Raw genomic sequence first — 55,646 nt, 5'->3', positions numbered from 1 at the left:
GGCGCAACTCGCCGCCCGGGTGCTGCTGCCCTCGTCCGGCCAGATCCGGCTGGGCGACCGCGACTATGCGGAGCTGCCGGAGAGCGTGACCGGGCGCCGCGCCGCCTATGTCGGCGCCACCCCCTACCTGTTCGCCGCTTCGCTCTACGACAATCTCGTCTATGGGCTGCGTCACCGGCCCCTGCGCGAGAACGGCGACGGCGAGAAGGAGGCGGAACGGCGCAAGAAGCGGCTGACCGAATCGGTCCTGTCCGGCAACACCACCGACGACGTGGACGCGGACTGGATCGACTACGCCGCCGCCGGCTGCGACGGGCCGGAGGATCTGAAGGCCCGCATCCTGCGCGTGGTGACCATGGTGTCGCTGCACGACGACGTGTATGGGATGGGGCTGAACCGCACCGTCGATCCGGAGCGGAGCCCCGACGTGGCCGCCCGCGTGCTGGAGGCGCGCGACGCCATGCGCGCCATGATGCTGAACAACCCGGAGCTGGGGCGGCTGGTGGAGCGCTTCGACCCCGACCGCTACACCGCGAACGCCACGCTGGCGGAGAATCTGCTGTTCGGGACGCCGGTCGGCCCGGTGTTCCAGACCGACGCGCTGGCCTCCAACCCCTACATGCTGCATGTGCTGGACAAGGTGGGGCTGACCGGCACCATCCTGGAAACCGGCCACAAGGTGGCGGAGACCATGGTGGAGCTGTTCGCCGGCCTGCCGCCCGGGCATGAGTTCTTCGAGCGCTTCTCCTTCATCGGCTTCGCGGAATTGCCGGAGTATCAGGCCATCCTGGCGCGCATCGCGAAGGAGGGGCTGGACACGCTCAAGCCCGAGGAGCGGACCCGGCTGATGACCCTGCCCTTCAAGCTGATCGGCGCCCGCCACCGTCTGGGCCTGATGACGCCGGAGCTGCAGAAGAAGCTGCTGGAGGCGCGCCATCTCTTCGCCCGCGACCTGCCGGCGGACCTGAAGCACGCCGTCGCCTTCTTCGATCCGGCGGCCTACAACGCGGCGGCCAGCATCCAGGACAACATCCTGTTCGGGAAGACGGTCTACGGGCAGGCCCAGGTGCAGTCCAAGGTGGGCCGCATCGTGGCGGACCTGGTGGACCAGCTTCACCTGCGCGACACCATCGTGGAGGTCGGGCTGGACCACCCCGTGGGCGTCGCGGGGTCGCGCCTGTCCGCCGCCCAGCGCCAGAAGGCGGCGCTGGCCCGCGCCCTGCTGAAGCGTCCGGACCTTCTGGTGCTGAGCGAAGCGACCAGCGGCCTGGACACCAGCAGCCAGACCAAGGTCCACGCCGCGATCATGGGGGAACGCAAAGGATGTGGACTTGTGTGGGTTCTGCACCGCGCCGGCTTGGCACGGGCGTTCGAGCGAGTCATTGTGATGAAGGACGGGCGAATCGCCGAGCATGGCCGATTCGACGAGTTGAACACGCCCGGTACCCTGTTGCATGAGTTGGTGTCCGCCGAATGAAGCCGGCGGCGTTGAGGAGGCAGACGGCATGAGCATCGCCGAAGAAGTCAATTGCCTGCGCAGGATTCCCCTGTTCGCCAACATCGACACTTCCAAGCTCAAGCTTCTCGCCTTCACCAGCGAGCGGCTGAGCTTCCGTTCGGGCGACATCCTGTTCGAACAGGACGAGATGGGCACCTGCGCCTACATCCTGCTGCGCGGAGAGGCGGAGGTGATCGTGACCGGCCCCGGCGGGCCGCTGGCCGTCGCGACGCTGGGGTCCAACGAGATCGTCGGCGAGATCGCCATCCTGTGCGACGTGCCGCGCACCGCCACCGTCCGCGCCCGCTCCGACCTGGAGGCGCTGTGCGTGCCGAAGGACCATTTCCTTCAGATGATCGCCGACTTTCCGCAGATGGGGCTGGAGATCATGCGCTCCCTGGCCCATCGTCTGGAGCAGACCACCACGCGCCTGCGCGAGGTGCTGGCCGCCCAGGCGACCTGACACCCCGTGCGCGTCCTCTTCCACGTCCAGCATCTGCTGGGCATCGGGCATGACCGGCGGGCCGCTCTGATCGCGCGCGGGCTGGCCGACGCCGGGGTGGCGGTGACGGTTCTGCGCGGCGGGCACCCGGTGCCGGGGATCGACTACGGCCCGGCGGCGGAGATCGTCCAGCTTCCCCCCGCCCGCGCCGCCGACGGCACCTTCAAGACCCTGCTGGACGCGGACGACCGGCCCATCGACGACGAATGGCGCGCCCGGCGCCGCGTGATGGTGCTGGACTGTTTCGAACGGATTCGGCCCGACGCGCTGCTGGTCGAATCCTTCCCCTTCGGGCGCCGCGCCTTCCGGTTCGAGCTTCTGCCCCTGCTGGAGGCCGCCAAGGCCGCCGGGGCCGTCACCGCCTGTTCGGTGCGCGACATCCTGGTGACCAAGGCCAAGCCGGAACGGCTGGAGGAAACCGTTTCGACGGTGGAACGGCTGTTCGATTATGTGCTGGTCCATGGCGATCCGGACCTGATCCCCTTTGGGGCGACCTTCCCCGCAGCGGCGCGGATCGCGGACCGCATCAGCTACACCGGCTACGTCGCCGCCCCGCAAGGCGCGGACACCGGATCGGCGGATGGAACGGACGAGGTGATCGTGTCGGTGGGCGGCGGGGCGGTCGGCCTGCCGCTGCTGCGGGCGGCGCTGGCCGCGCGTGCGTCAACAGGCACCGCACTTGACGCACCATGGCGCCTGCTGGCCGGGCCGGACGTGCCGGAGGAGGCGTTCCGCGCGCTGGCCGCCGAGGCCCCGCCGGGGATCATCCTGGAGCGGGCGCGCCCCGACTTCCCCGCCCTGCTCCGCCGGTGCCGCCTGTCGGTCAGCCAGGCCGGCTACAACACGGTGCTGGACGTGCTTCAGGCCGGCTGCCGGGCCGTGCTGGTCCCCTTCGCCGCCGGCAGCGAGACGGAGCAGGCCACCCGCGCCCGCCTGCTGGAGGAGCGGGGCCGGCTGGCCGTGGTGGAGGAGGCCACCCTGACGCCGCAATCGCTGGCCGAGGGCATGGCGAAGGCGCTCGCCCTGCCCCCGCCGCCCGCCCTTCCCGTCCGCCTGGACGGCGCCGCCGCCACCGCCCGCCTGCTGCGGGACGCGGTGGCCGACCGCAGGGCCAACAGCCTCTAAACCGATTGGGAGACTTGGATTTTTCCGGTCCGGAGGCCATGCTGACGCTCACCCCATGCCCCGGCCACTGCTTTGCGATGACCGTGACCGCCACCACCAATTCCGACAGCCCGCCGCGCGCCGGTTGGGACGCGCTGGACGCCGAGTTGGACGCCTGGGCCGCCGCCGGGCGCACCGCCGGCTTCTGGTGGCGCGACGACGACGCCGTCGAACCGACGCTGGCGCTGGACCGGATGTTCGCCCTGTCCCTGGAGACCGGCGCGCCGCTGGCGCTGGCCGTCATCCCGGCGGGCGTCAAGGACTCCCTCGCCCACGCCCTGGGTCCGGTCCCCACCGTTACGGTGCTTCAGCACGGCTGGTCGCACACCAACCACGCCGCGCCCCCCGCGAAGAAGGCGGAGCTGGGGGCGGACCGGCCCGCCGCCGCCGTTCTGGCCGAACTGGCGGAGGGGCGGAACATCCTGGACCGGCTCTTCGGGCCGCGTGCCCTGCCCGTTCTGGTGCCGCCCTGGAACCGCATCGCGCCCGCCGTGGCGGCGGGGCTTCCCTCGGCGGGCTTCACCGGCTTGTCCGTTTTCGGGCCGAGATGTGTGTCAACCGTCAACATGATGTGTGTCAATACACACACCGACCCGGTCGCCTGGAAGAACGGCAGGCGCTTCCTGGGCGAAGCGGAGTCGCTGGGCATGGCGGTGGCCCATCTGCGCGCCCGCCGGTTGGGTCTGGTGGATGCCGCCGAGCCGACCGGCCTGTTGACGCACCATTTGGCGATGGACGGTGAAACCTGGGCCTTCACCGCGCGTTTCCTGACGGTGACCCGCCGCCATCCGGCGGTCCGCTGGCTGCCTCCCGACACTCTGTTCGCCGACGCTCTGTTCGCCGCAGAAGGAATTGACTGAGTTATGGCCGAGCTGCCCATGGCCCGATCCTCCGACGAAGACATGCCGACCGTCGCGGAGATGCGCTATCCCGCCGGGGCGCTGGCCGGCGACTACGCGCGGGCGGGGGCGGGGCTGGCGCTGACGGTGCTGCCGCTGGCCTTCCTGCCGGTCACACTCTGGATTGCCGTTCCTCTGGCCGCCTGCGCGGTGCTGTTCGCCGTCTTCGCGGCGCGCACCCTGCAACGCCAGATGACCCGGGTGACCATGGACGGCGAGGGCCTGCGGGCGGACGGGCCGCTGGGAGCCGCCCTGCGCTGGGACGACCTGTCGGACCTGCGGCTGCGCTACTACGCGACCAGGCGGGGGCGCGACGACGGCTGGATGCAGGCGGCGCTGACCGGCGCCGGCAAGACCATCCGGTTCGACAGCAACCTGGAGGGCTTCGACGCCGTGATCGAGCGGGCCGCCGCCGCCGCCGGGCGCAACGGTGTGGCGCTGAGCCCGGTGACGGTGGACAACCTGCTGGCGCTGGGCATCGATCCGCCGGACGAACGGGACGAAAAGGGTTCGGCATCATGAGCCGCACGCTGCTCCGGGTGGAGGACCTGAAGGTCGATTTCCAGGTCCCGGGCGGCGTGGTCAACGCGGTGCGCGGCGTGTCCTTCCGGGTGCGGGCCGGCTCCACCGTTGCGCTGGTCGGCGAGTCCGGGTCCGGCAAGTCGGTGGCGGCTCAGTCGATCCTGCGCATCCTGCCCCGCAACGCCAGCATCGCGGACGGGCGCATCCTGTTCGACGACGGAGTGGTGAACGAGGGCGCGGTGAACAAGGATGGTGGCCCCATCGACATCGCCGGGCTGAAGGCCGACGGCACGGCGATGCGGGCGCTGCGCGGGGGCCGCATCTCCATCATCTTCCAGGAACCGATGACCTCCCTGTCGCCGCTGCACACGGTGGGCGATCAGGTGGGCGAGGCGGTGCGGCTGCACCAGCGGGTGACCGCCCGGCAGGCCCGCGCGCACGCCGAGGACATGCTGCGCCGGGTGCGCTTCCCCGACCCGAAGCGGGCGTTGGACACCTACCCGTTCGAACTGTCGGGCGGCCTGCGCCAGCGCGCGATGATCGCCATGGCCCTGGTCTGCCGCCCCGCCCTGCTGATCGCCGACGAGCCGACGACCGCGCTGGACGTCACCATCCAGGCGCAGATCCTGAAGCTCATCAAGGACCTTCAGGCCGATCTCGGGATGGCCGTGCTGCTCATCACCCACGACCTGGGGGTGGTCGCCAACCTCGCCGACGAGGTGGTGGTGATGCACCGCGGGCGGGTCATGGAGTCCGGAACGCGCGAGGACATCTTCGCCGACCCCCGCCACCCCTATCTGAAGGCGCTGCTGCGCGCCGTTCCGCGCTTCCACATGGCGCCGGGGGAACGGCTGGTGCCGATCCGCTCCATCACTTCGGAAGGCGGCAGCCTGCTGGAGAAGGGCCACGCACCCTGGCCGCCCGGCGCCGACGCGGCGGGGCCGCTGCTCGCGGTGGAGGGGGTGCGCAAGCGCTACGGCGCCCGCAAGGCCGGCTGGTTCGGCGCCAAGGCCGGGGCCGGCACGCTGGCGGTGGACGATGTCAGCTTCGCCATCGCGCGCGGCGAATGCGTCGGGCTGGTCGGCGAATCGGGCTGCGGCAAGACCACCCTGTCGAAGATCCTGATGCGCGCCCTGACGCCCGACGCGGGAAGCGTCCGCTTCAACGACCATGGCCGGATCGTCGATGTGCTGGGGCTGGAGGGCGCCGCCCTGACCGCCTTCCGCCGCAAGGTGCAGTTCGTCTTTCAAGACCCCTTCGGTTCCCTGAACCCGCGCATGACCGTCTTCGACATCGTCGCCGAACCGCTGGTCATCCACGGCGTCGGCGACGAGGCGGAGCGCAAGGCCCGCGTGAAGGAGCTGATGGGACTGGTCGGGCTGGACGCGCGGCATCTGCGCCGTTATCCGCACAGCTTCTCCGGCGGCCAGCGCCAGCGCATCGGCATCGCCCGCGCGCTGGCCCTGCGTCCCGAGCTTCTGCTGCTGGACGAGCCGGTGTCGGCGCTCGACGTGTCGATCCAGGCGCAGGTGCTGAACCTGCTGAAGGACCTGAAGGAGCGGCTGGGACTGACCTACCTGTTCGTCAGCCACAATCTGGCTGTCGTGGACTACATGGCCGACCGCATCCTGGTCATGTGCCGCGGGCGGATCGTCGAGTCGGCCCCGCGCGAGGCTCTGTTCCGCAACCCGGTCCACCCCTACACCCGCGCCCTGCTGGCCGCCGTGCCGGAGCCGGACCCCAGCCGCCCGCTGTCGTTGACCGATCTGGAGGAGGGGCGCGCCTCCGACCCCGCGCGCTGGCCCGCCCCCTTCACCATCGACGAGGGCCACCAGCCCCATCTGGTCGATCTCGGCGGCGGCCATTGCGTGCGCGCCGACGCCTCCGTCCGCGTGCGGGAGGTGGCGTGATGAGGTTGGCCCGCCCTGCCCTGCTGCTGCTCGCCTTCCTGGGGCTCAGCGCCTTCGACGCGGTCGAGATTGACGCGGTCGAGACGCCGATGCTGGAGAACGCGGTGGGCGCCGGCTCCTTGCCACCGGTGGAAAGGCGGCTGCCGCTCACCCCCCTGGTGGATGCGATGGACCGGCCCTGGCAGGCGCCGGGCCAGCATGGCGGCGATCTGAACCTGCTGATGGCGCGGACCAAGGACACGCGGCTGATCTACGTCTACAGCTACGCCCGGCTGGTCGTGCTGACCCCGGACCTGCGCATCGTGCCCGACATCCTGGAGCGGGTGGAGGTGGAGGACGAGCGGATCTTCACCTTCACGCTGCGCCGCGGCCACCGCTGGTCGGACGGCCATCCCTTCACGGCGGAGGACTTCCGCTACTGGTGGGAGGACATGGCCAACAACCCCAAACGCTACCCTGGCGGACCGCCGCCGGAGATGCTGGTGGGCGGGGAGGCCCCCAAGTTCGAGGTGCTGGACGCCGCCTCCGTGCGCTATTCCTGGACGCGCCCCAACCCCTTCCTTCTGCCGATGCTGGCCGGGGCCAAGCCGGTGGAGATCTACGCCCCGGCCCATTACTTGCGGCGCTTCCACCCCCGCTTCACCGAGCCGCTGGAACTGAAGCAACGGGTGGAGGCGGAGCGGCAGAAAAGCTGGCAGCAGCTTCACAACCGCAAGGACAATCTGACCGAGTTCGACAACCCCGACCTGCCCACCCTTCAGCCCTGGGTTCCCACGACCGCTCCGCCTGCGGAACGTTTCATCTTCGTAAGGAACCCCTATTTCCATCGGGTCGATTCGGCGGGGCGGCAGTTGCCCTACATCGACCGGATCGTCATGACGGTGGCCGACGCGAAGATCGTCCCGGCCAAGACGGGCGCGGGCGAGAGCGATCTCCAGGCGCGCTATCTGCGGTTCGACAACTACACCTTCCTGACGCAGGGGGCGAAGCGCAACGATTACCGGGTGACGCTGTGGCGCACCGGCATCGGGGCGCAGATGGCGCTGTTCCCCAACCTGACCTGCAACGACCCGGTGTGGCGCGCGCTGAACCGCGATGTGCGCTACCGCCGCGCCCTGTCGCTGGCCATCGACCGGGAGGAGATGAATCAGGTCATCTATTACGGGCTCGCCATCCCCACGAACAACACGCTTCTGGAGGTCTCGCCCCTGTGGGTGCCGGCCTACCGCGACCGCTGGGCGCAGTTCGACGTCCGGCAGGCGAACCGGCTGCTGGACGAGATCGGCCTGACCGAACGCAACGTCAACGGCGTCCGCCTGCTGCCCGACGGGCGCCCGCTGGAGATCGTGGTGGAGACCGCCGGGGAAAGCACGGAGGAAACCGACGCGCTGGAGCTGATCGCCGACGGCTGGCGGCGCATCGGGGCGCGGCTCTACATCCGCTCCTCGCAGCTCGACGTGTTCCGCAACCGCATCTTCGCGGGCGAAACCTGCATGTCCATCGCGCGCGGGCTGGACAACGCCATCGCCACCGCGGACATGAGCCCCGCCGAGCTGGTGCCCGTCGATCAGGCCAAGTACCAGTGGCCCAAGTGGGGCCAGTTCTTCCAGACCATGGGCAAGGACGGCGAGCGGCCCGACACGCCCGAGGCGCGGGAGCTTCTGGAGGCGTTCCGCTCCTGGCGCGACGCCCCGGACGAGGCCGGGCGGGCCGCGGCCTGGACGCGCATCCTGACGATCAACGCCGATCAGGTCTACACCATCGGCACGGTGGCCGGGGTGCCGCAGCCGGTGGTGGCGCGCCGCACCCTGCGCAACCTGCCGGAGAAGGGTCTTTTCAACTACGACCCCGGCGCCCATTTCGGGCTGTACCAGCCCGCCAGCTTCTGGTTCGACGACGGGAAGGGGTGAGGCCATGCTGGGCTACGTGATCCGCCGCATCCTCATCATGATCCCGACGCTGCTGGCGATCAGCGCCATCACCTTCGTCATCATCCAGCTTCCCCCCGGCGACTATCTGACCACGATGGTCAACGAGATGCAGAGCCGGGGCGAGAGCATGGACCAGGGCCGGCTGGCCATGCTGCGCGAGACCTACGGTCTGGACCGGCCGATGTACGAGCAGTACGCGCTGTGGCTGGCCGGGATGCTGCGCGGCGACTTCGGCTATTCCTTCGAATACAACATGCCGGTGGCCGACGTGGTGGGCGACCGGCTGTCGCTGACCGCCATCGTGTCCTTCGCGACCATCCTGTTCATCTGGGTGGTGTCCTTCCCCATCGGCATCTACTCGGCGACGCGGCAATACAGCCTGGGCGACTACGTCCTGACCTTCCTGGGCTTCCTGGGGCTGGCGACGCCCAGCTTCCTGCTGGCCCTGGTGATGCTGTATTTCGCCAACGTGTGGTTCGGCACCTCCATCGGCGGGCTGATGGACCCGCGCTACATCGGCCAGCCCTGGAGTTGGGGCAAATTGATGAGCGTGCTGGAGCACATGTGGATTCCGGTGATCGTCATCGGCACCGCCGGTACCGCCGCGATGATCCGCCGCCTGCGCGCCAACCTTCTGGACGAGCTGCACAAGCCCTACGTCGTCACCGCGCGGGCCAAGGGCCTGCCGCCGGGCCGGGCGCTGGTGAAATACCCGCTGCGGGTGGCGCTGAACCCCTTCGTGTCCGACATCGGCAACCTGCTGCCCCAGGTCGTCTCCGGCGCCGCCATCGTGTCGGTGGTGATGTCGCTGCCGACCACGGGGCCGATGCTGCTCCAGGCGCTGCGCAGCCAGGACATGTATCTGGCGGGGTCCTTCCTGATGTTCCTGGCCGTGCTGACGGTGATCGGGGTTTTCCTGTCCGATCTGGCGCTGGCGGCGCTCGACCCGCGCATCCGCATCAGCGGGGGGGCCAGCCGATGAGCGCATCCCTTCCCAACACCCCCCTGCCCCACACGGTCGATACCGCCCCCTGGGACCCGGACGAGGTGGAACACCTGTCGCCGGAGCAGGAGCGCTTCACCACCGCCTCGCAATGGTGGATGGTCTGGTGGAAGCTGCGGCGGCACAAGCTGGCGGTGGCGTCGGGGATCGTTCTGCTTCTGCTCTACGCCTCCACCCTGGTCAGCGAGGTGCTGGCTCCCTACGCGGTGGACAGCCGCCATTCCCGCTTCATCCACGCCCCGCCGCAGGCCCTGCACCTGTTCCACGAGGGCCAGTTCGTCGGCCCCTTCGTCTACGGCTACCGCTATCACCTGGACATGGAGATCCTGAAGCGGGAGTACACGCCCGACACCACGCAGGTGCAGCCGGTCCGCTTCTTCTGCCGCGGCGACCGTTACGAGTTCTGGGGGCTGGTGGAGAGCGACTGGCACCTCGCCTGCCCGGCGGAGGGCGGGACGCTGTTCCTTCTTGGCACCGACCGGCTGGGGCGGGACCTGCTGTCGCGGATGATCTACGGGACGCGCATCTCGCTGACCATCGGATTGATCGGCGTCGCGGTCAGCTTCGTGCTGGGGATCGTCATCGGCGGCATCGCCGGCTATTACGGCGGCTGGGTGGACAACCTGATCCAGCGGCTGATCGAGATCATCCGGTCCTTCCCGGAACTGCCGCTGTGGATGGCCCTGTCCGCCGCCCTGCCCGTCACCTGGAACCCGATCTTCATCTATTTCGGGATCACGGTGATCCTGGGCCTTCTGGAATGGACGGGCCTCGCCCGCGCCGTGCGGTCCAAGCTGCTGGCCTTGCGCGAGGAGGACTTCACCACCGCCGCCCAACTGATGGGCGCCCGCCCGGCCCGGATCATCGGGCGCCACCTGCTGCCCAGCTTCATGAGCCACCTGATCGCCTCGGCCACGCTGGCCATCCCCGGCATGATCCTGGGCGAAACGGCGCTGAGCTTCCTCGGCCTGGGCCTGCGCCCCCCGATCACGAGCTGGGGGGTGCTGCTGACCGAAGCGCAGAACATCAACGTGGTGGCGCTGTACCCCTGGCTGATGCTGCCGGTGGTGCCGGTGATCGTGACCGTGCTGAGTTTCAACTTCCTCGGCGACGGCCTGAGGGATGCGGCGGACCCGTATCGGTGATCCTCATCACTTCTTCTTCGCCGTGGCCTCCGGCTGGTCCTTGAGGGAGGCCAGCACCATGCGGACGCGGGCGAGGTCGGCGTCGTTGCCCTTGGCCGGGGGCCGCTTCGAAGCGGGTTCCGCGGCGGTGGCGACCTGCGTCCGGGGCAGGGTGGGGGCGGGCTTCGCGGCGACCGCCTTGGCCGACGCGGCCTTCGCCGGAGTCGCCTTGGCCTCCAGGATGCGGGGGTCGCCGCCCTTCGGGGTCCAGGTTCGGACCGGGCCGGTGTCCACATGGACGTGGCCGGTATGGGGGTAGAGCGCGTAGCCGCCGCGCTGCAGGGCCGCGGCCTCCTCGGCGAGGCAGCGGGGCGGGACGCCGGGGATGGAGATGTCGGCGGCCTGGCCGCGCAGATGATAACTGTTCTCCGCCACGTTCGGGTTGCTGCGGGACAGCGCGACGTTCGTCAGCGGGGAGCGGTAGCCGGACGTGATGTGGACCGGCGTGTCGGGGCCGGCGCCGCAGCGCTCCTTCAGGTCGGCCAGCAGCTCCACCAGCGCGGGATCGACGGGAACCGTCTCGCCGGTGCGGCGGTCGCGGAACAGGGTGGCGATGCGGTCCAGGGCCGCCGTGTCGTAGCCGTCGGCGCGGCGATAGGTGACGCTGACCGTCTCCCCGCTGGCGGGATGGTGAAGGACGATCGACCGGGGGCCGCCGTCCAGCGACGCCTGAGGATTCGGAGTGGACGCGCAGCCGGCGAGCGTTCCGCCGACGAGCAGACCCAGCAACGATAAGCGCAGAAGATGCCGCATGCTCCTCCCCAGAGTTCTCTCTGCGGTTGCAAGCGGCCTTGATACCATAATTGTCACACGATCCGGCAGTGACAACTGGCCACGGGACGCGAACGGAGGCTTGGCCGTGTCTTCCGCGCATCACTCTCCATGCGCACAGTTGCCGTATCAGAGGGGCAGGGCCATGCCTTCGCGGGCGACCAGGGTGCCGGGGCGGCGCGCTTCGGCGGCGGTGGCGATGACGTCCAGGTCGGCGTCGGTGCGCCGGGGATCGTGGTGGAACAGGACCGCGCGCTTCACCCCGGCCTCGTCGGCGATGCGCAGGCACTCCTCCCAGGTGGAATGGCCCCAGCCGACGCGGCCGGCGTATTCGGCGTCGGTGTAGGTGCAGTCGTAGATCAGCAGGTCGCTGCCGCGCACCAGTTCCATCACGGCGGGATCGCGGCCCTGCGCCGGGTGTTCAGTGTCGGTGACGTAGCACAGGCTGCGCCCGGCGAACTCCACGCGGTAGCCGGTGGCGCCGTCGGGGTGGTTCAGCGGTGCGGTGCGCACGGTCACGCCCGGCTTGACGGCCAGCGTCTCGCCGCTGACGAAATCGTGGAAGGTGCAATCGGCCCGGAAGATCTCCACCGGGACCGGGAAGAGCGGCGCCGACATCATGCATTGCAGGACGGACCGCATCGTCCGCTCCCGGTCCAGATGGCCGGCCCTGATCCGCACCGTGCTGGCCGTGTCGAAGGCCGGCGCGAAGAAGGGCAGGCCGCAGATGTGGTCCAGGTGGCTGTGGGTCAGCAGCAGATCGACCTCGACCGGCGTTCCCTGCCGCATCAGCGCCTCGCCCAGCGGGCGCAGGCCGGTGCCGGCGTCGAGGACCAGAAGGGCGTCCCCGCAGCGCACTTCGACGCAGGGGGTGTTGCCGCCGTAGCGGACCGTGTCCGGCCCCGGGGAGGCGATGCTGCCGCGCACACCCCAGAAGCGGACGGTGAAGGCCGGCGGGGTGTCGGGCGCGCCGGAGCAGGCTTCGGAAACGGTTTGTGCCGTCATGGTACCGACAATTTGGCGGTAGGGCCCCCGCGAGTCGAGTGAAAAGGTTGCTTCACGAAATGACCCACCGGACCGTCCGCAACACCGATTTGGTGGTGCGCGACAAGACGGAGGTAGAAGGAAAAGGCACGCCCCATCCCCGAGATGTGGAGATGCCCAATCCAATAAGATGTGGTAGCTTGCGCCCGTTCGCTCATCGATGCGATGAATCGCCTCCGGACCCGACCCCACGGATGGACCCAGACAAACTCGCCAAAGTCCTCGCCATGGCCGAGTCGGAGCATCAGGGCGAAGCCCTGTCCGCGTTGCGGGCCGCGCGCATCATGCTGTCGAGGGCCGGCCTGTCGTTCCGCGATCTGGCCCGCGGCGCCCGTCCGGTGGCCGCAGCACCGGAACCGCCCCCGTCCACCGCCGAGGCTCCGCCTCCCGACCGGCCGCCGCCGCCCGACCAGCTCGTTCAGGGGCTGCGCCGGCAGGTGCGCGACCTGGAGCTGGAGGTGGCCGGTCTGAAGCGGCAGCTCGAGAAGAGCAGCGGCGACATGGAACGCCAGCGGGAGGAGGCCGACCGCTGGCGCAGCCTCGCCCGCGAGACCGCGGAGAAGCTGTGGGACCTCGGCAAGGCGCTGGAGCGCAAGCACAGCCGCCACACCAGCGTGGACAAGCGGCGCGCCATCCTGGACCTGTTGCAGGACCCCGGCAGCGCCCTGCTGGCCGATCACGAGATCGCCCGGCGGGTCGGCACCTCGCCCAAGCTGGTCGCCCATTGGCGGCGCCGGCTGGCCATCGTCGGGCGGAAGATCCGGCTGCTGCCCGTGGTGCCGCGCGGCCGGGGCTTGTGGGGCGGCGGGCACCAGAAGGCGCCGGGCCGCAGCGGGCCGGCGCTGGAAGGCAAGCGGCAGCGCTGGATGGGCTATCCGGTCGCCGTCACCATCTCGGGCCGCACCGGGTCGCCCGCCAAGCGGCCCTGATACGGTTTCCCCGTCCGGCGGTCAGTTCCCTTCGGTCGTTGCGCTGCCCAGGTCCGAAGGCGCTTCCGCCGAGGGCGAGCGATCCGCCACCGCCACGCGCCAGACCGTGTTCGACAGGTCGTCGGCGACGATCAGGGCGCCCTTCGGGTCAACCGTGACGCCGACCGGCCGGCCATAGGTCTTGCCGTCCTCTCCCATGAAGCCGGTCATGACCTCGATCGGGTCCCCGGACGGGGCGCCGTCGCGGAAGGGGACGAAGATCACCTTGTAGCCGCTGGGCACGCTGCGGTTCCAACTGCCGTGCTCGCCGACGAACACCCCCTCGGCGAACCGCTCCCCCATCACCGGGGAGGAGAAGGCCACGCCGAGCGCCGCGACGTGCGAACCCAGGCTGTAGTCCGGCTTGATCGCCGCGGCGACCTTCTCCGGGTCCTGCGGCATCACGCGCGGGTCCACGTTCTGGCCCCAATAGCTGTAGGGCCAGCCGTAGAAGCCGCCCTCGCGGACCGAGGTCAGGTAATCGGGGACGAGGTTGGGGCCAAGCTCGTCGCGCTCGTTCACCACCGCCCACAGCGTGCCCGTCCCCGGCTGTATGGCGAGCGCGGTGGGATTGCGCAGCCCGGTGGCGTAGGGCCGGTGCGCGCCTGTCCGGGCATCGACCTCCCACACCATCGCGCGGTCGGCCTCGGCGGGCATCCCGCGCTCCGTGATGTTGCTGTTGGAGCCGATGCCGACATAGAGGAACCGTCCGTCCGGGCTGGCGGCCAGCGCCTTGGTCCAGTGATGGTTGATGTAGGAGGGCAGGTCGGTGACCTTTTCCGGCGGCCCCTCGGCGCGGGTCTGCCCCTCGCGGTAGGGGAAGCGCACCAGCGCGTCCTGGTTCGCGACGTAGATCTGGCCGTTCACGAAGGCCAGCCCATAGGGCGCGTTCAACTGGTCGGCGAAGACGGTGCGCTCCTCGTAGGTTCCGTCGCCGTCGGCGTCCCGCAGCAGGGTCAGCCGGTTGCCGCTCTGGACCGAGGTCGTTCCCCTGGCCTTGATGATTCCGGCGATGAAGTCCTTGGGCCGCAGCGGCGGCGCTCCGCCGCCCCGGCCTTCGGCGACCAGGATGTCGCCGTTGGGAAGGACGAGCGTCTGGCGCGGGATTCCCAGGTCGGTGGCGATGGCCGTGACGGTGAAACCCTCCGGCACGGTCGGCTGCCGGTCGCCCCAGGATGCCGGGTTGGCGATCTTCATGCTGGGAAGCAACCCGTGCTGCTGCTCGGGCAGTTGCGGGTTGGCGCCATATTCCGGCGGCGGCGGGTTGTCGTCACCGCAGGCGGTCAGCAGGGCGGCGAGCGCGGCGGCGGCCAGCAGGCTGGAGCGTTTCATCGCATTTCTCCCGTGCGCGGGTCCATGCGCAGGCTGGAGAAGCCGAACCAGGTCGCCAAGGCGGCGGTCACGGCGACGGCCGCCGACAGGATCAGGCCCTCCGGCATGGTTCCCCAGGCGTCCCGCGCGTGCACGAAGGCGTTGACGAGGCCGAGCGCGAAGGTGATGAGCAGCAGGACGAAATAGGCCACCGCCCGCCCCCGGCGCCGGCCGGCGCGGAACAGGTCGATGAAGGCCCAGAGAAGCGAAAGGCCGGCGAAGACCATGCCGCCCGCGATCAGCCAGGAAGCGAAGTTGCTCCACTGGATCTCGTAGCTTCTCGAATAGGCGAAATCGCAGAGCAACCCTCCCAGGAACAGCGGAAGGGTGGCGGCGAGCAGCACCGCGTGCAAGGGATGGATGGCCCTTGCCGGTCTGCTGTGATCGACGATGGCAACCAAGACGTCATCTCCTTGCCCAACTGGGGTCCGTGCCGAAGCAGGCGCGGAAGTCAGTCTTTTCAATGGGAAGGCAGGAGGATGGTTCCGGGGGCCGCAAGCCCGGGTTCAGGGCACCAGCCGGTAGCCGCCGGGCTCCGTCACCAGGATTTCCGCGTTGGACGGATCGCGCTCGATCTTCTGGCGCAGGCGGTAGACGTGGGTTTCCAGCGTGTGGGTGGTGACCGCGGCGTTGTAGCCCCACACCTCGCCCAGCAGCGTCTCCCGCCCGACCACCGCGCCGCCGGCCCGGTACAGGTGTTTCAGGATCGCCGTTTCCTTTTCGGTCAGGCGGATCTTGCGGTTGCCGCCGTCCGCCAGCAACAGTTTGCCCGCCGGGCGGAAGCTGTAGGGGCCGATGGCGAAGACGGCGTCCTCGCTCTGCTCGTACAGGCGGAGCTGGGCGCGCAGCCGGGCCAGCAGCACCCCCATGCGGAAAGGTTTGGTGACGTAGTCGCTGGCCCCGGAATCGAGCCCCAGGATGGTGTCCGCGTCGGATGCGGCGGCGGTCAGCATGATGACCGGGCAGCGCACCCCCTCGCGCCGCAGCAGGCGGCACAGGTCGCGCCCGTCCATGTCGGGCAGCCCGACGTCCAGCAGGATGGCGGAGAAGCCGCCCTCCCGCGCCACGGCAAGCGCCGCCGCGCCGTCCCCGGCCTCCACCGTCTCGAAGTCCTCCAGAAGCTGGAGCTGTTCGGCCAGCGATTGCCGGAGGGCGATGTCGTCGTCGATCAGAAGGATGCGTTTCGCAGGCGTCATGCGGGGTTCACCGGTGGCTCCGGGCGCGGAACTTATCATGGCCCGCGCGGGATTGCCCTAGCCTTATCGGAAGGGCCTCATCGGACGGTCCGCCGCCATCGTTGCAGTCCCGGCAACGGTGTGGCGCGCGGGATTTGCTGGACAGGGGTGCTCCACCTGCGCTTTGCTTCCGGCGCTCTCCGACCCATGTCGGAATCTTTCGCCCTTCGGGGCGCATCACGCGAAGCCTCCGTCATGTACGCCGACGCTCCTTCCGACTCCGCCCCGCCCGAAGCCGTCCTGCCCATGGACGAGGCCGCCATGCGCGCGGTGGACCGGGCGCTGGCCGCCCTGCGCCGGGGCGAGGCCGTCGCCATCGAGACCGCCGACGGCAGCGTCGGCGCCGCGGTGTCGGTGGAATCCGTGGCGATCGATGCGGTCCAGCGGCTGGTGCAGTTGACCGGCGCGGCGCCGGTCCTGGCCGTCACCCGCCGCCGGGCCATGGTGCTGAAGCTGATGGGGGAGGGGACGGGCGTCGTCGCCTTGTCGCTTCCCCGCTGCCTGACCGCGGACGAGGCCCACGCGCTGGCCGATCCGGAGTTGCGTCCGGATGAGGTGGCGGATGCCGGCATCCCCGCGGGCCTGACCGCCACGGCCATGGACCCCGGCTCGCGCGAGACCGCGGCGGTGGACCTCGCCCGGCTGGCGCGGCTGCTGCCGGCGGCCATCGTCGCCCCGGCCTCCGCCCATGCGGGAAGCGCCGCGGAATGGGCGGCGGAGCATGACCTGCTGCTGGTCCGCGCCCGCGACATCGCCGATTACCGCGTCCATGTGGTGCGCACGCTGCGCCGGGTGGCGGAGGCGCGCGTTCCCCTGTCGGGCGCCGAGAACACCCGCATCGCCGCCTTCCGCCCCATCGACGGCGGGCCGGAGCATCTGGCGATCATCGTCGGCAACCCGGTGGAGGGCGAGCCGGTGCTGGCCCGCTTGCATTCGGAATGCTTCACCGGCGACCTGCTGGGCAGTTTGCGCTGCGACTGCGGCCAGCAGCTCCGCGGCGCCATCGCGGAGATCGCGCGGCACGGCAGCGGCGTCCTGCTCTATCTGGCGCAGGAAGGGCGGGGGATCGGCCTCGTCAACAAGCTGCGCGCCTACCGCATCCAGGACCGCGGCTTCGACACCGTGGACGCCAACGAGATCCTGGGCTTCGAGGCGGACGAACGGGTCTATCTGCCGGCAGCGGAGATGCTGCGGCAGTTGGGCTTCGGCGCCGTGCGGCTGATGACCAACAACCCGGAGAAACTGCGCCAGCTCGCCCGTTGCGGGATCGAGGTGGTGGAGCGCGTTCCCCACATCTTCCCGGCCAACGGCCACAACGAAGGCTATTTGCGCACCAAGGCGGAGCGCAGCGGCCATATGTTCTGAGATTCGATTCTCCGGGGGGCAGGAAACGCCTCCTGCCCGGCAGCTCTTGCCGGGTCGCGGTCCCGGGCCGGGGCCGGAGGGCGTCGCGAGGCCGGAGTTTCGTTCCCCGAAGTTGGCACGCGGGTTGCTTAATCGAGGGCTGGACACCGCGACGGGAGACCGCCCATGGCCATCGACGCCACCATCATCGACGCCACAGCCGCTTCGCGGCCGGTGCAGCGCGAGCGGTCGCCGGCCCAGGCGGTCCCCGCCCTGGGGGTGCTGGAAAGCCGGGACAGCCCCGACCGGTACGAGGCCGAGGCCGAGATGTCCTTCGGCGACTTCCTGGACATCATCAACCCGCTTCAGCACATCCCCGTCGTCAACAGCATCTACCGCGAAATCACCGGCGACACGATCAAGCCGTCCTCCAAGGTGATCGGCGGCATCCTGTTCGGCGGACCGCTGGGCGGCATGGCGTCCATCGCCAACGCGGTGGTGGAGCAGGCCCAGGGCAAGGATATCGGCGGGCAGGTCATGGCCTCGCTCGGCTTCGGTGGCGGCGATGGCGGCGGCAACGGGGGCAGCGCCCAGCCGCCCGCCGGGTCGTCGGGCGCCACCGCGGTCGCGGCGCTGCCGGACCACGCCGCCGGAAGCTCCGCCCCGGCCCCCGCCGCGCCGCCCACCACGGCGTTGCCCACCACGGCGTTGCCCATCGCGGCGGCCCATGGGGCCGGAGCGGCGGCGAGCGGGGCCGGGCGTGACGGCCTGGCCGCCTCCGGCACGCCGCACCCCTCCCGCATGCCGGCGCGCGACACCCCGCTGGCGAACAGCATGATGGCCAAGCACAGCGCCGCCAAGCCGCATCCCACGACCGTCGGCTTCGCCGCCACGGCGGCCCCGTCCGGCTTCCGCAAGGCGGCGGACGCGCCGGCCCCGGCGCCCGCGGCCCATTCGGACGCCGCCCCGGCTGCCGCTCCGTCCGCCGCCGCACCCGCTGCCAACGGCAACGCCTTCGCGCCCGTGACACCGGACATGCTGTCTGAGACGATGATGCGCAATCTGGCCAAGTACGAGCAGGGCCGGAGAGCTGCGCAGGCCCCGGCGCCCAGCCTGCGGGTGTCGGGCTGAGCGCGATGACGCCCGGCAACGGGCAGGGAAGGGGTTATGGAGATCACCGTTCATCGTGAAGGCCGTCTGGGTGAAGGCCGTCTGGGTGAAGGCCGTCTGGGTGAAGGCCGTCTGGGTGAAGGCCGTCTGGGTGAAGGCCGTCTGGACTGGCCCGGCGGGTCGTTCCGCTGCGCGCTGGGCCGCGGCGGCATCCGGTCCGACAAGCGGGAGGGCGACGGCGCCACTCCGGTCGGACGTTTCGCGCTGCGCCGCGTCCTGTGGCGCGCCGACCGTCTGCCGCAGCCCGAGACGAGCCTTCCCGTGTCGCCCATCGCGCCCGACGACGGCTGGTGCGACGATCCCGCGGACCCCGCCTACAACCGCCCGATCAAGCGCCCCTACGCCGCCAGCCACGAGGAGTTGTGGCGCGAGGATCGCGTCTATGACGTCATCGTGGTGATGGGGCACAACGACGACCCGGTGGTGCCGGGGCTGGGCAGCGCCGTGTTCATGCATGTGGCACGGCCCGACTGGACGCCGACGGCGGGCTGCGTCGCGCTGCCCCTGCCGGACCTGCTGCGGCTGTTGAAGGACTGCGCGCCGGACACCGTGCTGACCGTACCGGACCCGGCGTCCTCGTAAGGCTCCGAAAGCCGGCCTCTTGACCGAAGTTATCCACAAAATGGTGCATAAAATGGTGGATAAGCCTGTTGAACCAGCGGTCCCGCCTGACTCCGGCGTGGGTGCCGGGACAGGCCCCTGAATCCTGCGCGATTCGGGATGCGCCACCCCGAACGGCCAGGACCGGCGCGACGCATGCGCCGTCTGCTACCCCTAAGATGGTCTGGTTCGCTCCATCCCCCCTTGCCACTATCAGCCCGTGCATTGCGATGGTGGAAAGGACGGCGCATGGCCCATTTTCTCGTGACCGGCGGCTGCGGCTTCATCGGGTCGCATCTGGCCGACCATCTCATCGGCGAGGGCCACCGGGTCACCATCCTGGACGACATGAGCACGGGCCGGCTGGAGAACAAACCGCTGCTGGCGAGGCTGGTGGTGGGCGACGTCGCCGATCCGGACGCGGTCCATCAGGCGATGGAGGGGGTGGACGGCGTGTTCCATCTGGCCGCCGTCGCGTCCGTCCAGCGCTCGCGCGAGATGTGGGCGGAAACCCACCGGACCAACCTGTCGGGCACCGTCACCGTCTTCGAAGCGGCGCGCAGCGCCCGCAACGGCGGGCCGGTGCCGGTGGTCTACGCCTCCTCCGCCGCGGTCTACGGCGACAACACGGCCACCCCGCTGCGTGAGGACGCCGCGACGCGCCCGCTCTCCGCCTACGGCGTGGACAAGCTGGGTTGCGAGCTGCACGCCGACGTGGCCTGGGCCATCCACGGGGTGCCGACGACGGGCTTCCGCTTCTTCAACGTCTATGGGCCGCGGCAGGACCCGTCCTCCCCTTATTCCGGGGTCATCTCCATCTTCGCGCGCCGGGTGGCGCAGGGCGAGGACGTGACGATCTTCGGCGACGGGGAGCAGGTGCGCGACTTCGTGTTCGTCGGCGACGTGGTGCGCTTCCTCGTGAAGGCCATGGAGCGCCGCCCGCAGGGGGCCGAGGTCTTCAACCTGTGCACCGGGCGCCCGACCTCGCTTCTGATGCTGCTGGAGGTGTTGCAGGAGCTGTGCGGCCGCCGGGTGCGCCGCCTGCATCAGCCGGCGCGGGCCGGCGACATTCGGGTGTCCATCGGCGACCCGTCGCGCCTGCGCGCCACCTTCGGCGAGGGCTGCCGCTTCGGCCTCCTGCAAGGGCTGAGCGCCACCCTGACCGGGGAGATGCCCCGCTGACCCTGCGCCTCCCCTGCGCCTCCCCTACACGTCCCGGCTTTCCAGCCGGGGCAGCCCGACGACCTTCAGGCGGCTTTCGCGCAGTTCCCCCACCTGATCCAGGATCGGCAGGGCGACCGCGGCGACGTGGGCGTTGATGCGCTTCAGGTCGCGCAGGATGTCCAGCACCAGGGCGCTCGTCTCGATGCTGGCCGCGTCGCCCCGGCGCACGCGGTCGAGATGGCGGGCGGTGGCGGTGCGCTCCAGCGCCCGCACCGCGTCCTTCCCGGCGATGAGCTGCCGGGCCAGCCGCCGGTCCTCGCCGATGAGGATGCCGAGCGCCGTGCGCAGATTCTCCACCGTGCGGCGGTGCAGCTCCTCCACCTCCCGGAAGTCCTCCGGCGCGAAATGCAGGCGGTGGCGGATGCGCTTGGAGGCGAGATCCATCAGGCTCTTGTCGATGATGTCGCCGATGTGCTCCAGATTGATGGCGAAGGCCATGACGTCGTCGACGCGCCGGGTTTCCTCCGCGTCCAATCCCCCGCGCCCGAGCTTGGCGAGATAGAGCTTGATGGCCGTGTGCAGCCGGTCCACCCGGTCGTCGGTGCGGCTGACCTCCGCGATGGGGCGCTCGTCGTTCTGGCGCAGGGCGGTCAGGCTGCGGCACAGCATGTCCTCCACCAGATCGCCCAGCCGCAAGGTCTCGCGCACGGCCCCCGCGATGGCGACGGAGGGGGTTTCCAGCGCCGATTCGTCCAGATGCCGGGGCCGGGCGGCGTCTTCCCCCGCGTCCTCCGGCTCGGGCAGCAGCCGTTCGGTCAGCCGGGCCAGCGGCGTCACCAGCGGCAGGAAGAGCAGCGCCAGCGCCGCGTTGAAGGCGACATGCAGGGTGACCACCGCCGTCAGCGGCGCCAGACCAGCCACGAGCAGCGACGCCATGGGCACCAGCGGCAGGGCCAGCAGGGCGCCGGTCACCCGGACCAGCAGATTGCCCAGCGGCACCCGCCGCGCCACGGCGCCGTCCGCCGAGGTCGCCAGCACCGCCGGCACGGCCCCACCCAGATTGGCGCCCAGCACCAGCGCCGCCGCCGTCTCCACCCCGATCACCCCCGCGCCGGCCAGCGACCCGGCCAGCATCACCGTGGCGAGGCTGGAATGCACCGCCGCGGTCAACGCCGCGGCGACGATCAGGGCGAACAGCGGCTCCCCGCCCAAGCCCTCCAGCATCGCCTGGACCAGCGCCGATTCCCGGACCGGCAGGGTGGCCGCCCCCAGCAGCTTCAGGGCCAGCAGCATCAGCCCGATGCCGACCAGGATGCGGGCCAGCGCCCGGCGCCCGCGATGCTCCCCGCCCAAAGCGTGCAGCGCCCCGCCGATCAGCAGCAGGCTGGGCGACAGCCAATGCAGGTCGATGGCGAGCAGCCGGGCGACGAGGCTGGTCCCGACATCGGCGCCCAGCATCACCGCCAGCGCCATGGCCGTGGTCATGTATCCCTGCCCGGCCATGGAGGCGGTCATCAGGGCGGTGGCCGTGCTGCTCTGCACCGCGATGGTCGCGGCCACACCGGCCAGGAAGGCGGCCAGCCGGTTGCGCGTGCCATGGCCCACCCAGCGGCGGACCGCCGCTCCGCCCCACCGGAAGACGCCCGTCCGCACCAGCCGCAGCGCCCACAGCAGCAGCGCCACGGCGCCGAGAATGTCGATCAGGACCAGGGTGGGCGAGACGGCTGCGATCGGTATGGCGGTGGAGATGGCGGACCTCCCGGCGGGTGGGGCCTCACAGACAGGACGGTGAAGAATGGGGCGTCATGAAAACGTAACAATCGCAGGGCGCAACCTGATCCCCCGCGAAGGACGTATCCCTTTTGACATGCCCCCCGCCTCGTTCACCCCCGCGTCACCAGCCGGATGCCCAGCGCCACCGGCAGGATGCCCAGCAGGTCCCAGGGCTGCACCGCCTCGCCCAGCAGAAGCCATCCGAACAGCAGGCCCAGAGGCGGCATCAGGAAGTGATAGGCGCTGGCCTCCGTGGCGCTCGACCGCTGCAACAGGTGGAACCACAGCAGATAACCGCCGATCGACACGACCAGAGCCTGGTAGATCAGCGACCCGGCGAGGCCGGCGGTCAGCCGGATCGAACCCGCGTCCTCCAGCAGCAGCCCGATGGGCAGAAGCGCCAGCCCCGCCGCCAGGACCTGCACACCCGTGCCGGCAAACAGCCCGGCCGGCGGCGCCAGCCGCTTGAACAGCAACGTCCCCGCCGACAGCGCCACCAGCGCCCCGACCGCCAGCGCGATTCCCAGCGGCGCGTCCATCCCGCTGCCCAGCCGTCCGCGCACCACCAGCGCCACCCCGGCGACCCCCAGCGCCAACCCCAGCGCCTTGCGCCGGTTCATCGCCTCGCCCAGCAGCAGGGAGGCCAGCGCCGCGGTCAGCACCGGGTTCGCGCTGACGATCAGCGCGGTCAGGCCGGAAGACACGTAGGTCATCCCGCTGTAGCTCAGCCCCAGATAGAGCGCGTGGTTGAGCAGGCCCAGCAGCGCCAGCAGGGCGAGCGCCCGCCCGGTGATGCCCCGGTACTCCCCCCGCCACGCCGCGAAGGCGGCCAGCAGAACCCCGGCGATCAGGAAGCGGAAGGCCAGGAGCAGAAGCGGCGGGCAATCGGCCAGCCCGATCTTTCCGGCGGCGAAGGCCGAACTCCAGGCGAGGCAGAAGGGCACGACCAGGGCGAGCGGGGCGGATTGCGGGGCAGCCCTGGGGGCCGTGAAGGGGTGTGCGGCGGCGTCGGTCATGGCCGGTTCTCTCCCGTGCTTGCTTGTGCGCGTTCGGGAGAGGATGGCGCGGCCTCTTTTCATTTGGAAATTGGATGATATCATTCATAGCATTCGAAACATGAATGGTTGGGTCCGATGCGCGAGATGGATCTGGGCCTGCTGCGCACCTTCGTGTCCGTCGTGGACGCCGGCGGCTTCACGCGGGCGGGGGAGCGGGTCCACAAGACGCAATCGACGGTCAGCCAACAGATCCGCCGGCTGGAGGAGCAGGTCGGCCTGCCGCTCCTCGACCGCAACAGCCGCGCCGTCGCCCTGACCGACGACGGGGAGCGGCTGCTCGGCTACGCCCGGCGGCTGCTGGCCCTGAACGACGAGGCGAACGCCGTCCTGTCCGGTCGTCCGGCGGCGGAGGTGGTGCGGCTGGGCGTGCCGGAGGATTACGCGGTGGAGCGGCTGCCCCGCCTGCTCGCCGGTTTCGCGCGGGAGAACCGCCGGCTGCGGCTGGACGTGCGCTGCGACCTGTCGGTGCGGCTGCGGGCGGATGTGGAGTCCGGCGACCTCGACATCGCCCTGGTGAAGCAGGAGCCGGGCCGCCCCGGCGCGCTCCACTGCTGGCGGGAGCCGCTCGGCTGGGTCGGCCCGGCGGCGGAGGACCTGCACCGCGAGGACCCGCTGCCCCTGGTGCTGTTCCCACAGGGCTGCGTCTACCGCAACCGGGCGGTGCACGAGCTGGAGCGCGCCGGGCGGCGCTGGCGGGTGGCTTATTCCAGCCCCAACCACGCCGGGGTGCGGGCGGCGGTGTCCGGCGGGCTGGGAGTCAGCGTGCTCCCCCACAGCGCCTTGCCGCCCGGCGCGCGGTTCCTGGGGGTCGCGGACGGGATGCCGGCGCTGCCGGAGACGGAGTTGGCGCTGCTGGTCGGACGCTCGGCGCGGGGGGCGGGTGTGGAACTGGTCACCGGGCTGCTGACGGGGAGCCTTCCGGAACCGGTGTGGGCGTGAGGAGGGTGGCGAGAACGGTTTCGGCCACCGCGTCGGGGGTGGCGAGGATATCGGGGTTCCAGAAGCGCAGAACCCGCCAGCCGAGGTCCGCCAGGATGCGGTCGCGTTGCTCGTCCCGCTCGGAGCCGTTGTGCTGGCCGCCGTCCGCCTCGACCGCGAGCCGGGCCTCGACGCAGGCGAAGTCCAGAATGAAGGGCGGAACCGGGTGCTGGCGGCGGAAGCGGTGGCCGGCGAGCTGGCGTCCCCGGAGAAGGGACCAGAGCTTGCGCTCGGCGTCGGTGGGGTTGGAACGGAGATCCCTGGCCTGCCGCTTCGTGGTCGCGGGGGTGTAGGCCATGGGGATTCCCGGAATGGTTGCGCTGGGCCCCCACCCTAACCCTCCCCCACTTCGCGGGGGAGGGGACATTTTGACACTCCCCGCACCAAAAGCCTTCCCCCGCCGAAGGTGGGGGGAGGTTGGAGGGGGGCCCAACGAAACCACCCCTCCCGCACCGTTGCACCCCTTTCGCAAAGCGCCATAGAACCATATCCACGTATGGCGGATACCGGGGTGAGGGGAACACACATGGCGCGACGCAGAGGCAATGCACCGCGGGGGGGCCGGCAAGGCCGTCCCCTGACGCTGGGCGGGCTGGTCGCCGTGCTGCTGGTGCTGGCCGCGGTCTATGGGGCGGAGCGCTTCAACCTCGTCCCGCCCGGCACGCTGGATTCCATCCTGGGCGAGGAGAAGGCCCAGCGCCCCCGCCCCATTCCGCGGCCCGTGCCGGACGCCAGCATCGACTACGCCGCGGTCACCGCCCAGCTCGACCGCATCCGGGTGGCGGAGGAACGCCGCCGCGGCTATGAGCGGGACGAGTGGCCGCACTGGCTTACCCTCGAATCCCGATGCCTGAACACGCGCGAGCAGGCGCTGATCCGCGATTCCGCGAAGCCCGCGAAAATGTCGGAGAACGGATGCTCCGTGCTGTCCGGCGTCTGGAACGATCCCTACACGGGGGAGACCTTCACCGATCCCAAACAGGTGGACATCGACCACCGCGTGCCGCTGGAGGAAACCTACGCCAGCGGCGGCTACGATTGGACGCGGGAGAAGCGCGCCGCCTACGCCAACGACCTGACCGACCCGCTGACGCTCGTCACCGTCTCGGCGGCGGCCAACCGCGCCAAGGGATCGAAGGGGCCGGAGGACTGGCTGCCGCCGCGGGAAGAGTACATCTGCGCCTATGTGGCGGGCTGGATCGCCGTCAAGGCCCGGTGGGAACTGACCATGGACGAGCGGGAGCGTGTCACCGTCGGCAACATCCTGACCGACTGCCGCCGCACCGCCGTGGGGAACCGCCCGGCCCGCTGAGCGTCCCGCCCGCTGAAGGCCCCGCCGGTTGTCGATGGCGCTTCTGCAACCTGGCCGAACTTGATAGAACCTTCGTATGCGGCCAACCCGGACGGGACGGCGGCTGTTCGTCGATGGGGGTTGCCGGGGGATGGCGAAGGAACGCGGTCTGCGGACGACGGTGGCTCTGACCGGCGCCGCGCTGGTCCTTGGCGTCTCCGTCGTGCTGGCGGGGTTGACCGGCCTGCGCTCCCGCGAACGGATCGAAAGCGAGATCGGGCGCTCGCTGGCGGAGACCGCCCTCAACATGACCGACCGGCTGGACCGCTCCATGTGGTCGCGCGCCAGCGAGGTCGGCATGCTGGGCAAGCTCGGCATCACGCCCGCGATGGACGATCCGGCCCGGCTGCGCTGGCTGCTGGACCAGTTCCAGGAATTCTTCCCGACCATCTCGTGGATGGGCGTGACCGACAGGACGGGCAAGGTGCTGGCCGCCACCGGGGGGCTGCTGGACGGGGTGGACATCTCCCAGCGCCCGGTCTTCCGAAACGGGTTGAAGGGGCAGTTCGTCGGCGACGTGCACGACGCGGTGATGCTGGCCTATCTGCTGCCGAACCCGACGGGCGAGGCGATGAAGTTCGTGGACATCTCCACGCCCGTGCGCAACGACCGGGGCGAGGTCGTCGGCGTGCTGGCCACGCATCTGAGCTGGGAATGGACGCGGGAGATCCGCCGCTCCCTGCTGGACACCATGCGGGGGCGCGAGAGCCTGGAGCTGATCGTGGTCGCGGCGGACCGCACGGTGCTCCTCGGCCCCACGGAAATGCTGGGCACCAGCCTGGACATCGAGGCGGTGCGGCGCGCCCAGAGGAACGAGAGCGGCTGGGTCGTGGAGCAATGGCCGGACGGGCAGCGCTACCTCACCGGCTACGCCTTCGGCAACGGACACATGAATTATCGGGGCCTGGGCTGGAGCGTGGTGGCCCGCCAGCCCTTGAAGGTCGCCTACGCCCCGGCGACGGCGCAGATGATCGAGACGGCGCTGGCCGGCGGGGCCATGGTGCTGCTGTTCAGCGCGCTCGGCTGGCTGGCCGCGGGGCGGGTGACGCGGCCGCTGCGCCGGATCGCCCAAGCGGCGGAGCGCATCCGCAGCGGCGAGCGGGGCGCGGAGATGCCGGTGCTGGGCGGCACCGCCGAGATCACCTCCCTGTCGGCCACGCTGCGCGATCTGGTCGACGGGCTGACCCACCGCGACGCCGCCCTGGTGCGGCTGGAGGACATCGCCTATCAGGACCGGCTGACCGCCCTGCCGAACCGCCGCTATTTCGAGCAGTATGTGGAGGCCGCGACCTCCGGCAACGGCTCCGCCGCCTTCCTGTACATCGACCTGGACGGCTTCAAGCCGGTGAACGACCGGCTGGGCCACGACGCGGGCGACGTGGTGCTGTGTCAGGTCGGTGGGCGGCTGGCCGCCTGCTTCCGCGGCGACGACGTGGTGGCGCGGCTGGGCGGCGACGAGTTCGCGGCGGTGCTGCCGCTGCGCGCCGGGGCCGAACCGCCGGACCTGGACGGGCTGGCCCGCCGCATCATCGAGGCGGTCAACGAACCCGTCACCACCCACGGCGAGACGGTGCGGGTCGGCTGCTCCATCGGCATCGCCCTGTGGCCCGGGGATTCCGCCGACGTGGCGGAGACTCTGCGCCGCGCCGACCAGGCGCTCTATCAGGCCAAGCGGGAGGGCCGCAACCGCGCCATCCGCTGGACGGCCGGTCTTCCTCCTTCCCCGGGCGAGGCCCGGGGCATAGCCGCCGGGGAGGCGGAGGCCACCGCGTCCTAGGCCCCGCGGCCGAGCCACCGCCAAGCGGGGAACCGCCTCCGGCGGGCGTCCGGCAAGCGGTGGGTAAGGCGGTTGCACGCTGGAGCCTCAGGCCGTTCCTGCCGTTTCATGTCCCATCGAGCACGACTCGGACGGCCATGGCGGGAGATTGGGAGATGAGCCTCGACACCAAAGGACAGCGCGCCCGCATGCTGCGGTTGCTTGCCGTCGTGGAGCATTACGAGCGCAACAGCGCGGCGGGCGCGCAATTGATGCGGGGCACACGCTACGAGCTGGCCGTGCAGGCCACCGACGTGAACGGGGACCGCTGCCTGTTTCCCGCCTGCGGCTGCGTTCAGGCCGACTGTTCCCGCCGTCCTCCCGCCGGCCCGCAGCTCACCTGGGGTGGCCCGCGCGGCGGCTGGCGGATGCGGTGACGCTCGGCAGGGCCGGTCAGCAGGGGGGCCGGTCAGTAGTGGGGCGGGGGAGGTTCGTCCTGCGGCGCGCGGGGCATCCCGGACTCCAGTTCCGCCACACGGTCGCGCAGGCGGCGCATCTGCGCCGTCAGCAGGTCGATGGTCCGGCTTTGCTCGAACAGGACGGCGGACATCTCCTCGGCCATGCGCTCGTGATGGGCGAGGCGGGATTCCAGCTCGGTCAGGCGGCTTTCGGCGTCCATGAATGTCCTGCGAAGGGTCCTGCGGTGTCGTGCAGGGAAAGAGCTTTAGAACCGCTCCGCAGGTCAAGGCAAGATCAATGCAGCCGGTCCCCGGCGGCGACCCAGCGTTCGACGATCTGAAGGGCCTGCGGCACGTCCAGTTCCGGATGGTGCCAGCGCAGCACCACCGTGGCGGCCTCCAGGGCGTGGCGGTCGGGGCGCCCGCAATCGACCAGTTCGCGGTAGGCGCGCTCCACCACGGGCCGGCAACCGCAGACCGCGGCCTCGCAGGCGGCGAAACGCTCCGCCGGATCGTGCGCCGGCCCGGGTCTCCTCTCCGCCGCCATCAGGCCGTCTCCGGACCCTTGCGCTGGATGCGGCGCCCGAAGATCTCCAGCCGCTGCCCGATCATGTCGAAGCCGAGATGCCGGGCGATGCGGGTGACGGCGGCCTCCAGTTCCGGGTCCTGGAACTCGACCACCTCGCCGGTTTCGATGTCGATCAGGTGGTGGTGATGGTCGCCGCGGGCCTCCTCGTAACGGGCGCGCCCGTCGCCGAAATCGTGGCGCTGGATGATGCCGATCTCCTCGAACAGCCTCATGGACCGGTAGACGGTCGCAAGGCTGATCCCGGCGTCGATCGCCGCCGCGCGGCGGTAGACCTCTTCCACATCGGGGTGATCGGCGGATTCCGACAGGACGCGCGCGATGATCCGGCGCTGGCCGGTCATCTTCAACCCCCGCTCGGCGCACGCGCGTTTCAGCCGCGACGGCAGGGCTTCTTCGGGCGTCGTCATGGGGGGCGTGGTCATGGGGGGCGTCGTCACGGGGCCGGTCCTTTCCGCTTCCTTCCCATCCGATAAGAGATGGAGAGGATTGGGCGCCGGGACAACAGGGAACCGCAAGACCTGGGCGGAAGCTCCGCCCCGGCTCCACGACGTTGGTCCCGTGACCTCGCCACCATGACGTCTGCCCTGGATTTGGCCGATGACTTTGGTCCGGGGCATCGGCCGGACAGCGCTTCCCCGGATCAGAAGGACATCTCCTTAACGCCTCTCCTTCACCGCCCGATACCCCCGATGGCACGGACGGGTTCCCCCACCGGAACACCGCGATCCGCCTTCCGCCACCGCGTTTTCATCACAGGCATTTCGTACATGAAGCAGACGCTGAAGGACAGGAAACATTAAATGAAATTTAAGTTTTCCGATTGCCCGCCCGCATCCGCCTTTTCCGCCTGACTGTTCAAGGCCGCCCATCCGTCAACATCCGCCGGGAAGACCGCGCACATGGACATGAGGACTCTTGTTGAGGACGACGGCGACACCATCGGCATCGCATTGGAGCCTTTGGAAGGTCCGGGCAAGATTGAAGCGCTTTGGACCGATCTGGAGAAACGCGCCGACGGGTCCTTTTTCCTGAGCTGGCATTGGATCGGCAATTGGCTGGCCTCGCTGCCTCCCGGCGTGCGTCCCCACGCGCTTGTGGCCCGCCGCGACGGGCAGGTCGTCGGGCTGGCGCTGCTGTGCCCGCGCACCCAGTGGCGCTTCGGCCTTCTGCGCACCCGCTGCTGGCTGCTGCACGAAACCGGAGACCGGGTCTTCGACCGGCTGTTCGTGGAGTACAACGGCATCCTCGCCGACCGGAGCTGCGCGAAGGCGGTGCTGGCCGCCTGCTTCGATTGGCTGGGCCAACGCCTGACGAATTGGGACGAGCTGGTGCTGGGTGGGCTGGAACCGGACGCGGAGGCCGCCGTGCGGCGCACGGCGGCGCGTCAGGGCCACGCGTTGCAGGTGCGGGTGGCGGACAGTTGCCAATGGGTGGATCTTGACGGCGTGCGGCGGCAGGGCGCGGGCTATCTCGCCAGCCTCGGCAAGAACACCCGCGCCGCGGTGCGCCGCGCCATGCGGCTCTATGCGGAGCGCGGCCCCCTGACCCACCGCGTCGCCGCGACGGTGGAGGAGGCGCTGGAGGATTTCAGCGCCATGGAGGTTCTGCATCAGGCGAGCTGGAACGCGCGCGGCCAGTCCGGCGCCTTTTCCAACCCGGCCTTCCGCCCCTTTCACGAGCGGCTGATCGCCACCGGCGTGCCGGCGGGGACGGTGCGGCTGTGCCGCGTCAGCGCCGGAGAGACGGCCATCGGCTATCTCTACAACTTCGTCCATCGCGGGCGGGTGATGAACTATCAGGGCGGCTTCGCCTACGAGTCCGACAACCGGTTGAAGCCCGGTCTGGTCTGCCACGTCCTGGCCATCGAGGACACGCTGGCGCGGGGCGAGGACTGTTACGACTTCATGTCCACCCCGGCGGGGCACAAGCCGCTGCTGTCCAATGTGGAACAGCCGATGAACTGGATCGCGCTCGGCCCCGACCGGTTGAGCCGCCAGCTCGACGAGCGGCTGCGCCGCGTCAAGGCCGGGGTGACCGACCGGCTGAAGCGGCTGGCGCGCGGCCCGCTTCCCCTCATGAACCGCTGATCCCTCATGAACCGCTGATATTGAATCGCCGACCCGCCACCCCGCTAGGCCGCCGAACCGGCGGACGGAGGATGCCGAGATGAAGACCAGACACGCGAAACCCGCTCTCGCCTGCGTCATGGGCGACATGGACATGGTGCGCCCGCTGGGGCTGGCCGGGCTGCGCTGCGCCGTGGTGACCCATCCCGGCGCCCCGGCCCTGCATTCCCGCTTCACCAGGGACGCCATCCTGTGGGACGACCCGGCCCGCAATCCGGACGGGCTGGTGGAGGTGATGATGGCCTTCGCCCGCGGCCAGCCGGAAAAGCCGGTCCTCTATTTCCAGGACGACACCCAGCTCCTTCTGGTGTCCCGCAACCGCGCCCGTCTGGCGGAGGGCTTCCGCTTCGCCATCGCCGACGCGGAGCTGGTCGAGGATCTGGTGGACAAGGGCCGGTTCCAGGCGCTGGCGGAGCGGCTGAACCTGCCCGTTCCGGCCACCCGCCGCCTCTACCCGACGCGCGAGGCGGCGCCGGACGTGGTGGACCTGCGCTTTCCGGTGATCGTCAAGCCGCTGACCCGCCGCCGCGTGTGGGACGAGGCGGACGGCTTCGCCAAGGCCATCCAGGTCGATTCCGCCGACGAGTTGCGCGCCCTTTGGCCCCGGCTGGCGGCGGTCGGGCTGGACCTGCTGGTCCAGGAGATGATCCCCGGCCCGGAAACCCGGATCGAGAGCTACCACGTCCATGTGGACGAACGCGGCGGCGTGGCCGGGGAATTCACCGGCGCCAAGATCCGCACCTATCCGCTCGCCTACGGGCACAGCACCGCCCTGACCATCACCGACGCGCCCGACGTGGCGGCGCTCGGCCGGTCGCTGACCGAGCGGCTGGGCCTGCGCGGCGTCGCGAAGTTCGACTTCAAGCGCGCGCCGGACGGATCGCTGCACCTGCTGGAGGTCAACCCGCGCTTCAACCTGTGGCACCATCTGGGGGCGGTGGCGGGGGTGAACCTGCCGGCGCTGGTCCATGCCGACCTGCTCGGCCTGCCCCGCCCGGCGGTCGGCAAGGCACGGGCCGGCGCCCGCTGGTGCCACATCACCAAGGACCGGCTGGCCGCGAAGGACAGCGGCCTGTCCATGGCCTCCTGGCTGCCCTGGGTGCTGGGCTGCGAGGCGACGGCCATCGCGCTGGACGACCCGATGCCCTTCCTGCGCAACCAACTCGCCCGCGTCCTGCCGTCGCGCGCCCGGAACGGCGCGCCCGATGGTGCGATGAAGGCGCAGTGAGGGTGTCGCTGCGATGAGGATCGGCATCCTGTCGGACATCCACGCCAATCGGGAGGCGCTGGAGGCCACGCTGGCCGACATGCGCGGCGCGGGCGTGGAGCGCATCGTCTGCCTGGGCGACGTGGTGGGCTACAACACCGATCCGTCGCCCTGCATCGCCCTGCTGCGGGAGGCCGGGGCGGTCTGCGTCGCCGGCAACCATGACCGGGCGGTGACCCGCCAGATCCCGACGGACGGCTTCAGCGTCCGGGCGATCCGCGCCATCGCCTGGACGCGCAGGCGTTTGCCGCCGGAGGACATCGCCTGGCTGTCCGCCCTGCCGCTTAAGACCAGCGTCGGGGACCAGCTCGTCGCCGTGCATGGGGCGTTGCATGTGGACCGGGGCTGCGAACTGGTCCGGCTGAACAGCGACGACCGGCTGCGCCGCACCGCGCAGGCCCTGCTCGCCCATCCCTCCGGCGCCCGCGTCTGCGCCTATGGGCACACGCACCGGCTGGGCATTCACGAATACCGCAATGGGGAGCTGTGGGAGCACGATCCCGACGCCGAGGTCGTCCTGCGCGGCGGCTCCTGCTATCTGCTCAACCCCGGCACGGTGGGGGAGCCGCGGACGGAGGAGCGGCGGGGGACCTGGATGCTGTTCGATACGGGGCGGCGGACGGTGAGCGTGCGGCGGGTCGCCTACGACGATCGTTCCGCCTTCGAGAAGACGCGCCGGGCGGGGATCGAGCCGCGCCGCCTGCTGTCCATTCCGGCGCCGGTGCGCTCCGCCCTTCAGAATGGGCTGCGGCGGCTGGGGATTTACGAGATGGTGCGGCGGGTCATCAACTCCTGACCCGCCCAATTCCCGACCCACCCGTTCATTGAACCGTCGCCAGCATCAGCAGCGACGCGCCGAGCGGCAGCAGGGAAAGCAGCAGCTTGAGCATGGTTCCGGCCATCATGGTCTCCGGGGACGTCCTCGCCGGCGCGGGACTGTAGCCGGACGCGCGGTGAATCTCTGTGACAAATCCCACAGCCCTGCCATCCGCAGGCCAGCCATCCGCGAGCCAGCCATCAGCGATCCGCAAGGAATTCTTTTTTTGATCCAATCTCACGACAGATCCGTACCTCCTCTTCGGTGTTATCGCCGGTGCCGCCATGGGGCGGGCCGGAAGGCGGCCGGCGGCACCCAAGAGCCATCGACGACACGGATGGGCGGGAGAACGGACAATGCAATGGTTCAGAAACGCCAAGGTCGGCATCCGGCTGATGGTGAGCTTCGGCAGCATCCTGCTGCTGATGGTCGCCCTGGCCGCCATCGCCATCCACAAGGTCAACAGCATCAACGACAGCCTTTCGGCCATCAACGACGTCAACAACGTCAAGCAGCGCTACGCCATCAATTTCCGCGGCAGCGTGCATGACCGGGCGATCAGCCTGCGCGACGTCACGCTGCTGACCGACGCTGCTGCGCTGAAGGCCGAACTCGCCACCATCGACCGTCTGGCGGCGGATTACGCCCGGTCGGCCGAGCTGTTGGACCGCATGTTCGCCACCATCCCCGGAGTCACCGCGAGGGAACGTGCGATCCTGGCCTCCATCAAGGAGACGGAGGCGAAGACCCTGCCGCTGGCCCGCAGCGTCATCGAGGCGCGTCAGGCCGGCGACACCGACCGCGCCGTCCGCATCCTCGTCGAGCAGGCGCGCCCCGGCTTCACCGAATGGCTGGCCCGCATCAACGCCTTCATCGACCTTCAGGAGGCCGAAAGCCAGGAGATCGCCAGGAACACCCGCGCGGTGTCGGACAGCTTCCAATTGCTGATGATCTCGCTGTGCGGGGTGACCTTGCTGCTCGGCGCGGCCTTGGCCTGGTGGTCGATCCTGACGGTGCGGCCGCTGCGCCGCCTGACCGACACCATGCTGAAGCTGGCCGAGGGCGATCTGGGCATCGAGGTGCCGAAGGCCACCAGCCGCGACGAGGTCGGCGAGATCATCCGCGCCGTGCAGGTCTTCAAGGACAACATGGTCCGCGCCCGCCGGATGGAGGCGGAGAAGGAGGAAGCCGAACGCCGCGCCGAGGCCGAGAAGCGCGAGGCCATGAACGGGCTGGCCGACCAGTTCGAACGCAGTGTCGGCTCCATCGTGGAACTGGTGTCCCGCGCCGCCACGGAACTCGAAGGGTCCGCCCAGACCCTGAACGCGACCATGGAGCGCGCCAACGAGCAGGCCGGAACCGTCGCCGCCGCCGCGACCCAGGCGACGGCCAACGTGGAATCGGTCGCGGCGGCCTGCGGCCAGCTCGCCGGGTCGGTCAGCAGCATCGGCCAGCAGGTCCGCCAGTCCGCCGACATCGCCAACCGCGCCGTCCGCAACGCCGAGGCGACCCAGGCCACGGCTGAAGGGCTGGTCAGCACCTCGCAGAAGATCGGGGAGGTGGTGCAGCTCATCAACTCCATCGCCCAGCAGACCAACCTTCTGGCGCTGAACGCGACCATCGAGGCCGCCCGCGCGGGCGAGGCCGGCAAGGGCTTCGCGGTGGTGGCGTCGGAGGTGAAGAACCTCGCCAACCAGACCGCCAAGGCGACGGAGGACATCACCGCCCAGATCGCCGGGGTTCAGGACGTGACCCTGCGCACCGTGCAGTCGATCCGGGAAATCGCCCAGGTCATCGGGGAAAGCAGCCAGATCGCCGCGGACATCGCCCGGGCGGTGGAGCAGCAGGGAACCGCCACCCAGGAGATCGCCGGCAACGTCCAGCAGGCGTCGGCGGGCACCGCGGAGGTGTCCGGCGCCATCGTGCAGGTCAGCGGCGCCGCCGCTCAGGGCGGGACCGCCGCGGGCCGCGTTCTCGGCAGCGCGCAGGAACTGAGCCGGTCCGCCGCGCTGCTGCGGACGGAGGTCGGCGGCTTCCTGGCGAAGGTGAGGGCGGCGTGAGCCGCCCCTCCGCCTCTCTCTACGCCGGATAGCGGTCCTTGTACTTCACGATGACGTACAACGCGTGGATTATGCCCGGGATGTAGCCGAGCAACGTCAGCAGCACGTTGATCCAGAATTGGACGCCGAACCCCACCTGGAGGAAGACGCCCAAGGGCGGCAGCAGAAGCGCCAGTATGATGCGTATCAGGTCCATGGCGCGATAACGCCTCCGCCCCGCCCCAGGTTCCCTGCGGGGACCGTTCGAATCGAACATTGTGCGGTCGGGGCGGGGGCGGGTCACGGATGTGCCGCGGGCGGGGGCGCGAGGATGGTGCTCCCGCCCGTTTCCCCGCTTCCTACTCTTGACGGAAAACATCCGATGGCGGATTAATTTGTCCTCTGCAAAAATGGAGAGGAGCCATGCGGACCTTGTGGAACACCCTGCTGCGGCAGTGGCTGGATGCCGAGGGCGACGACGCCGGGGTGGAGAGGCTGAGCGGCCACCTGCGGCGCGATACCGGCCTCGATGGCGGGCTGGACGGAGCCGAAGCGGATTTCCTGCCTGCCCAAAACATCCGGGAGCGGAACCTTTCGGATGCCCGGTCATTTTTGACGTTGCAAGCGTATCGCTGACAGGCGATACCCGATCCTGTGGTTCCTGCGGGAACCGCGCCTTTTCTCAACCCACGGAGACCACGATGAAAGCCATCGTACCCACCACCCCGAATCGCCGACATGGCGATTGGTCCACCCATACGACCATGCGAGCTACCGGCTCCCTTCTTCAACCTTGCGCATTTGAACGCGAATTCCGGATATCGAGAGGAAGCCATGTGTGTCTTTTTGGGGTTTTGCGGCCGTTCTGTCTTCGTTGAGCACGCCCACTGGGCCTCTCCGGATCGTTTTTTCGACGCCCGGCGGGATAACGGGGAATTCGTGATATGGCTTGGACGCCTGAACATCATCTACACGCCGGCCCGATGGGGTCCTCGCTCGGGGAGGGTCGCTGATGCCGGCCCGCGTTCGCCCTGACGAGGTGACCACCGTCGTCCATGTGCTGGAGGCGTTTCGCAAGCTCGATCCCGACCTGCCGATCCAATACGCGCTGTCCTTCATGACGATCGCGCAGAACGAAGGGATTTCCATCGGCGAGCTTGCGGAACGCCTGGGCATCGCCCAATCCTCCGCGTCGCGCAACGTGGCCGCGCTCAGCCGCTGGCACAGCTTCGGGAAGGCCGGACTCGACCTCGTCCAGGCCCAGGAAGACCCGCGCGAACGCCGCCGCAAGATCGTCACGCTCACCGACACCGGCCGCGCGTTCCTCGAAGAGCTGCGCGCCATCGTGAGCCCCGCTTCGAATCCAGCGTCACACACCCCGTCCGAACCGCGCTGCGCCCGTTCGGCCTGATCGCGGGTGCCCGTCGTCGGCGCTTGACCGGGGTGGGCCTGTCCTGCCACACCAGCCCCGGACACACCGACGGACTTGCGCGCCATGACCTCCTCCGACTGCCCCTGCTGTTCCGGTCTTTCCTTCGAATCCTGCTGCGGCCCGATCCTGGCCGGCGCTCCCGCCCCGACGGCGGAGGCGCTGATGCGGTCGCGCTACACCGCCTTCGTGCGCCGCGACCTCGACCATGTGGAGCGCACCCACGCGCCGGAGATCCGCGAGGACTTCAACCGCGCCGAGGCGGAGCGGGTGGCGGACGAATGCGACTGGCAGCGGCTGGACGTTCTGCGCGCCACCGAGGAGGGCGACGAGGGCACCGTCGAATTCCTGATCCATTTCCGCCGCGATGGTCAGGACATGCGCCACCACGAGCGCGCGTCCTTCCGCCGTGAGGACGGCCAATGGCTCTACAGCGCGGGCGAGGTGAACCCGAAGGGCGAGCCGCGCCGGGTGGTCAAGGTGGGCCGCAACGAGCCCTGCCCCTGCGGATCGGGGAAGAAGTTCAAGGCCTGCTGCGGGCGGTAGGGCCGGACGGGGACCCGGATCATGGAACCGCGCTTCGCCTGCACCGCCTGCGGGAAATGCTGCCACGGGCTTCTGCCGCTGACGCTCAAGGACGCGGTGGCCCACGCCGTACGCTTCCCGTTGGCGCTGGTCTGGACGGTGGTGCGGTCGAACGCGAAATCCTACGACCTCGCCGCCCGGCTGGGCACGACCGTGCGCCTGCCCAACCGCAAGACGGTGGCGGTGCTGATCCAGCCCACCGCCTATCTTCCGAACAGCTTCCCTTGTCCGGAACTGCGGGCGGACAATCTCTGCGGCATCCATGCGGACAAGCCGTCGCGCTGCCGGACCATGCCCTTCTACCCCTACCGCGAGGAAAAGGATCAGGCCGACCTGCTCGTTCCCCGCAAGGGCTGGGAATGCGACGTCTCGGCGGAGGCGCCGGTCGTCTACCGCAACCACGCCATCCTCGACCGCACGGACTTCGACCGCGAGCGCGCCGACCTGCTGGAGCAGGCGCCGGTCATGCGGATCTACGCCGATTACGTGCTGAAATACATGCCCTGGATCGTCAACGATCTGGCGAAGATGGCGGCGGCCCCGGCGGGGGGAAAGCTGGTCACCAGCCTGTCGTCCTTCCTGACGGCGACCCGGCGGACGGACGCGCGGGAACTGGCGGCGGCCCAGGCCCCGCTGATGCAGGCGATGGCCGAGCGCACCCGGACCGATCCGGCGCTGGCCGATTTCCACAAGAACTACGCGGGCTGGGCGAAGGAGATGGAGCGTCTGGCGCAGCGCCCCTGATGCCGCCGCGACGCCGCCGGGTCAGGCGGCGATCCCCAGCCCCTGCCGCAGCAGCCCGACCAGCGTGCGCACCGCCCGTTCCTGCTGGTCCAGAGTCAAGCCGGAGCGGCCCGTCTGGTCGGCGACCTGTTCCGGCAGGGGGGGCAGGTGGACGAAGCCCATGGGAATGTCGAGGTCCGCCGTCTCGATCAGATGGCGCGCGCGGTAGAACAGGTGGTTGCAGACGAAGCCGCCGGCATGGTCGCTGAAGGTCACGGGAAGGCCGGCGATGGCCAGCTCGCGGATCAGCCTGGGGACGGGCAGGGTGGAGCCGTAGGCGGTCGGGCCGTCCGGCACGATGGCGTCGTCGGTGCGCACCACGCCCGCGTTGTCGGCCTGCTCGCTCTCGTCGCGGTTCCAGGCTAGCCGCTCGATCTTGATGTATTCGGACCCGGCGGCCAGCCCGAAGCACAGGGCGGCGGCGGGCCGGTGCTCCTCCAGCAGGGCGGCGAAGGCTTCGCCGCAGGCGTCGTATTCGACCGGCAGGACCGCGGTGACGACCCCCGGCTCTCCGGCCAGCCGCTCCATCAGGAGCGCCGTCGGGTTGACGGCGTGGTCCCCGAAGGGCTGGAACCCGGTGAGCAGGATGGGAGCCGTCACGGCGCTCGCCTTTCGGTCAGCGGTGTCAGGGACGCAGAAGGCCGATGATGTCCTTCACGCCCTTCAGGTTCGTCTCGGCGATGGCCGCCGCGCGCTCGCCGCCCTGGCGCAGCAGGCGGTCGATTTCCGCCTTGTCGTCCAGAAGCTCCTTCATGCGGGTGGTCATCGGGGCCAGCTTGGCGACCGACAGATCGACCAGCGCCGCCTTGAAGCCGGAGAACTGGGCGCCCGCGAACTGCTGCACCGTCTGCTCGCGCGTCTGGCCGGACAGGGCGGCGTAGATGGTCACGAGGTTGTCGGCCTCCGGACGCTTCTCCAGGTCGGCCACGGTGTCCGGCAGCGGCTCCGGATCGGTCTTGGCCTTGCGGATCTTCGTCGCGATGGTGTCGGCGTCGTCGGTCATGTTGATGCGCGAATATTCGGACTCGTCCGACTTGCTCATCTTCTTGGTGCCGTCGCGCAAGGACATCACGCGCGTCGCCTCGCCCAGGATCTGCGGCTCGGGCAGGGGGAAGAACTCGGTGTCGTAGCGGCGGTTGAAGGCGCCGGCGATGTCGCGGGCCAGCTCCAGATGCTGCTTCTGGTCCTCGCCCACCGGGACGTGCGTGGCCTTGTAGAGCAGGATGTCCGCGGCCATCAGCACCGGGTAGGAATAGAGGCCGAGGTTGGCCATGTCCTTCTGCTTGCCGGCCTTCTCCTTGAACTGCGTCATGCGGTTCAGCCAGCCCAGCGGCGTGTGGCAGGAGAGAATCCAGGCCAGCTCCGAATGGGCGGGGACGAAGGACTGGTTGAAGAGGATGTTCTTCTCCGGGTCGATGCCGGCGGCGATGTAGGCCGCGGTGACCTCGCGGATGTTGTTGCGCAGGACCTCCGCGTCCTGGTCGATGGTCAGCGCGTGCAGGTCGACGACGCAGAAGATGCACTCGTACGAATTCTGCAGCTCGACCCAGTTCCGCAGCGCCCCCAGATAGTTGCCGAGGTGAAGCTGCCGGGTCGGCTGCATGCCGGAGAAGATGCGGTTCACGGGGGTCTCTCGCTCGAAACTTCTGGAAGGCGGCTGTTATCGCCCCGGAACCGGGCGGGGTCAAGACGCGGGCGGCTCCAATTCCGGGGTGTTCCGCCGCAGGAAGCCCTTCACGTCGGCGAGGTCGGTGGCCCCCGTCAGTTGCGCCAGAGCGGCGAAGACCGCCACGCCGCCGCCGACCAGCAGGGCCAGCGCGCCGAACCGGACCAGCGTGGACCCCGCCTCCAGCCAGGGCTCCAGAAGCGATGCCCCGAACAGCAGCGCCGCCCCCATGCCCAGCGCCGCCGCGGCGATGCGCGGCGCGCGGCCCAGGAACCGGTCGTCCAGTTGCAGGAATCCCCGGCGGCGCAGGGCGCGGGCCAGCAAAGCGAGGTTCAGCCAGGCGGTCAGCCCCGTCGCCAGCGCGATCCCCACATGCTCCAGGAAAGGCATCAGCGCGACGCCCAGCGCCAGATTGGCGGCGGTCACCACGACGGCGACGCGCACCGGGGTCGCCGTGTCCTGCCGGGCGAAGAAGGCGGCGTTCAGCGCCTTGACGATCACATGGGCCGGGATGCCGACGGCGTAGGCGGCCAGCGCCAGGGCCGTCGCCTGCGCCTCCGCCGGGCCGAAGGCGCCGCGCTCGAACAGCACCGACACGATGGGCGCCCCGGCCACGGCCAGCGCGACCGCCGCCGGCAGGCCCAGCAGCAGGCTGAATTCCAGCGCGCGGCTGAGATAGTGGCGGACCATCCGCTCGTCCCCCGCCGCGGCGTGGCGGGCGAGCACGGGCAGCAGCGCCGTGCCGATGGCGATGCCGATGATGCCCAGCGGCATCTGGTTCAACCGGTCGGCGTAATAGAGGAAGGACACCGCGCCGGACGGCAGCAGCGAGGCCAGCACGACGTTCAGGAACAGGTTGATCTGCATGACCCCGGCGCCGATGGCTCCCGGCCCGACCAGCCGGAACAGGCGGCGCATCCCCTCGGTCATCCGCGGCATCGTCAGGCGCAGCGTCACCCCCGCCGACCGGCAGGCCCAGCCCATCCAGACGAGTTGCACCACGCCCGACAGGGTCACCGCCGCCGCCATGGCGCGGCCCGGCTCCAGCCCCAGCCGGGGGGCGGTCAGCAGGGCGGCGATGAGGGTGAGGTTGAAGGCGATGGGGGCGGCGGCGAAGGGGCCGAAGCGGTCCAGGGCGTTCAGCACCCCGCCCAGCAGCGCCACCAGCGACACCAGCATCAGATAGGGGAAGGTCAGCCGCGCCATGTCCACGGCCAGCGCGAACTTTTCCGGCTCGTCCGCGAAGCCCGGCGCCAGGGCGTGCATCAGGGCGGGCATCGCCAGAATGGCCAGCGCCGTGAAGGGCAGCAGGACGGTCAGCAGGATCGCCAGCGCCTGTTCGGCGAAGGCCACGGCGGCGGCGCGCCCGTTGCGCTGAAGCTCCGCCGCGAAGAGCGGCACGAAGGCGACGCTGAAGGCGCCCTCCGCGAACAGGCGGCGGAAGAAGTTCGGCAGCTTCAGCGCCACGAAGAAGGCGTCGGCCACCGGCCCGGCGCCGAGCACCGCGGCGGTCAGAATGTCGCGGGCGAAGCCGGCCAGCCGGCTCAGCAGGGTCAGGCTGCCGACGGTCGCGATGGCGCGGGCGAAGCTCATCCGGTGGCGCCCCCGGCCGCGGCAGCCACTCGCAGAAAGATCGCAAAAGTTTGAATATGCTCTACTTTTTGTATCATTGGTCGTCGGTTTGTCCATTGAAGGGGGAGAGTGGCTGGCGCATAATGCAATTCAGGCAGTGGTCGAGGTCCGCAGTGCGACGAGGGATCGCTTTTTCGCGGGGGGTGGATGCCCGTCTCATTCTCCCCGCCGTCGCGGTCGCCGTGGCCATCGCGGCGCTGTGGTGGACGCTGCTGAGCCGCATCGACCGCGAGGAACGCTTCCTGGACCAGACGGCCCGCCAGCACACGGCGGCCATGGCGCAACTGGTCGAGGAACAGGCCATCGCCACCTTCCGCCGTCTGGACGATCTTCTGATCGACGTGGCGTCCCACGTCGAGCGGGACATACCCCTCCTGATTCCGACCCGGCGGTCGTTCGAGGAGGGTCTGGCCGCCTCCATCCGGATTTACGACGCGGGCGGCTGGCTGTCCATGGGCTTGGGGCGGACCACCACCCGCGACCCCGTGCTGGAGTGGGAGGAGTTCACCCGGCACAAATCCGGAGCGCACCGGAGGGGCAACCAGAAGGGCTTCGTCATCGGCCTGCCCTTCGTCAGTCCGGGCACGGCGGATGTGTTCATCCCGGTGTCGCGCCGGCTGGACGGGGCGGACGGGCGGTTCCGCGGCGTTGCCGTGATCGACATCCCGGCCGAGATCTTCGCGCGCTTCTACGGGCGGCTGGACCTGCCGCGCGACAGCGCGGTCGCTCTCGCCCGCTCGGACGGTCCCCTGCTGGCCCGTCATGCCCTCCACGAGGAGATGGTCGGGCGCAACGTCCGCCAATCCGACGTCTGGCCGGAAGCGGGAAGCGGGACGGTCCGGCATTATCGCGCGGTGAGCGCCATCGATGGGGTGGAGCGCATCTACGCCTTCCGCGCCTCCGCCGATTATCCGCTCGTCACCGTGGTGGGGGAGTCGGTGGAGACGGTGTTCGGCGCCTGGCGGCAGAACCGCTTCGTCTCCATCGCCTGGGCCGCGGCCACCACCGCGGTGATCCTGCTGTTCACGACCGCCTATCTCGTGCAGCTTCAGCGGCGGCGGCACAGCGACCGGGCGTTGCGCATCCGCAACCGGGCCATGGAATGGAGCGGCGACGGCATCCTGATCGCCGACGCCACCCGGCCCGGCACGCCGGTGGTCTACACGAACCCCGCCTTCGCCCGACTGATGGGGATCTGCCCGGAGGGCACCCTCGGGCGCCGGGTGGAGGATGTGCTGAAGGGCTCCACGGCGGACCCGTCGATCCTCTGCCCCTTGTATGGAGGGGACCTGAACGGAAGCCGCGGGGATTTCGAGGACCTGTCGGTGGAGTTCCGGCGCCCTGGCGGTGCAGGCGGGAGAGGGGGCGAGGACGTCTGGCTGGAATTGCGCGCTTCGCCCGTGCGCGGCCCCGGCGGAGCGCTGGTCAGCGTGATCGCCACCGTCCGCGACATCACGGAACACAAGACCGCCCAGGCCGCGCTGGCCGACGCGCGGCGGGAGGCGGACAAGGCCAACGTCGCCAAATCGAAGTTCCTGGCGGCGGCCAGCCACGACCTGCGCCAGCCCGTGCAGTCGCTGATGCTTCTGATGGAGGCGCTGTCCACCCGCACCACCGACCCCGCCATGCGCAAGATCCTGACCACCATGGACCGCGCGCTGGGCGCCCTGAAGATGCTTCTGGACGGGTTGCTGGACGTGTCGCGGCTGGAGGCCGGGGCGGTGGAGCCGAAGCGCGCGGTCTTTCCGGTGACGGAACTGCTGGACCGCATCGCCGCCAACAGCCGGCCGGTGGCGGTGCGCAAGGGGTTGCTGCTGCACATCAGCCCCTGCGGAGCCTATGTGGACAGCGATCCGATGCTGCTCGGCCGCATCCTCCAGAACCTCGTGGAGAACGCCCTGCGCTACACCAGCCGGGGGCGCGTCCTGGTCGGCTGCCGGCGGCGCGGTGCGGTGCTGCGGATCGAGGTGTGGGACACCGGCATCGGCATCCCCGCCGACCGGCAGGAGGACATCTTCCAGGAATTCGTCCAGGTCGGGAACGCCAGCCGCGACCGCGACCAGGGGCTGGGGTTGGGGCTCGCCGTGGTGCGCCGGCTCGCCCGCATGCTGAACCATCCGGTCAGCCTGCGCTCCGCACCGGGGCAGGGCTCGGTCTTCCGCGTCGAGGTGCCGCTCGCCGCGCCTCCCGCACCGTCCGGGACCCTGCCGGCGGGCTTCCCCGTCACCGCCCGGATGCGCGCCGGCGCCCGCGTGCTGGTGGTGGAGGACGATCCCATCGTGCGCGAAGGGCTGTGCGCGATGATCCGGCAATGGGGGCACGAGGTGTTTCCCGCCGGCAGCTTCGGCGAGGCGGTGGAGACCCTGCGCCGCCACCCCGATCCGGACGTGATCGTCGCCGATTACCGGCTGGGCGAAGGGCACACGGGCACCGAGACCATCCGCGAGGTGCGGCGCCTGTCGAAACGTCCGATCCCCGGCATCCTGGTGACCGGCGACACCGCCCCGGACCGTCTGGCGGAGGCGGAGGCCGGCAAGTTCCGCATCCTGCACAAGCCGGTCATCGCCGACGACCTGCGGAGCGCCCTGGCCCTGGCCCTGGCACCGGACGCGCCGATTCCGCACGCGCCGCCGTCCGACTCCAAACAGCGTGAGCTGGCCGACTGAGTTGGCCGACCGATCCAGACGTCTCCCGCGTCGAAAGTCGTGCCATGCGCCGGGCGTGCGGCAGCCTACGCCTGTTTATCCGTTGCGCCCGCCCCGTGCCTTTGCTTGTTTGCCCGTTTCGGAGGCAGCACCGCGGCCTCCGATCCGAAAGCATTCGACAAGAAGAACATGATCCCGGAGAGAGGAATCCACCGATGATCCGTGCGAAGCTGGCCGTGACCGCCGCCGCCGTTGCCTTGGGGACCGGCCTGTGGGCCGGGGCCGCCCAGGCCGACATCACCATCGCGCTGGCCGGTCCGATGACCGGCGCCGCCGCCGCCTATGGCGAGCAGACCCGTGCCGGCGTCGAGGCCGCCGTGGCCGACATCAACGCCAAGGGTGGGCTGCTGGGCCAGAAGCTGGTCCTGACCATCGCCGACGACGCCTGCGACGCCAAGCAGGCGGTGGCCGCCGCCAACAAGCTGGTGGGCCAGAACGTCGCCGCGGTGATCGGCCACGTCTGCTCCGGCGCCTCCATCGCCGCCTCCAACGTCTATGGCGAGGAGGGGATCGTGATGATCTCCCCCACCGCGACCAGCCCGCAGCTCACCGACCGCGGCCTGAAGAACGTCTTCCGCGTCTGCGGCCGTGACGACCAGCAGGGCGAAGTGGCGGCCCGGCTGATCGCCGACCGCTACAAGGGCAAGAAGGTCGCCATCGTCCACGACAAGCAGGCCTATGGCCAGGGCCTCGCCGACGACGTGAAGCGCCGCCTGAACGCCGCCGGCATCACCGAGACCGCCTTCACCAGCATCACCGCCGGTGAGAAGGACTATTCCGCCCTCATCACCCGGCTGAAGTCGGAAGGGGTGGAGGTGCTCTATTACGGCGGCTACGACCAGGAGCTTGGGCTGATCGCCCGCCAGTCGGCGGACCAGCAGTTCCGTCCGCAGATCATCGGCGCCGACGGCATCCAGCCGCAGTCCTACTGGAACATCGCGGGCGAGACGGCGGAAGGCACGCTGTTCACCTTCTCCCCCGACCCGCAGCGCAACCCCGCAGCCAAGCCGGTGGTGGAAGCGATGCAGGCCAAGAACATCCGCACCGACGGCTTCACCCTGTTCGCCTACGCGGCGGTGCAGACCTACGCCCAGGCCGTGCAGAAGGCCAACAGCGCCAAGTCCGCCGATGTGCAGAAGGCGCTGCGCGCCGGCCCGTCCTTCGACACGGTGGTCGGTTCGCTGTCCTTTGACGACAAGGGCGACCTGAAGCAGCCGGGCTATGTGTTCTGGGCCTGGAAGAACGGCGAGAAGGTCCAGGTGGACTGATTCTGTCCGGTCTGTCTGGAGGCTGGCCCGTCTGGAGGCTGGCCGGTTTGGAAGGCGGGGCCGTTGCGCCCCGCCTTTTTCGTCTGTCCGCCTTTCTTGTCCGAGGGATTCGGGATGGTCGGCGATTGCCAAGGGCTGGACGCGAACCTTTTCCCCGTTCCCGTGTTTGCGCTGAGGTAATCAAACACCGTCCCAATCACCGCCACTGGGCAGGGAGGCCGCGATGCATCGCCACGCCGGACGCCGTTCGCGCAATCGCAGTTCCGCCGGGATCATTCTGTGCGCCGGCCTTCTCAGCCTCGGCGCCTGCGCCTCGATGGGGCCGCCGCGCACTGCGGAACCGGCCCCCGGCGCGGTGGCAGCTCTGGACGGTATGGTGAAAGGCCCCTGCAACCGTGCCGTCGCCTCCGTCCTGGCCGGGGAAGGGATTCCGGTGGGGCAGTTCCGGACCGCGATCTACAGCGAGTCGCGCACCGGGCCGAGCGCGCGGGTGTCGCAGTACGATACGTGGCTCTATCCGCGCGACAAGGCCGGCGTCCTCATCGTCAAGACGGACGAGACCTGCCGTCCGATGGGGATCTACACGCGGGAAGGCGGCAACCTGCAGGCCTTCAAGGCGGGATAAGGCGAACCGTTGGCAATCGCCGACTCCGGCTCCGATTCCGGGGACGGGCCGGTTGGCAATCGCCGACTTACCCGCGCGCGGCGGGGAGGATCTTGCGCTCCGGAATCGGCGGGGGCGAGGGGTAGAGAAGGACCCCGGTGTCGGAGAACTCCACCCTCGCGGCCTCGTAGACGGCCAGGGCGAGGTCCAGGGCCACCCGGAACTCCGGCTTGAAGTGCTTCAGTTCCTTGTAGCCGCCGCCGAACTGGGTGAAGAGCGCCTTCCAGGTCACCGGAGTCGGGTCGCGCAGCACATGCAGCCGGTAGGCGAGCCAGACATAGACGTCGATCGCCATCGAACAGCCGCCGATGTGGCGGATCGCCGGTTCCCAGATCGGCACGGGGGAGCGCTTCAGCGCGGCGAAGAAGGTCTCCGACAATTGCACGGTCTCGCGCCACAGCGTGCCCTGGCCGTCGTCGTCGCGCAGGCGGATGCCGCCGTTGACGATGTTCTCCTTGGCGAAGCCCTCCGCCCCGTCCTTGTCCCAGAAGAAGGTCAGGCGGCACAGGTTGATGCGGGTCGCCTGCTCCTGCACCGCCTTGTAGGTGGAACCGCCCGCCGACACGCCCATGCGGTCCAGCCAGTCGTTCATGGAGCGCCCAAGCTCGATTTCGCGGCTGTTGTCCTGGATCGCGCGGGTCTGGAGGTAGAGCAGGATCAGCCGCGCCTTGGCGCCGTAGGGCACGCCGACCGGCATCAGGCTGCCGTCGCGCTTGCGCTCCTTGCCCGGTTCGACCAGCAGGGTGACGCGGCCCTGGTCGCGGCGCCATTCGGCGTCCGGCGCCAGCTTCCGGTGGGGCAGGCTGGTCAGGCAGAACCCGGAATAGGTGATGCCCAGCGCGTTGGACTCGTCCTCCAGCACCGCCGCCGCGACATCCACGACGCTGGCGCGCTTCGGGTCCACGAGGTTCCGCGCCTCGCGCCGGCCATGCGTCATGATGAGTTGGTGCACGTCGCCCATAGGTCCCCCCGTCCATTCTGCCTGCAGTCGACCATGCACCGCCGGGAGAGTCCATTTGGCGATCGCCGACCAGACTAATTGAGACCTAATTGCTGGAGTCTATTTGCTAGGTCGGCGATTGCCTGTGGACGACTCGGGGATGCGTCGGCGATTGCCAGAAGACTCGTCGGTGTTCGCCAAGGGACCTTGTGGGAATCATCGGAGACTCACGGCGACTCGGGCCTTGGTCGGCGATTGCCAAGGTGGGGTGGGGCAGGCGAGTCGCGACTCGGGATCTCTTGGCGCGTTCTTGCGGATGTCTGGCCGGTTGGTCGGCGATTGCCAAGGGATCGCGATCCTTGGCAATCGCCGACTCCCCCTCTCCCGCCCCGGGAGAGGGGGCTGGCACGGTCGGCGATTGCCAAGCCGGCATCCCTGGCCTGCGGGCCTGCCGCGGGCACGAAACGGCAGCGCGGCTGTTGACGCTTGGCCCCCGCGATGACGGGGACGTGCATCGGGAGAACCGCGCCATGAGCGACGAGGGTTTCACGGACCGCCTGCTGGATGGCGTGAACGGGCTGGATGGGACCGCCCACCGCAAGGCCGTCGCCCTGGGCGCTGAGGTGCCGGCTCTGCGCGACGGGCTTCAGGTGCCCAGCTCCCGCATGGTGCTGATGCCGGCGCTGGGGGCGCTGTGGGCCGCCGGGCTGGGGTGGGAGAAGCCGGGCTGGTCGCGCCTTGCCCGGCAGGGGCTGCTCGCCATCGCGCTGGGGACGGTGGCCGGCAAGGGGATCAAGCGCGTCGTCTGCCGCGCCCGCCCGAACGAGGGCGGCGACCCCCGCCGCTGGGGCAAGGCGGACGGCAAGCACGCCTCCTTCCCCTCCGGCCACGCCATCAACGTGTCGGCGCTGACCACGGCGGTCGGGCTGAACCGCGGCTTCACGCCGGCGACCATGGCCAGCCTGGGCTTCGCCGCCGCCGTCGGCTGGTCGAGCCTCGCCACGGAGCGGCACTGGGCGTCGGATTACGCCGCGGGCATGGCGACGGGTGTGCTGGCGGGGCTGGCCGCCGAAGCGATCGACGGCTGGGTGGAGAAGCGGCTGTCCTGAGACTGTTACCCCGACGGATCGGCCAGCGCGTGCAGCAGCCGTTCGCGGATCTGGGCCAGCTTGCTCTCGTGCGTGACCTTCAGCCCGAAGACGTCCTTCACATAGAAGACGTCGATGGCCTTCTCCCCGTAGGTGGAGATCTTCGCCGACGAGATCTGCAGGGTCAGGTTGGTCAGCGCGCGCGTCAGGTCGTACAGCAGGCCGGGCCGGTCGCGCCCGTTCACCTCGATCACCGTGTGGGTGGTGGAGGCGTTGTTGTCGATCAGCACGCGCGGCGGCACATGGAAGACGCGGGTGCGGCTGGCGTGCGGGGCCTTGCGCTTGGTCAGCTCGTGCAGCGGCTTCAACTGGCCGGACAGCACCTTCTCGATCATCACCGACAGCTTGGCGAGCTTGTCGCCGCTCTCGAAGGCGCCGCCGCCCGCCGCGTCCTGCACGGTGAAGACATCCAGCGCCATGCCGTTGGTCATGGTGAAGATGCGGGCGTCCACGATGTCCGCCCCCGCCGCCGCCAGCGCCCCGGCGAGGCGGGAGAACAGGCCGTGGTGGTCGGTGGCGAAGATCGTCACCTCGGTGATCGCCCGCCCACGGTCGATGCGCGTGTTGACGGTCAGCGGGCGTTCGTCGCGCAGCGCCTCGCGGACCAGCCGCGCCTGCCGGCCCAGCGTCTCCGCGTCGAAGGCCAGCCAGTAGGCGGGGTAGCCGAGCGCGATGTGCTGTTCGAAATCGGCATCGTCGAAGTCGGACAACTCGGCCCGCAGCGCCGCCTGGGCGGCCTGGATGCGGCGCCCGCGCCCTTCGACCGACAGGCCGCCGGACATCACCTCTTCCGACCGGTTGTAGAGTTCCCGCAGCAGCGTGGCCTTCCAGTTGTTCCAGCGCTGCGGCCCGACCGCCCGGATGTCCGCCACCGTCAGCACCAGCAGAAGGCGCAGCCGCTCCGGCGACTGGACGAGCGACACGAAGTCCCGCACCGTCTTGTCGTCCTCCAGGTCGCGCTTGAAGGCGGTGTAGGACATGGCGAGGTGCCAGCGCACCAGCCAGGCGACCGTCTCCGTCTCCTCCGCCGTCAGGCCCAGACGCGGGCACAGCTTCTCCGCCACCCGCGCGCCCAGCACGGAATGGTCGCCGCCGCGGCCCTTGGCGATGTCGTGCAGCAGAACGGCGACGTAGAGCGCGCGCCGCGACACCACCTTGTGGATCACCTCCGACGACAGCGGCAGCTCGTCGGCCAGCTCGCCCGTCTCGATCTTGTGCAGGATGCCCAGCGCGAACAGCGTGTGCTCGTCCACCGTGTAGACGTGGTACATGTCGTACTGCATCTGCGCCACCACCCGACCGAAGTCGGGAATGAAGCGGGCCAGCACCCCGGCCTCGTTCATGCGGCGCAGCGTGATCTCCGGGTCCTTCCGCCCGGTCAGTATTTCCAGGAACAGCCGGTTGGCCTCCGCGTCCGCGCGCAGCTTCGGCCCCACCACCGACAGCGAGCGCGTGATGGCGCGCAGCGCGTTGGGGTGGATGTCGATGTCGTTCTGCTGGGCGGTGTGGAACAGCCGGATCATGTCCAGCGGCTCGTCCTTGAACTGGCGGTCGCTGCGGACGTTCAGCCGCTCGCCGTCCACCACGAAGCCGTCCACGTCCTTGCGGCGGGCCAGCGCCGCCAGCCGCAGGATGTTGAACTTGGGCGGGCGCTTCGATTCCGCCTCCAGCGCCGCGCAGAAGATGCGGGTCAGGTCGCCCACGTCCTTGGCGACCAGGAAGTAGTGCTTCATGAAGCGTTCCACGCCCTTGGTCCCGGCGTGGTCCGTGTAGCCCATGCGGGTGCCGATCGACGTCTGCACGTCGAAGGTCATCCGGTCCTCCATGCGCCCGGTCAGGTAGTGAAGGTGGCAGCGCGCGGTCCACAGGAAGTTCTGCGCCTTGGCGAAGCGCTGCGCCTCTTCCGGCAGAAGCACCTTCTTGCCGACCAGATCGTCCACGTCCTCCACCCGGTACAGATATTTGGCGATCCAGAACAGGGTCTGGAGGTCGCGCAGGCCGCCCTTGCCGTCCTTCAGGTTGGGTTCCAGGACGTAACGGCTGTCGCCCAGCTTCTGGTGGCGGTTGTCGCGCTCGGCCAGCTTGGCCTCCACGAACTCCGGTCCGGTGCCGGCCACCACCTCGCGGTCGTAGCGGCGGCGCAGTTCGGTGAACAGCTTGCGCGGGCCCCAGAGATAGCGGGCCTCCAGGATGGCGGTGCGGATGGTGACGTCGGCCTTCGACTGGCGGATGCAGTCGTCGACGCTGCGCACCGCGTGGCCGACCTTCAGCCCCAGATCCCACAGGATGTAGAGCATGTACTCCACCACCTGCTCCACCCGCGGGGTGCGCTTGTAGGGCAGCAGGAACAGCAGGTCGATGTCGGAGAAGGGCGCCAGCTCGCCCCGGCCGTAGCCGCCGGTGGCCACGATGTCGAACACTTCGCCCGAGGTCGGGTTGGGCGACGGGAAGATGTGGGTGACCGTGAGGTCGGCCAGGGAGCGCACGACCCCGTCGGCGAGGTAGCAGTTCTGCCGCACGCAGTCCTCGCCCGATCCCTTGGCCTCGAACCGGGCGCGCACCTCCGCCCGCCCGTCGTTCAGCGCGCCGCGCAGCCGGGCGATCAGGGCGGGGCGCAGCTTGTCGCCGGTCCCATGCTCCGCCACCAGCGTTTCCAGGTCCTCCGCCAGCTTGCGCCGGGACAGGATCGCGCGCTTGTTGGGGATGTTGGCGGCGCCGGCATCGGTGGCGTCGGAGGCGTCCGCCGAGGCGGTGCGGGTGGAGAGCATCGGCAAAACGTGAGCCTTCCCAGGGATGCGAGGGGTGCGACAGACGGTGCGGCGTACCGACTATAACGGGAAAGACGATAATTCGCACGCGGCAGACCGAAAGAGGCCGCCGTCTGTTTGCTGAATGATCCGGTGTGGGTTGGTCGGAAGTGCCGCTGTGACGGCCGTCACTGACCCGCCCCCATCCAAAGAGGTAGGGAGTCGTCGGTGAGACACGCGCGCGAGAGGCCACTGATGACCCCGAATTCCGAAACGGCGCGGCGGGAGCTGGCGAATCTCGGCAACGCCCTGACCCTGGCGGAACGGGGCCTGCCGCGTCACACGCCCGCCGAACTGATGGCCTGGCTGGTGCATGCGCTGGCCCTCTGTCCCGGCTCCATCGGCGACGCCCTTCTGTTCGAGATCTGCGGCACCGCCACGGACGCCAAGGCCGCCGACGCGATCAAGATCGCCCTGATCCGCAAGGGCTGGGCCGCGGTGGTGCGGGCGCAGTTCCGCCTGCGCGGCCTGACCCTGGTGGGCGGCGGAGGCGATTGGCGCGCCTGCGCCGCCTGAAGGTCTACTCCTCGCGCACCGACAGGTGGATGTTGGCGCCACCGTTGCCTTCCAGGATCTCCGCAGCCTCGACCTCGTCCGCCACGTCGGCGGTGCGCACCCACAGGATGACGCCGCCGGCCTCCAGCGCGCGGCTGAACTCGTCCGTGTCGGGGTGGCTGGTCAGTTCGTCCAGGTAATCCTTGATGGCGACGCCGCCCAGACCGGCGGCGACGAGGGCGGCCAGCGGGGCGGCGATGGGGCCGCCGACGATGGCGAGAAGCCCGGCGGTGGTCAGGGGAAAGGCGTATTTCAATTCGCCCACCAGACCGGTCAGGGCCTCGTCCGTCGGGGTCTGCGGGCGCTGGTCCGCGGCTTCCAGCGAGGTGTGGCTCGCCAGGACCGACAGGTCGTCGCGGTCGAAGCCGGCGTCCAGAAGGGCGGCTACGGCCTTGTCGAACGTCTCACGGGTCCCGAACAGGGCGACGACCTCGCGCACCTCCCGGACGGTGTCCTGGCCGTTCGTGGTCTGGACGTTCGTCGTCTGGCCACCGGTGTTCTCGGGGGTGCTCTCGGGCGCTTGCGTCACGGTGGTCTCCTTCCCAGCTTCGGCTTGCACGTTCCACGGGCAGCGAACAGTCTAACGAAGCGGTCATCGCGGCACCAGTGCGGGCATGCTAGGGTGCCCGCCCGCCTTTGCCCGTCACAACGCAACCGGTTGAAGTCCCGTGTCCGACGCGTCCGCCGCCATCCCGCCCGCCATCATCCCGCCTGATGCCACCCCGATGATGGCGCAGTATCTGGAGATCAAGCAGGCCCATCCCGACTGTCTGCTGTTCTACCGGATGGGCGATTTCTACGAGATGTTCTTCGAGGACGCGGTGAACGCCGCCCGCGCGCTGGACATCGCGCTGACCAAGCGCGGCCAGCATTTGGGGGAAGACATCCCCATGTGCGGCGTCCCCGTCCACAGCCATGAATCCTACCTTCAGCGCCTGATCCGCCAGGGCTTCCGCGTCGCCATCTGCGAGCAGATGGAGGACCCGGCGGAGGCCAAGAAGCGCGGCAGCAAGTCGGTGGTGAAGCGCGGCGTCATCCGCATCGTCACCCCCGGCACGCTGACCGAGGACAGCCTGCTCGATTCCCGCGCCTCCAACTGGCTGGCCGCGGTGGCGGAGGCGGCGGGCGGGCTCGGGCTGGCCTGGCTGGAGCTGTCCACCGGCGAACTGGTGGTGCAGCCGGTGGAGCGCGCCGGGCTGGGAGCGGCGCTGGGCCGCCTCGACCCGCAGGAGGTGCTGGTCTCCGAGAAGCTGTGCCAGAGCCCCGACCTGTACGAGCTGTGGGGCGAGTGGAAGTCCCGCCTGACCGTGCAGCCGACCCCGCGCTTCGACAGCGAGAACGGGCGGCAGCGGCTGCTCGGCCTCTACGGTGTCGGCACGCTGGACGCCTACGGCCAGTTCAGCCGGGCCGAGGTCGCGGCGGCGGGGGCTCTGGTCGCCTATGTGGAGCTGACGCAGAAGGGCCGCGTGCCGCGCCTGTCGCCGCCGCGCCGGCTCGGCCCCGGCGCGGTCATGGAGATCGACGGGGCGACCCGCCGCAATCTGGAGCTGACCCGCACCCTGACGGGCGACCGGCGGGGCAGCCTGCTCGCCACCATCGACCGCACGGTGACCGGGGCGGGGGCGCGGCTGCTGGCCGCCCAGCTCTCGGCCCCGCTGACCAACCCCGCGGCCATCGCCAAGCGCTTGGACATGGTGGAGTTCGCGCTGAACGAGGAACGGCTGCGCGGCGACCTTCGCGAAGCCCTGCGCCGCTGCCCTGACCTGGAACGCGCCCTGTCCCGCCTGACGCTGGGGCGCGGCGGCCCGCGCGACCTCGCCGCCGTGCGCGACGGTCTGGCCCAGGCCTCGGCTATCCGCCTGCTGCTGAACGGCCACCCCGGCGGCCCGCTGCCCGACGGGCTGGGCGCCGTGGCGAAGGGGCTGGGCGAACACAGCGAACTGGTTCAGCAATTGACGCAGGCGCTGGCGCCGGAGCTGCCGCTGCTGGCCCGCGATGGTGGCTTCATCGCGCGGGACTATTCCTACGCGCTGGACGAGCTGGTGACGCTTCGCGACGAGAGCCGGCGGCTGATCGCCGGGCTTCAGGTCAAATACGCCGGCATCGCCGGGGTGCCGGCGCTGAAGATCAAGCACAACAACGTGCTCGGCTACCACATCGAGGTGACGGCGACCCACGCGGACAAGCTGATGTCCGAGAAGGGGCGCGAGGTCTTCATGCACCGCCAGACCATGGCGAACGCCGTGCGCTTCGGCACGGTGGAGCTGTCGGACCTGGAGCGCCGCATCTCCGAGGCCGCCGACAAGGCGCTGGCTGTCGAGCTGGAGCTGTTCAACGACCTCGTGGAGGAGGTGACGAGCCGGGCCGACGCCATCGCTCAGGCGGCGCACGCGCTGGCCGCCCTGGACGTCGCCGCCTCCCTGGCCGAACTGGCGGCGGAGCGGCGCTACAACCGGCCCATGGTGGACGGTAGCCTCGCCTTCTCGATCAAGGGCGGTCGGCACCCGGTGGTGGAGGCGGTGCTCGACGCCGGCAACGCCGGACCCTTCGTCGCCAACGACTGCGACCTCGCTCCGGACAACCGGCTGTGGCTGCTGACCGGCCCGAACATGGCCGGCAAGTCCACCTTCCTGCGCCAGAACGCGCTGATCGCCGTGCTGGCACAAATGGGCAGCTTCGTGCCGGCGGAGAGCGCGCACATCGGGGTGGTGGATCGGCTCTACAGCCGCGTCGGCGCCGCCGACGATCTGGCGCGGGGGCGCTCCACCTTCATGGTGGAGATGGTGGAGACGGCGGCGATCCTGAACCAGTCCGGCGACCGCGCGCTGGTCATCCTGGACGAGATCGGGCGCGGCACGGCGACCTTCGATGGCCTGTCCATCGCCTGGGCCTGCGTGGAGCATCTGCACGACGTCAACCGCTGCCGCGCGCTGTTCGCCACCCATTACCACGAACTGACCATGCTGGCCGGCAAGCTGCCGGGCCTATCCTGCCACACCATGCGCATCAAGGAATGGCAGGGCGATGTGGTCTTCCTGCACGAGGTGACGGCGGGGGCGGCGGACCGCAGCTACGGCATCCATGTGGCGAAGCTTGCGGGCCTGCCCGGCGCCGTGGTGGGCCGCGCGGAGGAGGTGCTGACCATCCTGGAATCGGGCGACCAGAACGCCGCCATCCACCGCCTGGCCGAGGATCTGCCGCTGTTCAGCGCCGCCCTGAAGCGCCCCGCTCCCGCGGCGTCGTCCCCCGCTGCCGCCCCGCCGGAGCCGTCGCGGGTGGAGGAGGCGCTGAAATCCATCGACCCCGACAGCCTGACCCCGCGGCAGGCGCTGGAAGAGTTGTACCGGCTGCGGGGGTTGATTTCTTAAACGGGAATATTTGCGAAGATGCACACGCCATTGTATGAAAATCCGCCGCCGCAGCGTCCCGTCCCATGGACGATGGGCGCTGTCATCCAAGCGGCGGGAAGGGGGTGTGTTTATTGACCCCTGGTAAGGTGCTGGTGATCTGCACGGTCATACAGACGGTCGTCGCGATCCTCGCGCTGCTCGTCGCCGTGCTGTAACCCAGACGACGGAGGGGCGGCGTGTGCGCGCCGCCCCTCTTTTCGTGTGCGCGCCTGTCCGGCCATACAAACCGTCCGAAGCGCGCGGTACCGGAGGTGTCGTCTATTGACCACTGGTACGGGAAATATAGCGCCGCCTCACAGCCTTCGCAATCCCTTCCCGCGTCGGTCTCACGCCCGCTCCACCGCATCTTCGTCCGCCGGGGCGCCGCGGTCGTGGATGGGGGTGACATGACGTTGGGTGACATGACGTTGGGATGCGGGGCGTTGCGCGTGGCGCAGCTTCTCCTCCACCGCCTCGTTCACGAACTGGTCGAGCGAGCGGCCTTCCTGCGCGGCGGCCTTGGACGCTTCGGACTCCAGCGATTTGCGCAGATGAACCATTCGGTGCCTCCCCCAACGCGGAACGGGATCTGTCCGTTACGTCACATGGGAAGCGCGGCTGCGCGCTGCGAGTCGCCTACCCGGAAGCGCCGTCGCGGTCCGGAACGCCCGGCGGAAGGATGGGGGCGGTCCGCAACGCCCGCGCCGCGACGGCCAGCGGGTCCTCGCCCGGGGCGCAGGGGTGGGCGGGGGCCAGCAGGGCTTCCGGCACGCTGGCGGCGATGTAGCCGGCCACCGTCTCGTGGACGGGGATAATCATGGCGATGCGGGTCAGGTCCACCACCTTGCGCACCTGCCCGGAGGCGCAGAGCAGGGACAGCGCCTTGCCCGCCGACACGGCTTCCCCGTTCATCACCAGCAGCAGGCCGACCCCGGCGCTGTCGATGAACTCCAGCCCCGTCAGGTCGAGAAGACAGCGGCGCTCCAGCCCGCCTTTCACGTCGGCGATGGCCTGCCGCACCGGGCCGGCATCCTGGCCGGTGAAGCGCCCGGTCAGCACCAGACGGGCAAAATGCCGTTCGTTCTCCTTGCGATACTGCACGGCCCGCGTCCCTTCCAGTCTTCCGCCGGTCATGATCCGGTGGCGGGCCTCCGGTGGGCAAGCCAGCCGTCGGGCTCGCTCCTGCGCGATGTTGACGCAGGGCGGCAACCTGCCGTCACGGTTTCCTTGTCCCTTGACGCCGCGCCGCGGCGGTCCTAAAAGCGGATGAACGTGGTGATTTGGTCGACCGGCTTGCGGGCCACGTAAAACAACCCGCTAAAAAGGTCCGAGCCGCGTCCGCGCCTCGACCCGATCGGTCGGGGCGTTTTTTGTTTGGCCGGTCTGCCCCGCCGGCGGACAGAGGAGTCACAAGCGGCCATGGCGCGCACCGATCATCGCAATCCGAACGTCGCGGGCCTTCGCCCGCGTTCCCGTCTGGTCCATGGCGGCGTCCGCCGCTCGTCCTTCGACGAGACCTGCGAGGCGCTCTACCAGACCTCCGGCTTCGTCTACGGTTCGGCGGAGGAGGCGGAGCACGCCTT

54 protein-coding genes and 1 riboswitch (2 of these 55 running past the window's edge) are annotated in these 55,646 nt (G+C 69.9%); of the genes, 33 read left to right on the top strand and 21 right to left on the bottom strand.

Annotated elements, in window-relative coordinates:
• The 9 genes in view from DS843_RS05340 to DS843_RS05300 are tightly spaced (at most 38 nt apart) and all read left to right on the top strand, a layout consistent with a single transcriptional unit that may run on beyond the window.
• Positions 1-1,477, top strand: partial view of an ABC transporter ATP-binding protein gene (locus tag DS843_RS05340; RefSeq protein ID WP_149467846.1) — the 3' portion only. 1,163 nt of this gene lie to the left of the window's left edge; 1,477 of the gene's 2,640 nt are visible here — the last part of the coding sequence; its start codon lies beyond the left edge, outside the window; the stop codon is at positions 1,475-1,477.
• A 28-nt stretch (positions 1,478-1,505) separates the two neighbouring features.
• Positions 1,506-1,961 carry a cyclic nucleotide-binding domain-containing protein gene (locus DS843_RS05335; protein WP_149467845.1) on the top strand — a complete coding sequence of 152 codons (456 nt, stop codon included), beginning with the start codon at positions 1,506-1,508 and terminating at the stop codon, positions 1,959-1,961.
• 6 nt (positions 1,962-1,967) lie between these two features.
• Entirely contained in the window at positions 1,968-3,125 is a 1,158-nt protein-coding gene (locus DS843_RS05330; protein ID WP_149467844.1) for a glycosyltransferase family protein, read from the top strand.
• A gap of 38 nt (positions 3,126-3,163) precedes the next feature.
• Complete coding sequence (locus DS843_RS05325; RefSeq protein ID WP_286191950.1) at positions 3,164-4,024, top strand: polysaccharide deacetylase family protein; 861 nt, start codon at positions 3,164-3,166, stop codon at positions 4,022-4,024.
• A gap of 3 nt (positions 4,025-4,027) precedes the next feature.
• Positions 4,028-4,585: a hypothetical protein gene (locus DS843_RS05320; protein ID WP_149467843.1), complete on the top strand. Its 558-nt coding sequence runs from the start codon at positions 4,028-4,030 to the stop codon at positions 4,583-4,585.
• Positions 4,582-6,495 (top strand): ABC transporter ATP-binding protein, encoded by a 1,914-nt coding sequence (locus tag DS843_RS05315; protein WP_149467842.1) that lies wholly within the window; start codon positions 4,582-4,584, stop codon positions 6,493-6,495. Before DS843_RS05320 ends, DS843_RS05315 begins: the two co-directional genes overlap by 4 nt.
• Positions 6,495-8,405, top strand: a complete 1,911-nt coding sequence (locus DS843_RS05310; RefSeq protein WP_286191949.1) for an ABC transporter substrate-binding protein — start codon at positions 6,495-6,497, stop codon at positions 8,403-8,405. The genes DS843_RS05315 and DS843_RS05310 overlap by 1 nt, the downstream gene beginning before the upstream one ends.
• A gap of 4 nt (positions 8,406-8,409) precedes the next feature.
• A complete protein-coding gene (locus DS843_RS05305; protein WP_149467840.1) occupies positions 8,410-9,408 on the top strand; it encodes an ABC transporter permease in 999 nt (332 codons plus the stop codon).
• Positions 9,405-10,574 carry an ABC transporter permease gene (locus tag DS843_RS05300; protein ID WP_149467839.1) on the top strand — a complete coding sequence of 390 codons (1,170 nt, stop codon included), beginning with the start codon at positions 9,405-9,407 and terminating at the stop codon, positions 10,572-10,574. Before DS843_RS05305 ends, DS843_RS05300 begins: the two co-directional genes overlap by 4 nt.
• Before the next feature lie 6 nt (positions 10,575-10,580).
• On the opposite strand, the gene DS843_RS05295 is transcribed toward DS843_RS05300, so the two are convergent.
• Positions 10,581-11,366 carry a YcbK family protein gene (locus DS843_RS05295; RefSeq protein ID WP_149467838.1) on the bottom strand — a complete coding sequence of 262 codons (786 nt, stop codon included), beginning with the start codon at positions 11,364-11,366 and terminating at the stop codon, positions 10,581-10,583.
• Between the two features lie 147 nt (positions 11,367-11,513).
• Complete coding sequence (locus DS843_RS05290; protein ID WP_149467837.1) at positions 11,514-12,389, bottom strand: MBL fold metallo-hydrolase; 876 nt, start codon at positions 12,387-12,389, stop codon at positions 11,514-11,516.
• A gap of 233 nt (positions 12,390-12,622) precedes the next feature.
• On the opposite strand from DS843_RS05290, the gene DS843_RS05285 reads away from it, so the two are divergent.
• Positions 12,623-13,357 carry a hypothetical protein gene (locus tag DS843_RS05285; RefSeq protein ID WP_286191948.1) on the top strand — a complete coding sequence of 245 codons (735 nt, stop codon included), beginning with the start codon at positions 12,623-12,625 and terminating at the stop codon, positions 13,355-13,357.
• Positions 13,358-13,378: 21 nt separating this feature from the next.
• Here the strand turns inward: DS843_RS05285 and DS843_RS05280 are convergent, their stop codons facing one another.
• From DS843_RS05280 to DS843_RS05270, 3 genes are all read right to left on the bottom strand, one after another.
• A complete protein-coding gene (locus DS843_RS05280) occupies positions 13,379-14,728 on the bottom strand; it encodes a PQQ-dependent sugar dehydrogenase (RefSeq protein WP_149467836.1) in 1,350 nt (449 codons plus the stop codon).
• Positions 14,725-15,168: a DUF2231 domain-containing protein gene (locus tag DS843_RS05275; RefSeq protein WP_149467835.1), complete on the bottom strand. Its 444-nt coding sequence runs from the start codon at positions 15,166-15,168 to the stop codon at positions 14,725-14,727. The genes DS843_RS05280 and DS843_RS05275 overlap by 4 nt, the downstream gene beginning before the upstream one ends.
• Positions 15,169-15,273: 105 nt before the next feature.
• Positions 15,274-15,963: a response regulator transcription factor gene (locus DS843_RS05270; RefSeq protein WP_149467834.1), complete on the bottom strand. Its 690-nt coding sequence runs from the start codon at positions 15,961-15,963 to the stop codon at positions 15,274-15,276.
• A gap of 234 nt (positions 15,964-16,197) precedes the next feature.
• Between DS843_RS05270 and ribA the strand changes: the two genes are divergently transcribed.
• From ribA to DS843_RS05250, 4 genes are all read left to right on the top strand, one after another.
• Positions 16,198-17,367: a GTP cyclohydrolase II gene (gene ribA / locus DS843_RS05265; protein ID WP_208852184.1), complete on the top strand. Its 1,170-nt coding sequence runs from the start codon at positions 16,198-16,200 to the stop codon at positions 17,365-17,367.
• Positions 17,368-17,532: 165 nt separating this feature from the next.
• Positions 17,533-18,477 carry a hypothetical protein gene (locus tag DS843_RS05260; protein WP_149467833.1) on the top strand — a complete coding sequence of 315 codons (945 nt, stop codon included), beginning with the start codon at positions 17,533-17,535 and terminating at the stop codon, positions 18,475-18,477.
• Between the two features lie 36 nt (positions 18,478-18,513).
• Complete coding sequence (locus DS843_RS05255) at positions 18,514-19,098, top strand: L,D-transpeptidase family protein (protein WP_286191947.1); 585 nt, start codon at positions 18,514-18,516, stop codon at positions 19,096-19,098.
• Positions 19,099-19,365: 267 nt separating this feature from the next.
• Positions 19,366-20,298 (top strand): NAD-dependent epimerase/dehydratase family protein, encoded by a 933-nt coding sequence (locus DS843_RS05250; protein ID WP_149467832.1) that lies wholly within the window; start codon positions 19,366-19,368, stop codon positions 20,296-20,298.
• Between the two features lie 24 nt (positions 20,299-20,322).
• Here the strand turns inward: DS843_RS05250 and DS843_RS05245 are convergent, their stop codons facing one another.
• Together DS843_RS05245 and DS843_RS05240 are read right to left on the bottom strand one after the other, a co-directional pair.
• Positions 20,323-21,981: a Na/Pi cotransporter family protein gene (locus DS843_RS05245; protein ID WP_286191971.1), complete on the bottom strand. Its 1,659-nt coding sequence runs from the start codon at positions 21,979-21,981 to the stop codon at positions 20,323-20,325.
• A gap of 182 nt (positions 21,982-22,163) precedes the next feature.
• Complete coding sequence (locus DS843_RS05240; RefSeq protein ID WP_149467830.1) at positions 22,164-23,069, bottom strand: DMT family transporter; 906 nt, start codon at positions 23,067-23,069, stop codon at positions 22,164-22,166.
• Positions 23,070-23,186: 117 nt separating this feature from the next.
• On the opposite strand from DS843_RS05240, the gene DS843_RS05235 reads away from it, so the two are divergent.
• On the top strand, positions 23,187-24,050 hold the full coding sequence (locus DS843_RS05235; protein ID WP_149467829.1) for a LysR substrate-binding domain-containing protein: 864 nt from the start codon (positions 23,187-23,189) through the stop codon (positions 24,048-24,050).
• Here DS843_RS05235 and DS843_RS05230 read toward each other — a convergent pair.
• Complete coding sequence (locus DS843_RS05230) at positions 24,004-24,387, bottom strand: endonuclease domain-containing protein (RefSeq protein WP_149467828.1); 384 nt, start codon at positions 24,385-24,387, stop codon at positions 24,004-24,006. The genes DS843_RS05235 and DS843_RS05230 overlap by 47 nt on opposite strands.
• 228 nt (positions 24,388-24,615) lie before the next feature.
• On the opposite strand from DS843_RS05230, the gene DS843_RS05225 reads away from it, so the two are divergent.
• From DS843_RS05225 to DS843_RS05215, 3 genes are all read left to right on the top strand, one after another.
• A complete protein-coding gene (locus tag DS843_RS05225; RefSeq protein WP_149467827.1) occupies positions 24,616-25,401 on the top strand; it encodes an HNH endonuclease family protein in 786 nt (261 codons plus the stop codon).
• A gap of 130 nt (positions 25,402-25,531) precedes the next feature.
• Positions 25,532-27,217: a sensor domain-containing diguanylate cyclase gene (locus tag DS843_RS05220; RefSeq protein ID WP_149467826.1), complete on the top strand. Its 1,686-nt coding sequence runs from the start codon at positions 25,532-25,534 to the stop codon at positions 27,215-27,217.
• Between the two features lie 155 nt (positions 27,218-27,372).
• Positions 27,373-27,633 carry a hypothetical protein gene (locus DS843_RS05215; RefSeq protein ID WP_149467825.1) on the top strand — a complete coding sequence of 87 codons (261 nt, stop codon included), beginning with the start codon at positions 27,373-27,375 and terminating at the stop codon, positions 27,631-27,633.
• A 32-nt stretch (positions 27,634-27,665) separates the two neighbouring features.
• Here the strand turns inward: DS843_RS05215 and DS843_RS05210 are convergent, their stop codons facing one another.
• The 3 genes from DS843_RS05210 to DS843_RS05200 all read right to left on the bottom strand — a co-directional run bounded on the left by DS843_RS05210 (position 27,666) and on the right by DS843_RS05200 (position 28,665).
• Positions 27,666-27,875, bottom strand: coding sequence for a SlyX family protein (locus tag DS843_RS05210; protein ID WP_149467824.1), 210 nt, complete (start codon positions 27,873-27,875; stop codon positions 27,666-27,668).
• Between the two features lie 74 nt (positions 27,876-27,949).
• On the bottom strand, positions 27,950-28,201 hold the full coding sequence (locus tag DS843_RS05205) for a hypothetical protein (protein ID WP_149467823.1): 252 nt from the start codon (positions 28,199-28,201) through the stop codon (positions 27,950-27,952).
• Positions 28,201-28,665, bottom strand: a complete 465-nt coding sequence (locus tag DS843_RS05200; protein WP_286191946.1) for a Fur family transcriptional regulator — start codon at positions 28,663-28,665, stop codon at positions 28,201-28,203. The genes DS843_RS05205 and DS843_RS05200 overlap by 1 nt, the downstream gene beginning before the upstream one ends.
• 483 nt (positions 28,666-29,148) lie before the next feature.
• On the opposite strand from DS843_RS05200, the gene DS843_RS05195 reads away from it, so the two are divergent.
• The 3 genes from DS843_RS05195 to DS843_RS05185 all read left to right on the top strand — a co-directional run bounded on the left by DS843_RS05195 (position 29,149) and on the right by DS843_RS05185 (position 32,432).
• Positions 29,149-30,330, top strand: a complete 1,182-nt coding sequence (locus DS843_RS05195) for a GNAT family N-acetyltransferase (RefSeq protein ID WP_286191945.1) — start codon at positions 29,149-29,151, stop codon at positions 30,328-30,330.
• Positions 30,331-30,409: 79 nt separating this feature from the next.
• Complete coding sequence (locus DS843_RS05190; protein WP_149467821.1) at positions 30,410-31,597, top strand: carboxylate--amine ligase; 1,188 nt, start codon at positions 30,410-30,412, stop codon at positions 31,595-31,597.
• Between the two features lie 13 nt (positions 31,598-31,610).
• Entirely contained in the window at positions 31,611-32,432 is an 822-nt protein-coding gene (locus DS843_RS05185) for a metallophosphoesterase family protein (protein WP_149467820.1), read from the top strand.
• A gap of 25 nt (positions 32,433-32,457) precedes the next feature.
• Here the strand turns inward: DS843_RS05185 and DS843_RS05180 are convergent, their stop codons facing one another.
• Complete coding sequence (locus DS843_RS05180) at positions 32,458-32,688, bottom strand: hypothetical protein (protein WP_149467819.1); 231 nt, start codon at positions 32,686-32,688, stop codon at positions 32,458-32,460.
• A gap of 121 nt (positions 32,689-32,809) precedes the next feature.
• On the opposite strand from DS843_RS05180, the gene DS843_RS05175 reads away from it, so the two are divergent.
• Positions 32,810-34,513 (top strand): methyl-accepting chemotaxis protein, encoded by a 1,704-nt coding sequence (locus DS843_RS05175; protein ID WP_149467818.1) that lies wholly within the window; start codon positions 32,810-32,812, stop codon positions 34,511-34,513.
• A gap of 19 nt (positions 34,514-34,532) precedes the next feature.
• Here the strand turns inward: DS843_RS05175 and DS843_RS05170 are convergent, their stop codons facing one another.
• On the bottom strand, positions 34,533-34,709 hold the full coding sequence (locus DS843_RS05170) for a YqaE/Pmp3 family membrane protein (protein ID WP_149467817.1): 177 nt from the start codon (positions 34,707-34,709) through the stop codon (positions 34,533-34,535).
• Positions 34,710-34,915: 206 nt separating this feature from the next.
• Between DS843_RS05170 and DS843_RS05165 the strand changes: the two genes are divergently transcribed.
• The 4 genes from DS843_RS05165 to DS843_RS05150 all read left to right on the top strand — a co-directional run bounded on the left by DS843_RS05165 (position 34,916) and on the right by DS843_RS05150 (position 37,250).
• A complete protein-coding gene (locus DS843_RS05165) occupies positions 34,916-35,128 on the top strand; it encodes a hypothetical protein (protein WP_149467816.1) in 213 nt (70 codons plus the stop codon).
• A gap of 376 nt (positions 35,129-35,504) precedes the next feature.
• Positions 35,505-35,903 carry a MarR family winged helix-turn-helix transcriptional regulator gene (locus DS843_RS05160; RefSeq protein WP_149467815.1) on the top strand — a complete coding sequence of 133 codons (399 nt, stop codon included), beginning with the start codon at positions 35,505-35,507 and terminating at the stop codon, positions 35,901-35,903.
• 84 nt (positions 35,904-35,987) lie between these two features.
• The gene (locus DS843_RS05155; protein ID WP_149467814.1) at positions 35,988-36,467 is read left to right on the top strand and encodes a YchJ family protein; all 480 of its coding nucleotides are present in this window, start codon (positions 35,988-35,990) and stop codon (positions 36,465-36,467) included.
• Between the two features lie 21 nt (positions 36,468-36,488).
• Entirely contained in the window at positions 36,489-37,250 is a 762-nt protein-coding gene (locus tag DS843_RS05150) for a YkgJ family cysteine cluster protein (RefSeq protein ID WP_149467813.1), read from the top strand.
• Between the two features lie 21 nt (positions 37,251-37,271).
• On the opposite strand, the gene DS843_RS05145 is transcribed toward DS843_RS05150, so the two are convergent.
• From DS843_RS05145 to murJ, 3 genes are read right to left on the bottom strand one after another with little or no spacing between them, the layout of a single operon-like run.
• Positions 37,272-37,889, bottom strand: a complete 618-nt coding sequence (locus DS843_RS05145; RefSeq protein ID WP_149467812.1) for a pyroglutamyl-peptidase I — start codon at positions 37,887-37,889, stop codon at positions 37,272-37,274.
• Positions 37,890-37,914: 25 nt separating this feature from the next.
• On the bottom strand, positions 37,915-38,913 hold the full coding sequence (trpS, locus tag DS843_RS05140) for a tryptophan--tRNA ligase (RefSeq protein ID WP_149467811.1): 999 nt from the start codon (positions 38,911-38,913) through the stop codon (positions 37,915-37,917).
• A 60-nt stretch (positions 38,914-38,973) separates the two neighbouring features.
• A complete protein-coding gene (murJ, locus tag DS843_RS05135; RefSeq protein WP_149467810.1) occupies positions 38,974-40,548 on the bottom strand; it encodes a murein biosynthesis integral membrane protein MurJ in 1,575 nt (524 codons plus the stop codon).
• A 182-nt stretch (positions 40,549-40,730) separates the two neighbouring features.
• Here murJ and DS843_RS05130 point away from each other — a divergent pair, with 182 nt between their 5' ends.
• The 3 genes from DS843_RS05130 (at position 40,731) to DS843_RS05120 (ending at position 45,185) form a co-directional block, all read left to right on the top strand.
• Positions 40,731-43,253: an ATP-binding protein gene (locus DS843_RS05130; protein WP_149467809.1), complete on the top strand. Its 2,523-nt coding sequence runs from the start codon at positions 40,731-40,733 to the stop codon at positions 43,251-43,253.
• 194 nt (positions 43,254-43,447) lie between these two features.
• Complete coding sequence (locus DS843_RS05125; protein ID WP_149467808.1) at positions 43,448-44,560, top strand: ABC transporter substrate-binding protein; 1,113 nt, start codon at positions 43,448-43,450, stop codon at positions 44,558-44,560.
• A 223-nt stretch (positions 44,561-44,783) separates the two neighbouring features.
• A complete protein-coding gene (locus tag DS843_RS05120) occupies positions 44,784-45,185 on the top strand; it encodes a hypothetical protein (protein WP_149467807.1) in 402 nt (133 codons plus the stop codon).
• 67 nt (positions 45,186-45,252) lie between these two features.
• Here DS843_RS05120 and DS843_RS05115 read toward each other — a convergent pair whose 3' ends face one another.
• On the bottom strand, positions 45,253-46,185 hold the full coding sequence (locus DS843_RS05115) for a replication protein RepA (protein WP_149467806.1): 933 nt from the start codon (positions 46,183-46,185) through the stop codon (positions 45,253-45,255).
• A gap of 509 nt (positions 46,186-46,694) precedes the next feature.
• On the opposite strand from DS843_RS05115, the gene DS843_RS05110 reads away from it, so the two are divergent.
• Positions 46,695-47,273: a phosphatase PAP2 family protein gene (locus tag DS843_RS05110; protein WP_149467805.1), complete on the top strand. Its 579-nt coding sequence runs from the start codon at positions 46,695-46,697 to the stop codon at positions 47,271-47,273.
• Positions 47,274-47,278: 5 nt separating this feature from the next.
• Here the strand turns inward: DS843_RS05110 and DS843_RS05105 are convergent, their stop codons facing one another.
• Complete coding sequence (locus DS843_RS05105) at positions 47,279-50,080, bottom strand: [protein-PII] uridylyltransferase (RefSeq protein ID WP_286191944.1); 2,802 nt, start codon at positions 50,078-50,080, stop codon at positions 47,279-47,281.
• Between the two features lie 234 nt (positions 50,081-50,314).
• On the opposite strand from DS843_RS05105, the gene DS843_RS05100 reads away from it, so the two are divergent.
• Complete coding sequence (locus tag DS843_RS05100) at positions 50,315-50,635, top strand: hypothetical protein (RefSeq protein WP_149467803.1); 321 nt, start codon at positions 50,315-50,317, stop codon at positions 50,633-50,635.
• Positions 50,636-50,639: 4 nt separating this feature from the next.
• Here the strand turns inward: DS843_RS05100 and DS843_RS05095 are convergent, their stop codons facing one another.
• Positions 50,640-51,203 carry a hypothetical protein gene (locus DS843_RS05095; protein WP_208852183.1) on the bottom strand — a complete coding sequence of 188 codons (564 nt, stop codon included), beginning with the start codon at positions 51,201-51,203 and terminating at the stop codon, positions 50,640-50,642.
• A gap of 139 nt (positions 51,204-51,342) precedes the next feature.
• On the opposite strand from DS843_RS05095, the gene mutS reads away from it, so the two are divergent.
• Positions 51,343-54,042 carry a DNA mismatch repair protein MutS gene (mutS, locus tag DS843_RS05090; RefSeq protein WP_149467802.1) on the top strand — a complete coding sequence of 900 codons (2,700 nt, stop codon included), beginning with the start codon at positions 51,343-51,345 and terminating at the stop codon, positions 54,040-54,042.
• Between the two features lie 368 nt (positions 54,043-54,410).
• On the opposite strand, the gene DS843_RS05085 is transcribed toward mutS, so the two are convergent.
• On the bottom strand, positions 54,411-54,623 hold the full coding sequence (locus DS843_RS05085; RefSeq protein WP_149467801.1) for a hypothetical protein: 213 nt from the start codon (positions 54,621-54,623) through the stop codon (positions 54,411-54,413).
• 76 nt (positions 54,624-54,699) lie between these two features.
• On the bottom strand, positions 54,700-55,197 hold the full coding sequence (locus DS843_RS05080) for an STAS domain-containing protein (RefSeq protein WP_149467800.1): 498 nt from the start codon (positions 55,195-55,197) through the stop codon (positions 54,700-54,702).
• A 128-nt stretch (positions 55,198-55,325) separates the two neighbouring features.
• Positions 55,326-55,405: riboswitch (SAM riboswitch) on the top strand.
• Between the two features lie 77 nt (positions 55,406-55,482).
• Between DS843_RS05080 and metZ the strand changes: the two genes are divergently transcribed.
• Positions 55,483-55,646: the 5' end (the start) of an O-succinylhomoserine sulfhydrylase gene (metZ, locus tag DS843_RS05075; RefSeq protein WP_149467799.1), read on the top strand. 1,045 nt of this gene lie beyond the right edge of the window; the window shows 164 of its 1,209 coding nt (coding positions 1-164); it begins with the start codon at positions 55,483-55,485; its stop codon lies off the right edge, out of view.

Origin of the sequence: Roseomonas genomospecies 6, assembly GCF_008365375.1 — a bacterium.
Taxonomy (GTDB): domain Bacteria; phylum Pseudomonadota; class Alphaproteobacteria; order Azospirillales; family Azospirillaceae; genus Azospirillum.
The sequence above is the reverse complement of the archived record's forward strand: the minus strand, read 5'-3'. Positions and strand labels throughout refer to the sequence as shown.

Bases quoted from the DNA above. Each gene is read 5' to 3' on its own strand.
- DS843_RS05280 (WP_149467836.1), bottom strand. From the start codon at position 14,728: ATGAAACGCTCCAGCCTGCTGGCCGCCGCCGCGCTCGCCGCCCTGCTG.
- DS843_RS05290 (WP_149467837.1), bottom strand. From the start codon at position 12,389: ATGACGGCACAAACCGTTTCCGAAGCCTGCTCCGGCGCGCCCGACACC.
- DS843_RS05190 (WP_149467821.1), top strand. From the start codon at position 30,410: ATGAAGACCAGACACGCGAAACCCGCTCTCGCCTGCGTCATGGGCGAC.
- DS843_RS05170 (WP_149467817.1), bottom strand. From the start codon at position 34,709: ATGGACCTGATACGCATCATACTGGCGCTTCTGCTGCCGCCCTTGGGC.
- DS843_RS05125 (WP_149467808.1), top strand. From the start codon at position 43,448: ATGATCCGTGCGAAGCTGGCCGTGACCGCCGCCGCCGTTGCCTTGGGG.
- DS843_RS05335 (WP_149467845.1), top strand. From the start codon at position 1,506: ATGAGCATCGCCGAAGAAGTCAATTGCCTGCGCAGGATTCCCCTGTTC.
- DS843_RS05185 (WP_149467820.1), top strand. From the start codon at position 31,611: ATGAGGATCGGCATCCTGTCGGACATCCACGCCAATCGGGAGGCGCTG.
- ribA (WP_208852184.1), top strand. From the start codon at position 16,198: ATGTACGCCGACGCTCCTTCCGACTCCGCCCCGCCCGAAGCCGTCCTG.
- DS843_RS05220 (WP_149467826.1), top strand. From the start codon at position 25,532: ATGGCGAAGGAACGCGGTCTGCGGACGACGGTGGCTCTGACCGGCGCC.
- DS843_RS05110 (WP_149467805.1), top strand. From the start codon at position 46,695: ATGAGCGACGAGGGTTTCACGGACCGCCTGCTGGATGGCGTGAACGGG.
- DS843_RS05315 (WP_149467842.1), top strand. From the start codon at position 4,582: ATGAGCCGCACGCTGCTCCGGGTGGAGGACCTGAAGGTCGATTTCCAG.
- murJ (WP_149467810.1), bottom strand. From the start codon at position 40,548: ATGAGCTTCGCCCGCGCCATCGCGACCGTCGGCAGCCTGACCCTGCTG.
- DS843_RS05085 (WP_149467801.1), bottom strand. From the start codon at position 54,623: ATGGTTCATCTGCGCAAATCGCTGGAGTCCGAAGCGTCCAAGGCCGCC.
- DS843_RS05235 (WP_149467829.1), top strand. From the start codon at position 23,187: ATGCGCGAGATGGATCTGGGCCTGCTGCGCACCTTCGTGTCCGTCGTG.
- DS843_RS05165 (WP_149467816.1), top strand. From the start codon at position 34,916: ATGCGGACCTTGTGGAACACCCTGCTGCGGCAGTGGCTGGATGCCGAG.
- DS843_RS05325 (WP_286191950.1), top strand. From the start codon at position 3,164: ATGCTGACGCTCACCCCATGCCCCGGCCACTGCTTTGCGATGACCGTG.
- DS843_RS05305 (WP_149467840.1), top strand. From the start codon at position 8,410: ATGCTGGGCTACGTGATCCGCCGCATCCTCATCATGATCCCGACGCTG.
- DS843_RS05240 (WP_149467830.1), bottom strand. From the start codon at position 23,069: ATGACCGACGCCGCCGCACACCCCTTCACGGCCCCCAGGGCTGCCCCG.
- DS843_RS05255 (WP_286191947.1), top strand. From the start codon at position 18,514: ATGGAGATCACCGTTCATCGTGAAGGCCGTCTGGGTGAAGGCCGTCTG.
- DS843_RS05215 (WP_149467825.1), top strand. From the start codon at position 27,373: ATGAGCCTCGACACCAAAGGACAGCGCGCCCGCATGCTGCGGTTGCTT.
- DS843_RS05160 (WP_149467815.1), top strand. From the start codon at position 35,505: ATGCCGGCCCGCGTTCGCCCTGACGAGGTGACCACCGTCGTCCATGTG.
- DS843_RS05250 (WP_149467832.1), top strand. From the start codon at position 19,366: ATGGCCCATTTTCTCGTGACCGGCGGCTGCGGCTTCATCGGGTCGCAT.
- DS843_RS05320 (WP_149467843.1), top strand. From the start codon at position 4,028: ATGGCCGAGCTGCCCATGGCCCGATCCTCCGACGAAGACATGCCGACC.
- DS843_RS05205 (WP_149467823.1), bottom strand. From the start codon at position 28,201: ATGGCGGCGGAGAGGAGACCCGGGCCGGCGCACGATCCGGCGGAGCGT.
- DS843_RS05260 (WP_149467833.1), top strand. From the start codon at position 17,533: ATGGCCATCGACGCCACCATCATCGACGCCACAGCCGCTTCGCGGCCG.
- DS843_RS05285 (WP_286191948.1), top strand. From the start codon at position 12,623: ATGGACCCAGACAAACTCGCCAAAGTCCTCGCCATGGCCGAGTCGGAG.
- DS843_RS05195 (WP_286191945.1), top strand. From the start codon at position 29,149: ATGAGGACTCTTGTTGAGGACGACGGCGACACCATCGGCATCGCATTG.
- DS843_RS05120 (WP_149467807.1), top strand. From the start codon at position 44,784: ATGCATCGCCACGCCGGACGCCGTTCGCGCAATCGCAGTTCCGCCGGG.
- DS843_RS05100 (WP_149467803.1), top strand. From the start codon at position 50,315: ATGACCCCGAATTCCGAAACGGCGCGGCGGGAGCTGGCGAATCTCGGC.
- DS843_RS05225 (WP_149467827.1), top strand. From the start codon at position 24,616: ATGGCGCGACGCAGAGGCAATGCACCGCGGGGGGGCCGGCAAGGCCGT.
- DS843_RS05200 (WP_286191946.1), bottom strand. From the start codon at position 28,665: ATGACCACGCCCCCCATGACGACGCCCGAAGAAGCCCTGCCGTCGCGG.
- DS843_RS05300 (WP_149467839.1), top strand. From the start codon at position 9,405: ATGAGCGCATCCCTTCCCAACACCCCCCTGCCCCACACGGTCGATACC.
- DS843_RS05175 (WP_149467818.1), top strand. From the start codon at position 32,810: ATGCAATGGTTCAGAAACGCCAAGGTCGGCATCCGGCTGATGGTGAGC.
- DS843_RS05150 (WP_149467813.1), top strand. From the start codon at position 36,489: ATGGAACCGCGCTTCGCCTGCACCGCCTGCGGGAAATGCTGCCACGGG.
- DS843_RS05155 (WP_149467814.1), top strand. From the start codon at position 35,988: ATGACCTCCTCCGACTGCCCCTGCTGTTCCGGTCTTTCCTTCGAATCC.
- DS843_RS05295 (WP_149467838.1), bottom strand. From the start codon at position 11,366: ATGCGGCATCTTCTGCGCTTATCGTTGCTGGGTCTGCTCGTCGGCGGA.
- DS843_RS05230 (WP_149467828.1), bottom strand. From the start codon at position 24,387: ATGGCCTACACCCCCGCGACCACGAAGCGGCAGGCCAGGGATCTCCGT.
- DS843_RS05310 (WP_286191949.1), top strand. From the start codon at position 6,495: ATGAGGTTGGCCCGCCCTGCCCTGCTGCTGCTCGCCTTCCTGGGGCTC.
- DS843_RS05210 (WP_149467824.1), bottom strand. From the start codon at position 27,875: ATGGACGCCGAAAGCCGCCTGACCGAGCTGGAATCCCGCCTCGCCCAT.
- DS843_RS05270 (WP_149467834.1), bottom strand. From the start codon at position 15,963: ATGACGCCTGCGAAACGCATCCTTCTGATCGACGACGACATCGCCCTC.
- DS843_RS05115 (WP_149467806.1), bottom strand. From the start codon at position 46,185: ATGGGCGACGTGCACCAACTCATCATGACGCATGGCCGGCGCGAGGCG.
- DS843_RS05105 (WP_286191944.1), bottom strand. From the start codon at position 50,080: ATGCTCTCCACCCGCACCGCCTCGGCGGACGCCTCCGACGCCACCGAT.
- DS843_RS05080 (WP_149467800.1), bottom strand. From the start codon at position 55,197: ATGACCGGCGGAAGACTGGAAGGGACGCGGGCCGTGCAGTATCGCAAG.